The sequence below is a fragment of the Vibrio viridaestus genome (assembly GCF_003856525.1).
In the GTDB taxonomy this organism is placed as follows: Bacteria; Pseudomonadota; Gammaproteobacteria; order Enterobacterales; family Vibrionaceae; genus Vibrio; species Vibrio viridaestus.
On the sequence record NZ_RJVQ01000007.1, the window covers coordinates 1 to 57,671 of the forward strand.

The following is a 57,671-nucleotide window of genomic DNA, read 5'->3' on the forward strand; positions in this document are numbered from 1 at the left end:
GACATCAGCCACACTATGACCTTTTTCAGTGATCTGTTTTACTGCTTCAATTTTGAATTCTTCTGGATATCTTTTGCTGCTCATAAGCACCTCTCTGTTAGTCATTTTGTCTAACTAAAAGGTGTCTATCAAGTCGGTGGCTATTCAATATGTTTATTAGTCATGGATGGTATGGGATTTCAGCAATGGACACATGTCAAAAAAAGTATTGTTGATATACCTGATGTTCGTATTGAAGAACGAGGAATATTCTCATGGGTGCCGACAATCACATCGATAGCAAGACAGGCTTTATTCTCTGGGAAACAACCTCGTTCATTTCCTGATTCATGGGATAACACATCTAAAGAGAAAGCACTATGGCAGGCCTATTGGGAAGACCAAGGACTGAGTAAAGATGAGGTGGCCTATGCTGTTAAAGTCGAGAATAGTAGAGTTCTTGGTTCATTTGTGGACCGCTTTCACTCACCTAGGCTAAAAGTTGCAGGCTTCGTTATTAATTATATTGACGAACAAATGCATGGCATGAAATCAGAGATGTCAGGGCTTAATGTTGCTCTGGTAGATTGGCTCGATAAGTGGCAGTTTTCTTCCAAAATAGAAGCACTATTGGATAGTGGGTTTGAAGTAATCATTACCGCAGATCACGGAAATCAGGAGGCTATCGATAAAGGATGGCCCAACGAAGGGGTTAAAGCTGAAACGAAAGGTGAACGGGTGAGACTGTATAAAAATACAGTTGAATATTCGAATGAAGAGGCAGACGTGTTAGAATGGCCAGCCAAGAAATACGGGCTTCCACTTAATATATACCCGCTCGTGAGTAAAGGCCGTCATGCATTTGTTCAAAAGGACAAACTGATAGTTGGACACGGTGGTATTAGTTTACATGAGGTAGTGGTTCCATTAGCTATTATTACGAGAAATCAGCATGTCAAAGAGAGTGAATTTTAGTCGTCATATCGAAGTAAAGTGGCTAGATCAGGTTGCAGAATGGGTAGCTCAAGGATATGAAAAAAAGGAACTCGATGAACTGGTGGATTTGATGCTTCAGCCTTCTGTTAGCTGTAAAGTAAATCGTGGTAAAACACGTAATCAGTTAATTAATTTATGGTCTTCTCGTTCCGACTGTATAGCTCATAGCTTTAATCAATTTGCTATTGATGATGTTGCTAAAAGTGATCATCCAGATTTTGTATTGCACTGGGGGCTGTTGATTGCAAAAAATAACTTTTTTGCTGATGTTGTTCGTTTTATCGGTCGTCGAGGAAAATATGGCGAGTCGTTCAGCTACGCACAAGTTCAGAAGTACATTGTAGAGTTGTACGGTGATACTGAAACAGTAAAACGTTTCAGATGTGCAAAGTAACAATCAGCTAGAAGAACATCTTCAATCATCAGATACTGTTGTGTTTATGTAGTGTAAATTATACATAAACACTTTTGTATATTTATTAGGTTGAATATCTAAAGCTGTTTTTGGCTATCTTGCTATCATTAGATTAACCAATGTTACTATTAACAGGTTTGCTGTAATGGACATTTTGAGACTGTAAGTAATCGGTGATGCTCAACAGTTTCTTGCCAGTTTATTTGGCTGTCAACCTTTTCCAGTGAATCTGGCATAATACCAGCATTTAGGATTGTGTTACCATCCTTTGCAAGACGATAGGTAATATCTGGTAATAGACGGCGGTTCACTATCCGCTTGATTGTTCTGATATAGCGTTCAGTAGTGGCCATGTCCTTGTGACCTAGAAGATCTGTAACTGACTGATGTATCTGATGGAGTTGGACTTCGTTATCTGGGTCAATTTCAATACCTAATTTGTCGCAGTAATTACTGATCAAACCACAGGCAAATGTATGGCGTAACCAATGTGGTGTAACCATAGGAAAAGTATCATTAGTCTCTTGTATCTCTTCTCGAGCCTGACGGAAAGCAGCTTGTACATCATTAGGATTGACTGGTTTACCAGTCTCTGTAAGCCAGAGACAGTCTGGATAGCTCTTAATTCCTTTGTTGTACTTCTTTCGCCATAGCTTAAGTCTTTCGTCAAGGAGTGGCTTATAGGCAATCCAGATGGTTTCCCAAGCATGAAGAGCCACGATGACGTTATGTCGTTTTGAAGTGTCAGAATTGTGTGGGTAGAATAAAGTTTCATTCTAAGTAATAAAGAATCATATCAAGTATTAAACTATCATACTAAAATGGCAGCGATCGCATCGGTACGCTGCTATTTCTAAAAAGTGTTAGTAGCGGGCAAAGCTGAGCCTTTGATTAAGATTCTGGTTCGTTCAGTGAGCGCTGGTTTTTGATAGTAAATTAAGTACAGCAACACCACATACGATTAATCCAATCCCAACCCCCCCCCATGTATCCATTTTCTGTCCATATACAAGCCAAGCAATTCCAGTAACAAAAGCCACCCCCAAACCCGCCCATACAGCATATGCGATGCCAACTGGTATAGATTTAAGGGATAGTGATAGAAAATAGAAAGAAATGCCATAACCCAAGCAAACAATGAATGAAGGAATCAACTTTGTAAAACCATCAGTAGATTTTAACGTCGTAGTTGCAATTACTTCACCAAGTATTGCAATTGTTAAGAATAGCCAGTTTTTCACAGATATACTCCTAGTAGATTTAGCTGAATGCCAAGTATATGGAGTATTTTGATTAAATATCAGTCTTGTTAAAAAGATTTATATCTGTGCAATAGTTGTCTTATCAACATTTCAGCCTATTCAGGCTGAAATGATTCTGCTCCATTGTGTGTTTCGAAAGAAATTCTGCCACAGAGTATAGTTTAAAATTAAATTCACTTTTTATCATGCTAGTTAAATGTCTATATAGCTCGTTGTTTTCTAATTCTAACAGAAATGAGTCTATTAAATCGCCAGTGATTCAATTCCTCGCATTGGTAATTTGTCTATGTGATTGATATTTATAATTTATTTTTAAATATTAATGAAAGTAAATCAAAAGTCATCTTGATGATAGTCCTTTTACTTATCCCTATTTGCACACGTGTGCCTTCTGTGATTTAGTGCATAAAATCACAACATTTTGGTTTGTTAAATCAATTTATTGTGAGATTGGGCGAGTTTTTATGCTGTCTTTATATTTAGTATTGTCTCACTATATGCACACGTGTGTATTTTGGTATGTATCAACTAAAGGTAAAAACAATGACAAAGAAATTTGGTGGCTTTCTAGAAAGCCTTGCTCGTATTCGTGATGCAAAAACGGCTCGTTTATCAAGCTGGGATCAAACTGGCAAAAACCAAGACTATTGGCTAATTGGTCCCGGAGAAACGGTAAAGCTTGCTGACATTAAGGGAACAGGCTGTATTACTCATATGTGGATGACACAATTTTGCCGCCGTGTTCTAGGTGCCAGCGTGATCGACCCTAAAATGGGGCAATACATTGCACCTGTTAATGAAATCCACAACGCTCTTGGCGTTTGCTGGGAGGTTGCTGATCCGCACTATTACCGCAAAGTACTGATTAAAATGTATTGGGATAATGCGGATGAACCTAGTGTTGTTGTGCCTCTAGGGGATTTCTTCTGCATTGGGCACTCCATGCCAGGAAATATCAATACCCTGCCGATCAACATTTCCACCAAACCAGAAGAACGTTACAAGTTTGGTGGTAGTGCTTCATTAAACTGTCATTTCCCAATGCCGTTCAAGGAACGTGCTGTTATTGAAATTGAAAACCAGAATGATATTGCATATGGCCAGTATTTCTACATCGATTATGAAATGTATGCAGAGAAACACGAAGAAGATATCGCGTATTTCCATGCAAAATGGAAGCGAGAAAACCCATGTGATGGCTGGGCTCCAGAGCTTCAAACCAACAGTCCAGAAGTGAATATCCCTAAGCTAGATGGGGAAGGCAATTACGAGGTGTTGAATGTCGAAGGTGAAGGGCATTATGTTGGTTGTAACTTATCAGTTGCTCACTTCCAAGGAAGTTGGTGGGGAGAAGGTGATGATATGATCTTCGTTGATGACGATACATGGCCACCAAGCATTCACGGTACTGGTACCGAAGATTATTTCAACCACGCATGGGGAATGCAGGACAACGCAGGGATGTACAATGGTACAGCTTTGCACGAAAGTATCGTTCCTGGATTTCAGACTAGCTATAAGTTCCATATTACAGACCCTGTACATTTTAAGAAGCGTATTCGAGTCACGATCGAGCATGGTCACGCCAACCACCTTTCTGATGATTGGGCATCAACAGCCTATTGGTACCAGAAGAAACCAGTAGGGGTAACTATCCAGCCACTGGAAGATCGGATTCCTACTAGTCCTGGTGATATCGAACGTCGTGGAGTTGGTCAGTCAACAGTGGTATTGACTTCTGAAATGCAAGAGCAAAAAGACACAGCTCAGCGACGATTTGATGACTTTATGAAAACTCGCCAAGTAGAAATTGAAGCAAAACTAGAAGCAACTCGAATGAAAGAGCAGGGTAATGTTGAGCATGCTAACCGCTTGTCAAATAAAATTTTAACTAAATAATACGCCGTGGTCGGCAGTATTTACTGCCGACTTTCTGAATAACGCTTCTAGGGATTGCTTATGAAAAATATACTACTTCCCGCCTCTAGCGGATTGGTATTTGAATGCTGGCTGAAAAAGAAGTCAGATGCTATTTGTTGCCAGCGGCTTTTAAGCATTGAGGCTAATGGCAGCACTGTTTATAAAATAGCTGATGCACCTCATTATTATGAGCATTTTAGCTATACCAACTACGGTGGCTATCCGTTGTTGCTCTCACTCAGTGACGAAGTAGAAATGTCATTAGCCTATATATATGAACCGGATACAGTGCACAAACAAGGAGTCACCTATCTGGATGAACATAACGGACAACTTTCCCTGAAAGGTCAGCAAGACCTGGAGAGTTGGTACCAAGCTGAAGATTTTCGACCACAGCAACACTTTTCACCGTTCAAAGCATGGATGAATGATCCCAATGGATTGTGTAAAATAGAGGACACATATCACCTCTTCTATCAATTTCATCCTAACGGTACAGATTGGGGGCCAATGCATTGGGGGCATGCGATTAGTAAAGATCTTCTTTGCTGGACACATCTTCCGGTATTCAATCTGCCTCAACAGAACTTAGCAGCACTGGGTGCTACCGGTGGTGCTTTTTCTGGTACTACATTTATTGATGAATCTGGGAAACCCTCTTTTTTCTACACCGAGCGATTGCCAGCTTATGATCTGTACAAAGATTATATCGAGATACAGAAAAAGGCAGAGTTTGATCGTAACTACATAAAAGCCAGCGGTGTCAGAACGATTGTTGATCAAAAGCCTGATAACGTGGGTTGTGATATTCGTGACCCAAAGGTGTGGTATGACAACGAATGTGACGTTTATCGTATGATCTTGGGTAGTGTGTATGACGGGCATCCAGCAGTGTTACAGTACACTTCTCAAGATAGTGAAAATTGGGAGTTTTACAACGTTCTGTACCAAGCTCCAGCCTATTTTAGTGAGAATCAAGGCCGATGCGTTGAATGCCCAGATTTTTTCCTTTTGGGTAACAAATGGGTTCTCATCATGGGAATTGTCGGCTATAAAGAAGCCGAAACTAATCGGTTTAACTTACTTTATGCACTAACTGGAAGCTTTGATAATGGTGAATTTTCTCCCGACACCAACGAGCTTCAGGTGCTTGACTTTGCAACTGAATATTATGCATTGCAAACATTTAATGATGGTCAGCGTCAAATTGGCCTTGCTTGGCTGTTTAATTGGGCGATGAAAAAGCCCATAGAGTCTGCTTACAACGGGGAAATGTCTATTCCAAAAGAGCTCACTTTAAATAGTCGGAATCGTATTTGTATGCAGCCAATTTCTGAGCTAGAGAAATATGTTTGTAGCAGTGAAATATTCAATGTTGAAGCACAGCATACTCAATCAGTTAAGTATGGGAAGACAATCAGGCTACGCCTTTCACCTGACACCGTACAACCATTCTCCATAGTGCTTAATCATGACAATGGGCATTGGATTACCTTTAAATTTGATGGTCAAAAGGTCTCTATCGTCGAAGACCAAGTTTGTGATGGGCGTTATGAATCAAATGTAAATCATGTCAGCGATGTAGATTTAATATTTGATGCCGGAATTTTGGAAGTTTTTGTTAATGGGGGGGAAATTTGTGCAACCAAGCGAAACTATCGCATTCCTATATGTAGCCATCTAGATTTCCACTTTGAAGAAAATAAAAAAATAACTACCAAACTAGAGACCCTACGCACTAGTTGGAAATAACTACAGAGGTCAGGAAAGATGAACAAACAAAAACAACGTATGTCCATATTGGAGCATACGGCATATGGCGCTGGAGATATGTCTCTGAGCATTTCGATTATCTCTGCATCCCTACTCATATATGCTTTCATGGTAAATGTTGTAGGCCTAACACCAGTTGATGCTGGGTGGGTGCTACTTGTGGTTCGCCTCATTGACGCAATCTCCGATCCACTTATGGGGTGGTTGTCAGTGAGGGTTGGGACTAAATGGGGACGCTACCGACCATGGATATTTATTGGGTCGGTACCATTTGGGATCTCCTTATTTTTACTTTTCACCATCGTAGGTGATAGCTATCAAGCAAAACTAATATGGACAACATCTGCATATATTTTTAATAGTTTGATGTTTACTGTCATTGCTATCCCTTACATCTCTTTGATTGGTGTCATAACCAACGATCCGGCAGAACGAATAAAAGCAAATACATTTAGATTTCCGATGGCTAAGGCCGCCACATTAATTGTCACTACGTTTGTACCTTACTACGTTACGAAGGGTAGTGACCCTGAGTCAGCTTATGCGACAGTTTTTTTTGCATTGGGTGTAGTAAGTGTTGCAGTGCTTATGTTCTGTGCATTCAATGTCAAAGAGAGAGTAACAATTAATCCCCCTAAAAATGTACCTGTAAAGACTCAGTTGAATGCTCTGCTGCAAAACGATCAATGGTTGATTCTGTGCTTGACGATGATTTTATTACTTGTCGCCTTTGCGACTAGAGGTAACATTGCTTTCATTTATGGTACTGAATTCGCCAAAGCTGGAAATGGATGGGAAATAGGCGTTTTCATGGGAATGTGGTCTGTTGGAGGGGTTGCTGGCGCGCTCATTTCCAAATGGCTAACAGATCGTTATAGCAAGCTACTTGTTTTTCGTTGGTCATTATATGGCTCTGCTGTCATGGCGGTGATCATGTACTTTGTTGTCGGAGTAGGTGATTTCTATCTCGCAGTATTATTCTATTTCTTATGTTGTGCGTTTTCTGAAATAAACTCTCCGATTTTGTGGGCATCTATTGGTGAGGTCGGCTTTTATGGGGAGACTAAAACAGGGATTAATACCTCTGGGTTATCTATTGGCTTAGTCTCATTTAGCCAAAAGCTTGGCATGAGTATATCTGGTCCAATTACTGGTTACACTCTCGCTTACATTGGTTATGAAGCTGGAGCAGAACTTAGCTTGGAAACGCTAATGGGTCTATCTATGGCAGTCACCTTCATCCCTGCATTGTTTTTCATGATTAGCGGTTTGGTCTTTAAGAAATACTTTATCAGCAATCGTTATTTCAAAGAGATGATGATGAATAATCAGCTACCGGGGATAAGCTGTACCCGTGAAGAAGCTTTTTCTAGGTCAGGGAGAGTAAAATAAGCCAATTTGAAAATAGCAGTGTAATGAAACATCCGGTGTGTTTGGATGTTTCATGTAATGCTTTATCCTTTCTCAATCCAGTAGAGAAAAAAGACGGATAACTATACCATTTTGATATGATTTAGTTTGTGATTAGGGCTGCTGGAGCAGTCCATTAAAATAACCAAGGATACTATGTCTACCACAATCAAAGATATTGCCAATGCTCTAGGTATTTCTCATTCAACAGTGTCTCGTGCATTGAATAATTCTCAACGAGTCCAGGCTAGCACTCGTGAACTAATTTTTAAAACAGCCCACGAGATGAATTATGTCCCGAACGCGGCAGCTCGGGATATGAAAAAGAATAGCCTTCCAGTTTTGGGAGTAGTGACTTTTAATATGGGACGCAGTGCTTATGGAAGTGAGATGATTGGTGTCATTAATCAGCAAGCAAGAAAAATGGGATATCAATTAATCTATATTCATGTAGAAGATGGCTTCCCAAGTGAAGACGATTACAATATCTTGCGTGAGAGGCGAGTATCTGGGTTGATATTTGTCTCCCTCGACCCCGATGCTATTGAACATAACGCTATCTTTGACGAAATTAAAACGGTTTTTGTTAACTGCTATTGTGAGCGGCCTGGATATTCTTCAGTTCAAGCTAATAACATTCAAGGGTTGTTCGATATTACCCACTATTCCCTTCAGCATGGTTACAACAAGACTATGTTCATCAACTTGGAAAGCCTATATCAAGCGTCGCGAGATCGTAAGTCGGGGTACCAACAGGCTTTGATGCTGAATAATCATGACTTCGAACCAGATAAGTATATCGAAGTCCCTGTCGACTTTTCTTTTGATTTCAATACGCTAGATAGTCAAATTCAGGCTGCTATTGATGATGGTGTTGATGTTATTTTGTGTGGTCGAGATGAAATCGCCTTAGAGGTGTACTTTACACTGGCAAGATTAGGGCTATCGATCCCAGATGATATTGCTGTTATTGGTTTCGATAATCAGAGCATTATTTCGCAGCGAGTCTCGCCCAAATTGACAACTGTAGAGTTGCCGTATCAAAAAATGGCGCGGCAAGGTGTCCAGTTGTTACTAAGGCAACAAAACCAAACTGAACAGATAACCATAAATTGTGAACCCATATTCCGTGGTTCGATGCTAAAAAAATAAGGATTTCATATGTCTTTTTCACGCAATGTAGCTTGCGTTGGTGAACTACTAATAGATTTTGTTTGCTCGGATATTGGTACAGACCTTTCTCAAGGTGAACATTTTGTAAAAAAAGCTGGAGGTGCTCCAGCGAATGTTGCCTGTGCAATTTCGCGTCTAGGTGGGCAAGCCAAATTGGCGGCAAAAGTCGGGAATGACCCTTTCGGCGAGTTTCTTATCAATACGGTCAAAGCTGAAGGTGTAGATATTACTTCTGTCATAAAAGCGCAAAATCAGGCGACTACTTTAGCTTTTGTTGCATTACAGCAAAATGGTGAGAGAGATTTTAGCTTTAATTGGGGGGCACATGACAACCTATCTTACGACGAGTTGGCAAAGGATTTTGTGGAGGATAGTTCCATCCTTCACCTTGGTGCAGCTTTAACTGAAGGCAACATAGTAACTCTTTATCGAAAACTTATAGCTAAAGCAAAAACACACAGTAAGTTGATCTCTTTCGATCCTAATTTCAGAGATGCGCTTTGGGCTGGCAAGGATCAGAAATATTTTAGAGACCTATGCCACGAGTTTATTGGTGATACTGATATTCTAAAAGTTAGTGAAGAAGAGGCAATGATGATTGCAGAGGCGGAGACACCAGTAGATTCTGCATCGGTACTCCATAAGCTAGGTGCAAGAATGGTACTTATCACACTTGGTGCTCAAGGGACGCTGATTAGTTACGAAGGATCGGTTGAAATTATTAGTTCCACCGCTATAAGATCAGTTGACTCCACTGGTGCGGGAGATGCCTTTATTGGGGCTATGTTATTCCAAGTATCTAATCAAGATAAACTCCCTTCTCAATCTGATGCATTGGAAATGGTGCGCTTTGCGAACAAAGTTGGGGCTATAACTTGTACTAATATGGGGGCTATTCAGGCTTTACCTTATTACCATGAGATACAATAGCTGGCACTGTAAGTGGGCAGAGCGACCGCATGAGTGTTTAACTTTTATCCACCGAGTTCAAACCAGCATCAAGCACAGCTTCCAACATAGATGTATTCATCATGCAACGTTTTTGCTTTCCAACAAGGCTCAGTTTGGTTGGCTCTGAACGCAACATATTTAGACTAATATGACGCAAGCAAGAGAGATTTTCTGCTCCGTGATCTTTGTAAACCTGACAAGCATCTTCTGCCATGGTGACATCTAGAACCCAATGCATTGACTCTATGCCCCCCAATGCTCTCTAACTGCGTTTGCTGCTTGCTCTGCGAGCTGATGTAATAACGATACTCAAGCTCTGCTGCTTTGCCTTGCTGATAACGGAAATTTTCTACCATAACAATGGACTTAAGTCCCTTCCAACGAGAGAAATTACCATCGAGAGCTTCACTACTTAATACATATGCCTGACGGACTTCAATACGGCCATGGCCTTGCTCTGCCTTTATTCGTTCTGGCGTCGTTGCCCGTTGAGTTGCAAAAACAGTTTCTACTGCTTTACGTGATTTGCCTTGGTTGTTTTTGACAGCAAGTAAGTAATCGGCACCTTGTTCGACGATCGTTTTCGCTATCTCGGTTTGACACGCCATTGCATCGGTGGTAACTAAAGCACCTTTGATTTCGAGAAGTTTAATGAGCTCAGGTATTGCTGTGATTTCATTACTTTTCTCTTCTGTTTTAAGTTGTCCAAGCACCAACTTGTTTGAAGAAGCATAAGCGCTAATCATGTGGATAGTACTGGCACGATCATCCCTGTTGTATGAGCCTCGAAGCGTCTTTCCATCGATAGCAACGACTTGACCATCCGTCAATGAATGTACCGCTGACATCCAATTAATAAAACAGGTGTGAAACGACTCTGGGTCAGTTCTTGAGATGATACGGGCTATCGTATCATCGGCAGGAATATCGTTAATAAACATGCCATTACGCTTAAACCAATCATGATGACCAAGAATGTATTCACGAATGTCAAACCATCCTTTGGCACCTGCAATAACGGCACATAAAGAGCCAAACAATACCTCAAATAAGCAATAGGTTATCTTTGCTGATTGGCGTTCATCTGATACTGCGTGGAAATATTCTTTAAACTCGTCAATGTGCATTATAGGAATCGCTCTTTCATTAAAGGAGCGTATATGATCACAGGTAAATATGATCGTCAACTCGATCGTTCTAATAGGTCAAAAAATGTTCGCGATCTTGCCCTGTGTAAGGGGGTGGCTACACCCTTACTGAACTGTACTCTAAATTTTGGACACTGAGTTAAACGAACCTCCCATGCTAAAGTTATTCGTCTTTCTCTAAATTGCGCTAGTAAAAAAGGGCAACGCTATAAAACTAAATAATACAACTTCACCTTCCTAAATATGGTATCTGCCTCCGTGATTGATATACTAGTTTCAAAAGGCAAAGTACGAAGTTGAAACAGTAACCATCACTAAAATAGCTAAGCAATCAAATGAAAGTTGAGTAATACTGGTCGTTATCGTCCCACTACAAATTGCAATGAAATAATTTTTGTATCTCATGCTAGCATACTGTTTAAGCTTCACAATATAATATGGGAATTGATAGTAATGCTTAGGACTACTCCATATATATCAGTCATTCTTTATACATTGTTGTTACTTTAAATTTTAATGTACTTTTCCTTGGGGTAATTCTAGGAGAAATTTCAATACATTCTATTTCATTGTTATTTCTACGCTCTTGAATTCGACAATAAGCTATTCTGGCTATTTCTCTAATTGGTTGAGTGACACTCGTTATATCCATTAAATGGGCTAAATAGGTATCATCAAAACTAATAATTGAAACATCTTCAGGAATAGCCTTACTCATAGCTTGGATCTCCTTAACGAGTCGAACAGCAAAAACATCATTATAAACCCAAAATGCAACGTGAGAATTTTGTTTTTTTATTGCTTTCTCAATAACATCAGAAACCAGGGAGCTAGGATCTAAAATATTTTCTCCTAACCCTTTTTTTACCCATATAATATTACTTTCTTCTATTTCTATGCCTTTCTGACTGATATATTGGTTAAAAACAGAGAACTTTTCATAATCTACTGATTTTTGCCCAATAAAACCAATGTTTGTATACCCTAATTCGAAAAAATGCTGTGCTGCTAAAAATGCACCGATTCGGTAATCAACTAATACTGAATCAAAAAATTTAGACCGCTGAGTAACAACAACAGTATAGATACCACTTCGGTTTAATAACTCCACAAGAGTAAACTCATTCTCTGTAGGAACCCAAAATAAACCTTCTATACCCAAACTAATAAAAGCTTCAATAGCAGATTTTTCTACGCCAATATCATTTTGATGAGTCTTAATAATTAAGTTCATACCGTAATACCTAGCTTCTTGTTCTAAGGTCATGACTAACTCATTAAAATGAGGGTTGGATACGTTAGGAACTAATACGCCTAATAGTCCCGATTTTTTACCTGTTAATTGAATTGAACTCTTTGTAGGTAAATAACAAAGCTCATCCATCGCTTTATGGACAACCTCTCGGGTGAATGGCGTCACGCTTGGATGATTATTAATTACTCTAGATACTGTTGCAGTAGATACATTTGCTCTTTTTGCAACATCTTTAATTGTAGCCATTAGTTAACCTATAACGCAGAGAATATATATTAATACATAAAAAGAAGAATTCATGCTGTCTGACCATTCATATATAAAAACTTAAGAAAGTGAAAATCTCATATCAGAGTTTATCGTATTTCAGTGCTATAGCAATTAGTTTTAAAGAACAATATGGGGATGTTGTTTTTATTAGGTAATTGATAATAAATTAAAATTTAAAAAATGAGAGTGTGGAGTTATCTTAATGTAACGAGACGACATGTGATCTATGTAACTAATTACATTATCCCCCTCATTTATAGTTGGCAGCACAAAACATCAATTGAAAACTAAATGGTGAATTGATTTTAAATTAAAAAGTCAATTTATATATAGCAATTATGAGGTATCTATATGGCAACTGAACGCGTGGAAAGTAAGAGCCATAGTGCATATGAAAAGCTCGGTTTAAAAGAAAAAATAGGATACGGAATGGGCGATGCAGGTTCATGCATGGTTTGGAGTGTATTGGCACTATATCTAACTTGGTTTTATACAGATGTATACGGCTTAGACCCTGCAGTTGTCGGCACATTATTTCTTGTTATCAGAATATTTGATGCTTTCAGTGATCCAATCATGGGAGCTATTTGTGATAGAACAAAGTCTCGTTGGGGTAAATTTCGTCCATGGCTACTTTGGATGGCTGTTCCGTTTGGTTTAGGAGCAATCATCATGTTTAGCACTCCTGACTTAAGTGAAAATGGCAAAATTATGTATGCCTGGATTACTTATTTACTTATGTCCTTAATCTACACAGCCATTAATATTCCATACTGTTCTGTAGCCGGTGTTATCACATTAAATCAAAAAGAGCGTTTGAGTTGTCTTTCTTGGAGATTTTTTCTTAATGGTCTCGCAACTTTAATGGTGTCATCTGCAATTTTGCCATTAACAGAGTGGTTTGGTAATGGTGATAGAGCGTCTGGCTTCCAAATGACGATGGTAGTGATGGGGAGTGTGGCAACATTAATGTTCCTTTTTTGTTTCTCAAATATCAAAGAACGAGTTGTTTCAGTCAAAGCTAACGAATCATTAAAAAATGATCTAAAAGACATCGTTAAAAATGATCAATGGCTTCTTATGATTTCATTGACATTTCTTAATGTGTTTCCCGCTTTTATTCGTGGAGCAGTAACTATTTATTATGCAACTTACGTCATGCAAGCTTCCGTCACTTTTATCACTTTCTTTATGGCTTTAGGGGTCGCGTGTAATATGCTAGGAAGTGCTATCGCGAAGCCTCTCACCGATCGATTCGATAAGGTAAAACTATTTAGAATTATTAATATTATTCTTGGAATACAGTCTCTCGCTTTATGGTTTATAGATCCAAGTGAGCTTACCCCATTATTAACACTTTTCATTGTAATTAATACCCTACACCTAATTCAATCTGGGCCAATTTTATGGGCCATGATGTCTGATGTTGATGATTATGGCGATTGGAAGTTAGGTAAACGAATGACTGGAATATCTTTCGCCGGTAACTTATTTATGCTGAAAATGGGCCTTGCCGTAGCAGGAGCTATTGTTGCTTGGATCCTCGCTTTTACTGGATATGTTGCCAACAAACCACAACAAAATATGGAAACTATTAAAGGTATCATCATCATGTTTTCCTTATTACCAATGGTTAGCTACTTCATCAGTGCTTGGTTAGTACGTTACTTCAAACTTAATGACTCATTCCTTGAAAAAATTAAAGTCGATTTAGCAAAACGTGAATTGGAACGTAATCATTCACAACATCAGGAGCTTAAAAATGTCCCTAACATTTAATATCACAAAAGGACAACGCATTGATTTGTGGCTTAAAGCATCAGAAGCGTGTTCACAGACACTATTTTCAATCAGTATCGATAACAAGCTAGCTTATAAAATTGATACTGCTGCGAGCTATTATCAATATTTTACTTGGACCTCTTACCAAGATGGCGTCGTTAGTCTTGAATGGTTCTCAGAGAATTGTGATATTTCACTATGTTACACCTGGAGCCCAAATACACTTGCAGAGCAAGGGGTAACTTTCATTGGTACAGAACAATCAAAATTGCGCCTTTTGTCTATACAAGATGTGAAGGATTCCTACTTAGAAGAATCGTTACGGCCTATTTTACATTTTTCCCCACATACTGGATGGATGAATGATCCTAATGGTTTTCATTTCAAAGATGGCGAATGGCATTTGTTTTACCAATATCATCCACATGATGCAAATTGGGGTCCTATGCATTGGGGGCATGCAGTAAGTAAAGATCTCTACCACTGGAAACACTACCCTGTATTTTTACAGCCAGAACAAAATTTGGTGGCATTAGGTGCAACAGGTGGCGCCTTCTCCGGCAGTGCATATATTGACTTAAATGGACAAACACGATTTTTCTATACCGAGCGATTACCCGCTTACGATCTTTACCGGGGGTACCGTGAAATTCAGAAAATGGCAGTGCCTACCCACTTGTATGATAAGCCCGAATTTGTAAAAACGGTATTGACCGAACTGCCACCGGGTGTCGATTGCGATTTCAGAGACCCTAAAGTTTGGTATGAAGAAAAAGATAACACTTTTTATATGATTCTTGGCGCCTCTGTTGAAAGTGAACCAGCAATGCTTTTATTTAAATCTGATGACGGAGAGTGTTGGAACTTTCATCACGTACTCTACACTGCCCCTGAATATTTTCGTGAAAATGGAGGGCGATGTATTGAGTGCCCTGATTTCTTCTGCATCGATGGAGTTTGGGTGCTTCTTATTGGCGTTGTTGGGTATAAAGAACCGACAACTGGACGTCATAATTTGCTTTTTGCACAGACTGGTGACTTTAGCAAAGGCCACTTTATTCCTTCGGATAAACCATTACAGGTATTGGATTTTGGTACGGATTTCTATGCTTTACAAACATGGGGAGAAGAAAAAGAGCGTATTGGTTTTGCTTGGCTATATAATTGGGCTACTCAAAAAAATGTCACATCAGCGTATTGTGGAGAAATGTCACTTCCGCGCAAATTCCACCTAAATAAAGAACAACAAGTTTGCATGATACCAGTGTTACCTTCAGAGGAGCTTATAAAAAGTAAAAGCTACCTTGATGATGCTCTTAGTTGGTCTAGTACTGAAGGGTGTAAGGCTTGCATTATTCACATCAAACCTCATCACAACTTTAAAGTTGAGTTAATTGGTAACAATGAGCAACGCATTTCATTAGAGCATGACGGACAACGTATCATTCTACGAGAACACAATGAAAGTGATGATGGCCGTTACCATGCTCCCCTAACTTTAGTTGACGATATTACACTTAGCTTTGATGCTGGAATCATCGAAGTATTCGCCAATAAAGGCAGTGTTTGTGGTACACGACGTTATTACTCATGCAGCCATTTAAGCCAAGTAATTGTATCTGGAGCAACCGCTACTTTAACTGAATATTTACCTAATCATTAAAAATAAGATACGAAACTATTTATCCCAATTGCATTTGACTTCGTTTCGTAGCTTTCTAATTGGAGATTCTCTTATGGTCGAAAATAACCATTACGATGTAACAAACTGGCACATTGGTAACCCTTATAAGGATATTGGTGAAGTAATCAATAGCATGATTGCAGATATAAAATCTAAGCAGTCCAACGCCAATATAAATGATGGTGGAAAACCGGGTGCAGTAATTTATATCCCACCCGGTGATTATCACCTCACAACACAAGTATTGATAGATATCAGCTATTTAAAAATTACTGGCGCAGGCCATGGTTTTATCTCTTCGAGTATTCGTTTTAATACACCAGAAGTTGAACTACAAAAATGGCATGATATTTGGCCTGGTGGTAGCCGTGTTCTTATTGGTTTAGATGTCAATAAGGGAGACCCAACTTCGGGAGCTGCATTTTATCTGAAACGAGATGGTAATCCTAGAATTAGCTCGGTTGAGTTCACTGATTTTTGTATTGATGGTTTGCATTTTGAAGATGACTACTCAGGTAAGAACGATCCAGAAAATACATACGTGAATGGGAAAACGGGTATTTACATAGATAGTGCTAATGATTCATTTCGCATTACAGGCATGGGTATTATCTATGCTGAACATGGTTTAACTATTTATGATGCTGATGCGCTGACTATTGATAATAACTTTATTGCTGAATGTGGGAACAGCATCGAATTAAAAGGTTTAGGGCAAGCTTCAAAGATTTCAAATAACCTAATTGGTGCGGGTTATAATGGCTATTCTATTTATGCTGAAAACTACGGAGGCATCTTAGTCTCTGCCAACAATATTTTCCCGCGAGGAAAAAGCAGTGTTCATTTCTCAGGTGTCGTGCGTTCAAGTATCACTGGTAATCGATTTCATTCCTTCTACCCTGGAATGCTGGAGCTACATAATAACTGTGTAGAAAACTTAGTATCTTCAAATCATTTTTTACGAGACCGTGAACCTTGGGCACCAATGCAAGATTATGACAATGGCCTTGATGATCTCCATGGGCTCATTTGTATTAATGGAAGCAATAACTCCGTTATTTCTAACCATATTTCAGAGACTATAGATACGGAATACCTAAAACCAAAAGGAGTGAAACCAGTCATTATTCGGGTCTCTACAGGCAGAGGTAACTACATTGCTAACAATCATATTGTGGCAACAACAGAAGTAAGCGAAAAAAATGAGGCCGAAAATAGTGCTTGTTTCGAGACACAAGTTGGCGCTCTTCTCTCTACCGATAAATTAGAAAAACTAGAAGTTACGGCTATCCTAATTGAAGAAAACGCATCAGGAAATACTATTTTAGATAGTGGTTATGAATCCCAAGTTAGTATGAATATGCAGGAGAATGCATTTAGGCCAACTCCTAAATTTGGTCAATACTCACTCTAGAGTAATTAATAACACTTTCGCTTATTTATTAATAAGCGAAAGTTGAATAGATACAAACCCTCCCTACGTTTCTCCTTTTACTGATTAAACAAGGATATAACATGACTAATTCAAACCCTGTAGCTTGTGTTGGTGAGCTACTAATCGATTTTGTTTGCTCTGATATCGGCTCAGATCTTTCAAAAGGTAACAATTTTATTAAAAAAGCTGGAGGGGCTCCTGCTAATGTGGCCTGTGCGATATCACGACTTGGCGGACAAGCCAAATTAGCTGCAAAAGTAGGTAATGATCCTTTTGGAGATTTTCTCATTAATACAGTTAAAGATGAAGGTGTTGATATTTCCTCTGTAATAAAAGCACAAGGCCAGTCGACTACTTTAGCTTTTGTTGCGTTACAAAATAATGGAGAAAGGGACTTTAGCTTTAATTGGGGAGCCCATGATGAGCTTACTTATGAAGAACTTGCCGAAGGATTTGTCAAAAATAGTGCCGTTCTTCATCTCGGTGCAGCTTTGACTGATGGTAATATTGTTACGCTTTATCGAAAACTTATTGCGAATGCAAAGACTAACCGTAAATTAATTTCATTTGATCCTAACTTTAGGGATGCTCTATGGATTGACAAAGATAACCAATCTTTTATCAAACTATGCCAAGAGTTTATTGCTGATACGGATATCATAAAAGTTAGTGAAGAAGAAGCAATAATGATAGCTGGTGCAAACACAGTACAAGAATCAGCGTCTAAACTTCATGAGTTAGGTGCGCAACTAGTATTAATCACTCTAGGTGGTGAAGGAACTTTGCTCAGTTATCAAGGAGTAGCTGAAACTATCGATTCAATTGCCATCAAATCGATCGATTCTACAGGAGCTGGTGATGCATTTATTGGGGCGATGCTTTTTCAAATAGCTAATATGGGCGAACTACCTTCAATAGCTAATGCCATTGAAATGGTTAGTTTCGCTAACAAAGTTGGAGCGTTAACCTGTACTAAAATGGGAGCAATTCAGGCACTTCCTCAAAAAAATGAATTATTCTAAACATTTTAGGTCAGAAAAGAATAAAAGGTTATCAGAACAAGTCTATATTCCTACATACAGTAAAATTTGTAACTTCAAGAGGCTTTGCTTCCTAAATCATTGGAACTAAATCGATAAGCTATGATCTGATCAGCTATGTTCATTCAATGACTTAGCCTAATGCCTAAATCTCGTTACAAAACCACTAATTGGAATCAATACAATCAATCCCTTATTAATCGTGGTTCTCTTACATTCTGGATTGATGAAGAAGCTATTTCTCAATGGCAAGCTGAAATTCAGCACAGTAAGAGAGGCAGACCTCAGCTATTCAGCGACATGGCCATTACTACTGCATTGATGGTCAAGCGTGTTTTTTCAATGCCATTGAGAGCATTACAAGGTTTTATTAACTCCGTTTTTAAACTGGCACAAGTGCCATTATCTTGCCCTCATTATAGTTGTATTAGCAAACGAGCTAAGACGGTAAACATCTCTTTTAAAGTAAAAACCAGAGGAACGATACAGCATTTAGCGATTGATTCGACTGGACTGAAAGTCTACGGCGAAGGCGAATGGAAAGTGAAAAAGCATGGTACTGATGGTAAGCGCAGAGTCTGGCGAAAGCTTCATCTTGCAGTCGATACGGATACTCATGAAATTATCGCAGCCGAGCTAAGTTTATCGAATGTAACTGATGCTGAAGTTCTCCCCAATTTACTGAAACAGACTCGGCGCAAAATCATCGAGATATCTGGAGACGGAGCCTACGATACGAGAGCATGTTATGACGCCATTGGAATTAAAAAAGCAACACCACTCATTCCACCAAGAGATGGCGCAGCTTTCTGGGAACGAGGCCATCCTCGTAACTTAGCTGTCGCTGGTCAAAAACTCTATGGCTCAAATAAGAAGTGGAAAAAGAAATATGGTTACCACAAACGTTCAATTTCAGAAACAGCGATGCTCCGTGTCAAAAAGCTTCTCGGCGGTACATTAAGTCTACGAAATTACAATGCTCAAGTTGGAGAGACTTATGCAATGATCAAAGCGTTAAACAAGCTTACTGGGTTAGGTATGCCTGAAACACAATACATTGTTTGATGTTTAACCGGAGTAAGTGATATTTACACTTAAATCTAATTTAGGAAACAAAGCCATATACATGGTGTAAATAGCCAGCTCCGCTCTCATTACCTTATCAGCATGAACAACGGAGTAACTTCAGAACAATTGAATGAATTTATACAGATTCTGCAAGAAGAGTGTGGAGAGGCCATTGCTTTAAATGCTAAGCAAGTGCTGGAAGAAGCATTGGCTTAACCATCCATAAACATTAAAAGAATGAGATTTGGAGAGAATGATGAGCAATCAAACAGATAGATTAATCCCTGAAGAATTACAAACCGGTACATTCAGCGGTAAAGGACTCTTTTCTTTCGGTGATGAGAATAGAGCATATGCGGATTATTTTACCGGGACAAGCTACTTAGCTTTACTAAATATTCCAGGCATTATTGTAGCGAATGTTACTTTTGAGCCAGGTTGCCGCAACTTCTGGCATATTCACCATAAAGGCGGCCATGTTCTACTCGTTACTGGTGGTCGTGGTTGGTATCAGGAAGACGGTCAGCCTGCGCGCGAACTTCATCCTGGCGATGTGGTTCATATCGCTCCAGAAACACAACACTGGCATGGCGCTGCAAAGGGCAGCTGGTTTTCTCATGTTGCTATTGAAATCCCTGCAGAAGGTTCAAGCAATGAATGGATTAGAGAAGTCTCTGACGAAGAGTACAATCTTCTTAAATAAGTAAATCTGAACTGACTGCATATTTCGGAGCATTCCGATCACCCATTTCGGTTTAAACCGATCACTGATTCCGCGATTATCCGATCACTTTTAGCCTAACTCCGAAATCGGTGATCGGAATAGCGAAAACCGCGATCGGAATGCCCGAAATCCTTCCTTTTTCTCTTTTAAATCAATAGCTCGCTATTCTTTACTTCTTAAACAAGAACGTAAGGAAGCGACAATGGCCAAAAAGAGAACTCCAATGAACAAAATCAAAGAGGTATTACGCCATAAGTACGACTGCGGTCTCTCCAATCGTGGTTGCCTGAAACTCGGCCCGTCCACCATATCGGAACTCCTTACTCGCTTTAAACAAAGCCAACTTGGCTGGCCTCTACCCGAAAGTTGCAGCGATGCTGATCTCACGCAAGCGCTGTATCACGGCAAGAAAGCCAGTCGCGATAAAGTCATGCCAGACTTCACTCAATACGCAGTCGAACTCAGACGTAAAGGTATGACAGAGATGTTGTTGTGGCAGGAATACCATGAGCAATATCAAGAACAAGCTTACGCTTACACTCAGTTCTGCGAGCACTTCACTCGTTGGTTCAAAACCCAAAAGCGCAGCATGCGCCAGCTCCATGTGGCAGGTGACAAGCTGTTTATCGATTACTGTGGACCTCGGCTTCAAGTGGTCAACCCTGATACAGGTGAAGTGCGCGAAGCAGAAGTGTTCGTGGCGACCTTAGGTGCGTCCAATTACACCTATGTTGAAGCCTTCCCGAGTCAAGGTAAGTCTTACTGGTTAGAGGCGCATGCCAATGCGTTCGAGCACTTCGGTGGTGTACCACAGCTCTTGGTTCCCGATAATCTACGTAGCGCGGTCACCAAAGCCAATCGTTATGAGCCGAGACTTAACGACAGTTATCAAAAACTGGCGAATCACTATCAAACCGCAGTGATGCCAGCTCGCCCTTACAAACCGAAAGACAAAGCCAAGGCAGAGAATGCCGTGCTCCTAGTGGAACGCTGGATCATGATGCGACTACGACATCAAACCTTCCATACCTTCAAAGAGCTAAACCTTGCCATCCGTGAGCTTATGAATGACTTAAACGAACGTGAGATGAAACAGTATGGTGCGAGCCGCAAAGCGCTGTTCGACAAACTCGATAAGCCAGCGTTAAAGCCGCTACCTAAGCAGCGATACCTCTATACCGAAACCAAGCGAGCCAAGGTTGTGCCTGATTATCACATCGAATATCGCCGCCACTACTACTCGGTGCCACATCAACTTGTTGGTCACCATGTCGAACTGGAAGCCTCTAACCGTCTGGTGCAGATCTACCATCAAGGTAACTTGGTAGCCCAGCATCCACGCAGCCAAAGAGAGCGCGGAAACAGCACCCAACCAGAGCACATGCCGAGTAATCATCAACATCAGAAGTGGTCGCCTGGACGCCTGCTCAACTGGGGAGCTAATATCGGCCCAGCCACACGAGAAGTCGTCAATAAGATGCTCAACTCCAAGCCTCATCCAGAGCAGTCGTATCGCTCCTGTCTTGGGCTGCTCAATCTGAGTAAAGCGCATGGCGAGTCGCGCTTAGAGCAAGCCTGTAAAGATGCGCTGATGCTGGCAAAACCGAACTACACCTTTATCAACAATCTGCTGAAGAACAATCGTGAAGGACAACTGAGCAAAGACAACACGAGCACGCCGAACCTTGTTCATAGCAATGTCCGTGGCCCGAACTGTTATCACTAGGAGAAATACAAATGAACGCACTGAACGACCAACTCAAAACCCTCCGCTTGAGCCATGCAGTGAAAGCGTTAGAGCAACAACAAGAACAACTGAGCACCTACGCAGAGCTGGACTTCGAGGAAAGGCTAAGCCTACTTCTGGAAAGTGAAATCTTGAATCGCAATCAGACAAAAATCCAACGCTTAAAACGACAAGCCAAACTGAGAGTGGATGCTCAGCCGAGCCAACTCATCTACAAGGAGGGACGAAACCTCAATCGTAAACAGATGAGCGAACTTCTAACGGGCAGTTATCTACATAAGCACCAGAATATCTTGATCACAGGCCCAACAGGTGCTGGCAAAACGTATCTTGGCTGCGCACTGGCAACCAGTGCCTGCGACCAACAACACACGGTCAGATATTACCGATTAACTCGCCTGCTTGATGACCTGACCGAAGGTCGTCTGGATGGTAGCTATCAAAAGCAACTTCAATCGTTGGCTAAGAAAGCTCTACTAATCCTCGACGATTGGGGGATGGAAAAGCTAACCCAAGAGCATGCAGGTCACTTATTAGAAGTGCTTGAAGATCGTTACCAAAACAGCAGCACGATCGTCATCAGTCAGTTACCTGTAAAGGAGTGGTACAACATGATCGGTAACGCTACTGTCGCAGACGCTCTAATGGATCGGCTGGTACACAATAGTCATCGAATAGAACTAGGAGGTGAGTCGATGAGAAAACTGGCGCAATCCGATCACTTAGAGTAAAAATAGGAAGAGAGAAAAACGGCAGGATCAAGTGATCGGAATAAACCGAAACGAGCGATCGCAATCACCGAAATACGCAACTGACACCAATCTGTATTTTTCATACCCCTTAGTTTGTTGATTCGGTACTAAGGGTTATTTAACTTCGGATGAGTTTAAAGATGAAAGCAACACGTTCAATTTATGTGGCAGTAGCTATATGCAGTGCTTTTTTAGTAGTTTCATAAGTTCAGAAGAATTGGAAACAACAGTGTCTGAAAAATCAGTTCCGATAACACTGACGATTGATAGTATAGTCATTACGGCGACACTAGATAATAGCCAGACAAGTAAAGAGTTTTTAGCGACTCTACCAAGAACCATGTCGATGACTCGTTACGGTGACCGTGAATACTACGGCAAGGTTGGTAAAGCAATTTCTGAAGAAGGTCAGAAAATCAATGACTATAGTAACGGAGATGTTACTTACTATGCTACCGGCAGATCGTTTGCCATTTTCTATGCTAAAGAAGGTGAATCGAGTCAATCCGGTTTGATTCGGATGGGAAAAATAACGTCTGACTTGAGTGATTTTGAAAAGATTGCGGGTGCTGTTGAGATGAGGATTGAGGTGGTGAAGTAGGGCATTTGGAACAATTCGGGGGCGTTCATAATAATTCAGTGTCAACCACTTTTGGCTAAATAGTAACTGTCATTTTTAATTTAACTATCTGATTTATGTTTCAAAGTAATAATCCAAATTAAATCCTGTAATAATGTTCTTATAAGCTGGATTGCTGTTAATAGCACGACTTAATGTGCTCATATCACCAATAAAAATGGTTGCTGTTTGACTGCGTGTTAGAGCCGTGTAAATCATACTGTTTTCAATGAACGTAGTAGATTCAGTGGCCGGAATAATTACTATCGTATATTTAAATTCAGATCCCTGAGTTTTATGTATTGTAATTCCATATGAATGCTTTAGCCCTACTTCAAAAGCATTGGTTTCGTCCATACTTACTGTCTTACCTGCATCTGAGAAATGACAAATAAGTTTTTTCTTGATATCTGCACCTTTTTCGGCTTGTTCGTAAACTATGTCTTCTATTTTACCCATATCGCCGTTATATAGGTCCAAGATTGAATTGTTTTTTGTAACCATAATATGGTCACCTTTTACAAAATCCTGCAGGGTTGAATTTTTTTCTAACGATTGGGATATTCGTAATTTCTCTATAAAATATTCATTAACAGCCTCTGTAGAAAATGAATTATCGTGGCTGGAATATGGAGTGATAACTTGAGTATTTTCGATACCGAGTTGATTGGCCCAGTCGTAAGCCAAGCCAATTACTGTCGAATTAGAAGCTGTTTGATAAAAGACGCCATTCTCTCCGTCATATGTTTTTGTCAGAGGCTTTAAGTATTTGTATGGACTATTGGCAAAATGATGGATATCTTCTTCCCACGAAGAAGCATCGTTGTGACCAACAGTGCGTATTAGATCAGCTATTTGGCGTATTGGGTTATCAATCTCTTGCCTGTGAACGCTTTTAAGTTCGCTGTATGCCATTAAATCCGGCTTATTTACACCTAGTGTTATCATCGTTTGCCAAACGATCCCAATGCCAACAGGGGCGATTTGAGCGATATCCCCAATCATGGAAATACTGTAGCTTTTTGAGCAATTATCCATGAGCTTCAAAAATTCAACTACGAGAGAAAGATCTAACATAGAAGATTCATCGAAAACGATGAGAGGATCTCTTTCAATTAAAATCGGATTTTTTCCTTTCGGATTTTTCAGTGTTAACTTAACTTGATTAATAAAGCCTCGTACAGTATATGAACATTCCTCTTCTTCTACATTACCTAATAAACCCACTGGATTAGAACGTAGAATGCACATTTTTCTTAGTTCATCATTTACACGCTTTTTTGCAATACCGGCAACAGCAACAAAATACACTGGTCTGTTAAGTCTATTACAAACATACTTCACACATCCCATAGCAGTAGATTTGCCGGTTCCTCCTGCACCTTGAGCAAGTGAGAAATTATTGGTTAGTGCTTTATATGCAAGACTTTTCTGTTCTTGAGTCAGATTGAAACCTTTAATTTTGAAAAAATATTCATCAAATTCAGAGATATAACGTTGTATGCTATTATTGAAATCAGTACTGCGTTTTGTGTTTATTTTATTAGCAAGAGATTTTTCTGCGAAGCTTTCCAGATGGGCTAATCCTGTCCCTTGGTAGTGACCATTGTATGTTTTACACAGTGCAATGTTTGATACTGCAATTTCGATAGTTTTTTCAACTAGTTTTTTACCAACTAAATTTGCAAGGCTGATTTTAAATTGTTCTTCTGGGATAGCTGTGTGGTTGTGTTTGAGCATTTGATAAACGATGCTATCGACAGCTCCTATCAGGCGCTTAGGTGAATCCTCTGCCACATCAACTATATTTCTTTTTCTCAATTGTTCAGCTACTCCCCAAGCGTTGGCAAATTGGCTACCTAATCGTATTGGTGAATACGGATTTTTAATTAATTGTTCTTTTGTTGTTCTTCCGAATAGTTTTATTAGTCGGTGAGCAGTACGTTTGTCGTACCCTGATTGCTCAATAAATTCTATTGATTCAAATTCAGCACGAATGTTTTTATATGCATTCAAAAATGAAAAAGCACGATCAAAACTATCGAAAGCGTCTATCAAGACGGGTAAATTTTCATTTTTTAATGCAATCAAGAATTTTCGTGCTGAACCAATCTTACGAATGGCTTTTTCTATACGAGCTTTCCCGCAACCAATTCCTCTGAATTCAGGGTGTTTATAAAAAAGTTTCTGAGTCAAGCTAGGAAGTTGAAACTGTTTAAACGCCTGTTCATACAAATCAAGTTCAGAGTTTATATCTGAAAAAGCACGAAACGTTAATTTTGCTTCGGTGGCCTTGAATTGTTGTCTGTAGTTAACCAAAGTGCTGCCTGTTTCACATCTGAAATGCCAAATCTCTGCTTCACAGGGCTTTTTGAATATTAGTTGTTGCTTTATGCGTATCGATAGGCGTTTATTTCTAACTAGGCAGTTACCGTAAATAACGAATTCATTAATTAGAGTTGTAACGCTCGTTACTTCTAACTCAACATTCAAATGTGCGTCCCCCGCTTAAAATTGAGTCTTTAATCTGCTCTGAGTGAGATCGCATCATTTCTGAATAAGCATTATTTGATGCTGCAAGCTTTGCTTCCAATTCCTTTATTTTAGTGTTTTTTTCATCGAGAGTTGCTTGTAATAAATCAACTTTACTAGATAGTTCGATGATGTATTTTGACTGCTCATTTATGTTATTCCCTTGCTTGGCTATTAGAACATCAGCTTTTGATTTAGTAGATGATTTCTGTGATGAAATTTCTATACCAATATTTTCAATATCTTTGGCAAGGCGACTATTTATCGTCTTGTTCTTGTATAGAGGGCTTCGATCACGAAAAGCACACCATCTTGCGAATTCAGTAATATTGATACCAAGTTCATTTTGTCCGGAAGGATCTGGAGGAAATTTAATATCATGATCCTTCATTCGTTTAATCATTTCGATATAACAGTTAACGTACAATTTTGATTTTGCAGTGCCTTTGAGTGCCTGTTGTTCCGGGGTTAATTGAATATAGTTAAAGCTCTTCACTGTTAGTCTCCAGACTTCGGTGATGTGCGTTTTTGCCATTCAATATATGGAGCTAGTAATTCCGATGTCATTAACGTTTCACCATAAGATACTATTGTTCCCGTTTTTACATCCAGCTCGATACCCAATTGTTCTTCGGCAAGATAGTCCAGTAAAGTAGCTAATACTCTGCACAGTTTTTCAACTTTAATGTCCATATCTCTGTGTTTATTGGCATCATCAATTGTTAGGCGGTGATCTGATGCATGTGCAATGGCAAGTCGAGCCTGGTCTAGGGATTTTTCTGCTTTCTTTAACTCTTGCTTTAGGAGCCCAATTTCAGATTCATAAATCGCTTTTTGATGAACCCAATTTTCAGGCATCTTGTCTTCAAATGATACTAAAGAAGCGGATTTTGGTATGATTTTAATCAGTGTCGCTTCTAAGTGATGACGGTAGTTACCACCTTTCTTCAAAAGCGTGGAATATCCAATACCAGTGGTCTCACTCACTTTTTTAGCGAGCTTGTCTATATTAGTTATATCCCGCTTCAGTGACGAATGCTGACTAATTTTATCCAGTACTTCACGCAAATGTTTAATTCGTTGATTAACTAGCGATTTTCTCTGGTTCATAAGTGGATAACCCTTTGATAATGCGTTGCTGAAGATTATTTGATGGAACAATCATTTCGCTTAGATTTGCTTCTAAAACGTTATAGATTTGTTCACGAGTAATGATGTTTGACTCAATCATACTGATAATGGGTGACATGATGTGCCGTGGGTCAAGTGACTCGTTAATAAAGTGCTTAGCTATTTCACTTGCAGCATCAGGGGACATAGACATTGCTTGTGTTAATATTTGTCGCTCTATACGCGATACAATTTTACTAAGTTCCGGACTATTTAGTGAAGGGACATCACTAATATTGCTCATGTGGCCATAAAATAGCTCAGTGTATGTTCGTTTCTTTTTTTCGCATTTGATTGAATCACACAGCAATTTAGGTGCAGGTATTACAAACTTGTTCATCACGGAATTGCCTTGGCGCAGTTTATTTTGCCTGGTTTCTTCCAGTGTTTTCTCCATTGTTTGCCAACCGATTAGCTCTGAATTCTGTATAGCTATTTCTTGCTTAAGATCTTGGATCTCGGCTTTATGAAGTTCTTTGTCATTTATTTTGTTTTGATTTAATTGTTTGAGCGTACATGCATTTGCATTTACTTCGAGCGAAAGTTTTTGAATCATTCTTGATATTGAAAGTAAATTATCAATATGTGAAATTTTAATTCGACAGATACCACAACGTTGATGTCCGCCATTTTCAGAAATAATATCTGGAGGGCATTCCATGTTATGAACACACACATGGGTAGCACAATATGCAATCATTGAATTTGGGGTGTTATCCAGTAATTCTAATCCAGTTTTACGTTGAATCTGTTCTCCTGAATCATCGATAGTTACTAGTGGTATAGAGGTAAATCCGTAAAGTATTTTTGTCTGAACTGGATTTGTTTCGTAACTCGTTTTTACGTTGCTTTGTGATACATAATTAGTTGGAATTTTTTGTTTTTCTCGTTGCGACGAAGCACTTTTGACAATCATCATCTGACCAGAACGAAATTCACCAATGTACCGTGCTATGTCTTCTTCCTGTTTAACACCATAATATATTGTTGTCGCTGGGTTCATATGACCAACCGTATTTGAAAGAATCGGGAGTGGTATATATCCAATTCTATGACTTACAAATGTTGTACGAGTCGAATGGGGAGACATCAGTGCAAGAGCTTTCACTCGATGTCCCTCTCCATCAAAATTGTATTTTTCCATGTCAGTTTGAGTTTTGACCGTTGCTCGGCTAACAAAGTTGCTATCAGCACTTATGTTATTTTCAACAGTTTGGGCGTTCATGGAATCTTGAGTAGAAAGAGGGACCATTTTGATGAATTGGGAACTTCCAATGGACTCAGTAAATGAATGGTTTATTACCGACTGGCATATGCCTAAAAAACTTCGCCAAATCGCAGTCCATGCGTTTTCTGTATATGCTTTACCGCTGACATTTCTCATTAGGACATCAATCTGTTGTTCGGTAGAATCATATTCAATTAAATCATCTACATCCGTTCGTAAACGTAGAAACTCCCGTTCAGCCCTTAGAACATTTATGACGTCAATATGAGCTGGAGTTGACCATTCTCGTTTTCGGGTTTTATCAGTGCTAACCAGTAGTTCTACAATATCATTTAGTTCTGTTGGGTCGACTTTGTTGTCAAAGTATCTGGCATCCAGATATCTTATATGCTTGTGCCTTAGACCTTGTTCTAAGGCAACAATAAACCCACGTAGAGCCCCTAATAGTGGCACTATTATGCGTTCACCCTGAATATTAATAAACGAGCTTTTGTTCATGGAATATAGATTTGAAATCAGCTTACATGGCTGATCAAGACGAACATATTTGTATTGTAGTGATTCATCAACAATCCAAATTATTGGAGAAAGCCCAGCCGTTGGTTCATTCATAACCATTTCTTTAAGTCTTTTATCCTGGAGATTTTTACTTTCTCCTGCACGTAGTGCGTTTCTATAGGCAGTGATTGGAACAACGTAGAAAAATGAATTCGCAATGTTATTTTCAGTCGAAGAACTAATGTCGTAATTTAATTCAACAACACCAATAGGAGTTTGACGCATCGCTGTAGACATTTTTATAAAACTGTATGGATTGTCATTTGTATTATTAGATAGTTTTTCAAAACCTAATAGTTCTCTAGAATCCCCTTTTAGCATTCGTTCTTGTAAATAACGACCAAGTGCCTCAAGTGTGTAGGCTATTTGCAATACAACCGCAAACTCATCACGTTGAAAGACTTTTTTGACAGACTCTTTGAGGGAGTTAAGGCGGATACCATTATTTTCTGCATGCCAATGTTGCGTAAATTCTCTGGGAAAGAGCAGAGCAGCACCGTCACCTACATGTGTTTTGTCAAATGCATAGTTTAAACCTACCGACATTAGAGCACTTCGTACCCAAGTGGCGTTTCTTTCTGTATGTGATAGTACAAATTCAGCTAGACTACGCGGCCAGGTTTCAGTGTCGATATCTTCATTGCCAAATGAGCGAACAACGAATGTTTCTCGATCTAAATCTTTGAAGAAATGGGGAGGAGTAATTCCTTGTTTTTTTGCAGAATCAGGAAACATGTCGCACCAACAGGCAACGTAGGTAATGTACTTATAAATGATATTCCAACCAGTCTGTGCTGAAGTTTTTGAACCTTTTTTAACTTGTTTTCTGAAGTGATTCTTTTTATATTCATCCCAAAAATTAAAAGATGGACTATTTTCTATTAATCCATATTCCAATAGTTTGCTTGTTGTTGAAAAATCATTATTCACGAAAAATTGATATAGAGTTTTTTCGTCTTGTTCAAAAATTACTTCGTTATAGTCAAATTTATCCAAAGATTGCAACTGTAATATTTCTGAACGTAAACGGTCATTTATGGTTTTTGAATGGCCCGATAAAGTGTCCCTTTTGTGGCAACCTAAGACAGTGTTAAGGGCTTTTAATTTTAGCAGGCGAGAGCTTATTGCAGGCATTGGTACAACCGAATTTGATAATGCTTTGTAGATGAGAGCATCTGACGGCTTTTTTCTATTTAATAGCTTATCTAATACCACGAATTTTGTAGCAGAATCGTATGAGTTAATGTGAACATCTTCAATAGAATATAGTCTGCTACAGTAAACGAGGTTGTGGGTTGTGCCTAATCCGGCCAAATTTTTTCCGATTTTCTGTGTAATTAGCATATGTTCAATTTCACGAGCATCATCAAAACCAAAAAAAATTGCTTCAAATTCCTTTTGCAAGGATGCCAGATAATCGTCTGTGGCATCATATAGAGGAGGTTTTGTAACTCTCTGATTTCTTTTGAAAGTTGTAAATTTATTTATATCGTTCCAATCAATTTTCAAATTAACAGAAATTGGCAGCACGATTAGTTCTTCACGCCAAAGTTTGATCAGAATAGATTTTGCAATAAAAATAAGATGTCTCAGGAGAGATCTACTAATTTGTTCCGGTTGAATTCCAAATAAAGGGGTAAGTTTATGAATTCTTTCAAGATACCTAATAGCAGCTTGATGTGATATTTGATTAGGATTTTTAGCTTTCATTTTTTGAGTAAGATATAAATTGTCACTAGAACATTGAGTCGCGATTTCTAGTACTGCCTCCGTGTCGGCCGTGATATTATCTGCAATTTCGTAAGCTAGACATCTCATATCCGCAGTACCATAAGTTATATTATGGGGAGAGTTGAGTAGATCCATTTCGTCTACACAAAATTTCTTTTTAACGCCTATTTTGGAAAATAAATCGTACATTTTATTACCAAGTTCTAAGGCTATAGGGCGAATACGTTTATTTGCTGCATCTTTACCTCGTGGATATATTATTTTGTTAGTGACATTAAATGACATTACTTGTTCTCCAGTTTTGTGAGGGCATGTTCAATTTTTCGGGCTTCAGCTAGGTGATAATTTTTAATTCTTTGCATGTTTAATTTCTCCTCATTCAGATTCATAGCCAGCATTTCGCGTGCATTACGATGTTCCATCTTGGCCTTTTCTGTAACGTCCCTTTCATAATTCATAGTGCTAGTGAGATTCACATGACCAATCAAGCTTTTAACAACTTCTAAAGGATAACCAAATACCAGGCGCTCATTTCCATCAGGGGCTATGATTCGTCGCGGAGCTTCATTGTGTAGATAATGAACTTGTGCATGTCTGCAAAAATGTGGGCCCGAAACAGATTTTTCTGGTATACCTATTTCGAGTAATTTCGATTTAAAATGTTTTACAAGGTTTGAGTGGGAACGTTTTTCATCTGCTCGTAATGTAAGCAATAGTGGGCGCCCAACTCTGGGACCTTTGGTAAAGGTGAATAAGAAATCATGCGAATAATCAGTTACTTGATTTTTTATGTAATGGTTGAGCTCTCGCCAAAAAATATCTTCCGCTATACCAAAGAGTAGGACTTCGTCGTTTAATGTATGGCGGCCTTTCCATGCTGAACATATTCGGCACTCTTCGTCAGATAAGCCTCTTTTGCTGATGCTATCTTGGGGCATGAAAATTCGATGCTCTGTAAAATTAATGTGGCATAGTTGCAGTAGGATTGCTTCGGATATTCGTAATCCAGATGCAAACATCAGCGCATATAGAACTCGGTCCCGAAGACTTAAAGAATCTAGGTTGAGCAACTCTTCAATTTGCTGTTGAGATATTTCTACTTTGTTGCGCACTTTACTGTCTTCAACTGCTACTCGGTCGAATATACGATGTTGCTTAGCATGAATATTTTTGATTCCAAGAACGCCTCCGATCATCGTGTTCTGTTGCCAAAACTTTTTTTGAGACAGTGAAATTTCATTGGATTGCCAGACTTGCTCGAAGATAGGTTGATATGAATTCTCGACAGGAGATATTCCTATCTCTCGGCACATTTTTGTATGCAATGCGGATGCATAGCGTTCAGACAATGTAATGTATTTCTCTACAGCATTAATATGTAGATTTATTGAATTTCCAGTCAATCTAGGGCGGTAGTCTTTCATCAATTCTCTGATAACTGCGACATGGTGAGAAATTGATAGTCGTTCTTCTCTGTGAATGTAATCCACATAACCCATTACACATTTTCTGCAATATGACAAATCCACCTGACCAGTAGCTCCCATGATTCCTGCAGCGTGTAGATAGTCAATAAATTTAATTACAGCTTCTCGATAGCTATTGATTGTGTTCGCACTTAGTGTTCTTCCACGACCGGAAGTGTCTTGTTGAAGATGAGATGCAAATGCAGTGAACTCAATGATCTCTTCGTTATTGCTTATACGAAATAACTTGTGAGTTGTTGTTTCGACAATTTTATCGTTGATTGTCGTAATAAGCTTTTCAGTTTTGTAGGAGACATATTTTAGCTTCATGAGAATTGAATAACTCGATATATTAATATAGTAATAATTTAAGTTATTGTTATTAAAAGGTCAAAGGAGAAATAATCATAAATATATAGTGAGAATATTTAGATTTACTACATAATGGACAGACACCATTTGTCACCTTTGGGTTTGGTCTTGGGACCAGTTGGGAGTCAAAGCTCATTCAAAAATCGATTCTTAAAAACCGTATCGCTGGGCTGGGTAAAAACCATAAAACGGCGGTATTCCCTAAATTAGTATTCGCGATTAAAGATGGTCTTAACTTCAAATCAGACGATCCAAATTACGATGTAAAAGAGTTAGCACTAGAGTGCGCGACTAAACGTATGTATCCCGACATTCTTAACTACGACAAAGTTGTAGAAACAACTGGGTCATTTAAAACCCCAATGGGTTGCCGTAGTTTTCTTGGTGCTTATGAAGAGAATGGTGAGCTGGTACATGACGGTCGGAATAATCTGGGTGTTGTCAGTCTTAATCTGCCTCGTATTGCTCTGCAAGCTCATGGGGATAGAGACACGTTTTATCAAATTCTCGATGAGCGGTTAGAGCTAGCAAGAAGAGCGCTTGAGACACGTATCAGTCGTCTTGAAAAAGTAAAAGCTAGGGTAGCACCTATCTTGTACATGGAAGGTGCCTGTGGCGTGCGCTTAAAAGCCAACGATTCAATAGCTCATATCTTCAAGAACGGACGGGCGTCGATTTCACTAGGCTACATTGGTATTCATGAAACCATCAATGCGTTATACCACAATAAATCTCATATCTTTGATGAAAAAGTGTTACGCGAAGAAGGTGTTGAGATTATTCGTCGCTTAAAAGATGCGACGTTACGCTGGGCGAAAGAAACTGGATACGCATTCAGTTTATACGGAACGCCAAGTGAAAATTTGTGCAATCGCTTCTGTAACCTTGATACAAAAGAGTTTGGTGTGATTGATGGTGTAACCGATAAAGGCTACTACACAAACAGCTTCCACCTTGATGTGGAGAAAAAAGTAAATCCTTACGATAAAATTGATTTCGAAATGCCATATCCTCCTTTATCAAATGGTGGATTTATCTGCTATGGTGAGTTTCCTAACATGCAACGTAACGTAGAAGCTCTTGAAGATGTTTGGAACTACAGTTACAGCCGGGTCCCTTATTACGGAACGAATACGCCAATTGATGAGTGTTATGAGTGTGGATACACCGGAGAGTTTTCTTGTACTAGTAAAGGGTTTGTTTGTCCTAAATGTGGCAACCACGATACGACGAAAGTTTCTGTAACTCGCAGAGTCTGTGGTTATCTTGGCAGTCCGGATGCAAGGCCGTTTAATTTCGGTAAACAAGAAGAAGTGAAACGCCGTGTGAAACATTTGTAGATGAAGCAATCGATGAATTATCACAAATACTATCCAGTCGATGTGGTCAATGGGCCCGGAACACGTTGTACATTATTTGTTTCGGGTTGTGAGCACCAGTGCAAAGGATGCTACAACCAATCAACTTGGTCGCTAAACTCGGGATTTGAATTTTCTCAGTCGATGGAAGATCAAGTTATTGCGGACCTTAACGATGATAGGATCAAGCGCAGAGGGCTATCCCTGTCAGGAGGAGATCCACTTCATCCCGCGAACGTAGATGCTGTGCTGAAGCTAGTTAAGCGTGTCAAAGCGGAATGTGTTGGTAAAGATATTTGGTTGTGGACTGGATACACATTGTCACAATTATCACCACAACAGGAGCAAGTGTTGGAGTGGATTGATGTTCTGATTGATGGCAAATTCGAACAGAAACTCGCCGATCCTTCGTTGTTGTGGCGTGGCAGCTCAAATCAAATTATCCACGAGTTCTAGGCGTTTATTACTAAATTACTATGTTACAAGAGTCGTTTTATACGGCTCTTTTTTGTCTGTTGTTATGACCGTTTACCTATGTGCTGTTAACCCTTATTAAAATTTCTTTCTATAATTTAGTCAGTTTATCTGGTTCATTTGACTTATAAATGACATTTTCTAGAGGAAGATCTTGAACTTCAAATGGTATCTTGAGTCCGAATAAAACAGAGAAAGTAAATCATAAAAACCAAAGTAATAAACGAGGATCAGATGCAAAAACGCTGGAAAGTTGCCGTCATGCTAGTCTCCATGGGACTATGGGGATGCTCTAATGCAAGTACACCAGATACTGCTAATAACTCTCAAAAAGATAAGGATAAAATAGAGTCTGCCGAACGGTTATCTGGCGCTCAAAGGGCTCCCGACATTGAAGAGATTAAGCAGATTCAGGGTAAATTAATATTGGGCCAGAAAGAGTGGGTGAGTTTTCCAAGTGTGGATAAAAGTTACCGGGCCCGAGTGGATACGGGAGCAACGACGTCTTCTCTGAGTGCATACGATTTGAAAGTATTTGAACGCAATGGTGAGAAATGGGTTCGCTTTAAAATTAAAGACAAAAATAGTCTGAGCGATGAACTCGTGTTACCGGTTAAGCGTTGGGTTAGAATTCGTCAGGCGAGTAATGAAGAGGGTGAACGTCGTCCTGTCATTGAAACTTGGCTCAAAATTGGTGACAAGGTTGAAAAAACCGAGTTTACCCTCGCAGACCGCAGTCATTTGTCGTTTCCAGTCCTTCTTGGACGAAGCTACATTGAGGACTTTGCTTTAGTCGATGTGAGTCGACGATACATTCAAGGGCGCCAATAATACCATATTGAGACTTAAAGCCAGTATTACACTGGCTTTTTTATGAGTTCGACTGCCGCTTCTAGATGTGGAGTATGCGGAAACATATCAAACCCCTGTGCTCTTACGAGCGTATAGTCCAACAGTTCCAAATCTTTGATAAGTGTATCTGGATTACAGCTCGAGTAGATGATTTTTTTCGGGCTAATACGATTTAAGATTTCAACCAAGTCTTTCCCCAGTCCGCGGCGTGGTGGGTTAACGATAATTAAGTCGGGTTTATTTTCGCTGGATTCACTGAATTGACGACTATCTAGTGCTGCAAATTCAATGTTATTTATTCCAATTAACTTTGCTGAGTGCTGGGCACTCCGAATGGCTTCCGGCTCTATCTCTATCCCTGTGACTGATTTTACGTACGGTGCACAATGCAGAGCAAACCCTCCAACACCACAAAAAAGGTCCCATATATTTTCGACATTTGACTCTTTAACCCATTTGGCAACGGTTTTATAAAGTTGTTCAGCAACCCGGGAGTTAGTCTGGAAGAAGCTCTTAGGTCTTATAGATAGCGGAATTTCGTTGAGAATTTCAACAATCTCATGTTGTTCAGTGAGAAAAATTTCTTTTTCGCCTTCTAGGCGGGCCATATGAACAGGTTGAATGTTAACAGTAACAACTTTTACTTTGGGAAAGGTGCTTAAAAGTAAAGGGAGGTTATTCGTTATTCTATTCAGCTGATTTTCACTGTGCATAATGAATCGAATCATCACATCCTGATTCGCAGTGCTTTCAGTGATTAATATATACTTTAACTCACCTTTCCGTTTGATTTTATTATACGGAACTAAGCCAGAGTTTTGCATCCATGCGGGAAGCGCGGTAATCAGATCTTGTAAGCTTTGTGTGTATAATGCGCATTCACCCAGACTCACTGGCTCGCCGCTGCTAACAGATTCTATACCTAATATAGGCGACTGTGCGACGCCTAATACAACCATTTTCGCCTTGTTACGACATCGAGTTTCAGCACTGGTAATGAGAGGTAGCAGTTGTTTATCGGAGATGTTTAATTGTCGCTTAAGTCGGGTTTGTTTTTGATTAATTTGTTCAGGGTAGGAACAGTCTATATGTTCACATGAGTGGCATTGTGCATTAGCATGGTAGGCGCAAAACATCAGATTTTCTATGGAATAAGTAAAATACAAAGTCTAAAAATCTCAGTGGAAAAGACCACTCCAGTTTGTTATCCAGACCACAACTAAAATTAATTAAGGTAGCAGTACATGAATAAAGTCAGGGTCATTTTTCATATTGATGAGTTCGCTAAGTGGCCGTTACTTCTTGCGAATCTAAGGAACTTAGTTAATGTTGCTGACATTACTCGATCAGAGATAGAGGTATTGGCAAATTCAGAGGCCGCCAGGGGCTGCCTTGATGCGGGTGAATATTCGGCAGAAGTGAGTCGGCTAAGTGGGAGCGGTGTCATGTTTAAAGTCTGCCAAAACTCACTCAATGGTCAAAATATAAGTCTCGTTGAATTAAATACTAATGTAAAAGTGGTCTCAGTTGGCGTTCTTGATCTCATTGAGCGTCAAGCTGATGGACTTGCTTATATCAAGCCATGACGATTAGGAATGTTGTAATGGTTAGCGACTATCATTCAAAAGTGATTGAACTCATTCAACGCGATACTTTGCGAACAACAGTATTAAAACTTGTGTATGAGTTGAATATTCCTCAAAGCTATGTCGCGGCGGGATTTGTTCGAAATTTAGTTTGGGACCATCTCCACAACAAAGAAACGTCAACACCACTCAATGATGTTGATGTGATCTATTTTGATGCCGCTGATCTTAGTATTGAGAGTGAACAGTTATACGAGCATCGTCTTAGAGATAAATTACCTCTCAATTGGCAAGTTAGAAATCAAGCGCGAATGCATTTGGTCAATAAGGATAGACCTTATACTGATATTCTTGATGCGATGGCTTTTTGGCCGGAAAAAGAAACAGCTGTTGCAGTCAGAAAGACTTGTGATGGCTACAAGTGCATTAGTGCGTTTGGTTATGAATCATTATTTGCACTGCACATTTCACATAATCCGCTTAGAAGTACAGAACTCTTTGAAAAGCGAGTGATTCTTAAAGGTTGGTTACAAAACTGGCCTTTATTAACGGTGTATAAAAATTAATTAATACTTCGGTTTTATAATTCAGATTAAAAACTTGCTTTTGCTATCGTTTATGCCTTTTATTACCTATGCACCCCAAAAAGCAATTGCTGATTACAAACGTCATAGAAATAAACACTTAAGAATAAGCAGAGAGTGGTAAATGGAAAACTCGAATGGGTTTCTAAAGCTGGTTCTAGACACCATGGATGAACACGTAGTGGTTATCGATAAACATGGTGCGATAAAATTTATCAATCAATCTTGGCACGAATTTGGTGAAAAAAATAATTGTTCGTTTTCGCGAGCGTCATGGAAAAAGGAAAATTATTTAGAGGAATGTGATAAAGCTAAGTGTCAGGGTGATGGTTTTGGTGCTCAGGCAGCAAACGGTATACGACAAGTAATTAATGAGGAACTGGTTAAATTCACGATGGAATATCCCTGCCACAGTTCAGATTGTGAGCGATGGTTTGTTATGAAAGTGACTCCATTCTTTTATGAAGAGGAACGTTACTTTGTTATATGCCATCAGGATATTACCGAGCGTAAGCTTGCTGAAGAGGCGTCCATTGCTCTGGCAAGAACTGATGACTTAACCGGTGTGGCTAATAGACGAACACTTGATGAGTTTCTGGAAACCGAATGGAAACGCAGTCTACGTCATCAGAACCCCATTCCCATTTCAATCGTCGATATCGACCATTTCAAAAGAATCAACGATAAATATGGGCATCAAACTGGGGATGATTGCTTACGACTCATCGCGCATGCGTTAAAAAAATACGCATCTAGAGCAGGGGATATTTGTGCTCGCTATGGTGGTGACGAATTTGTTTTAGTTTGGTCTGGTATCAGTTATCGAGAATCTAAAGCACTATGTAAGCGAATTCTTGAGGCGATTGACGAACTTATACTTCCGCAAGTGATGGTCGAGAATGAGGAGAAAATAACGGTCAGTATTGGACTTGCTTGTAGTACTCCTACCTTTAATGGTGTCTTTACCGACTTGATAACACTTGCTGATGCAAAATTATACGAGGCAAAAGAGCAGGGGCGCAACCGGGTCCAGTATTGACTATGGATTTAATGAGCAACAATCCATCCTTGCTCAATTCTGGAGCGCTGATAAATATGCGCCCCAGAGTAAAGTTGATGCATCTAACGCATAATGAATTTTTCGCTATGAAACTGCCCTTCAGGTAGCCCCATCGATGTAAGATCACGAGCCAGTTGTTCGGCAAATTTGATTGGCCCACAAAAACTGACGGCAGTATCGTTACAAATTGTTGTATTCGATGCGATTTGATTGGCTAATAGCCTTTCCCCATCTTCCTCTGTGATAACGTGTAATCTGATGTTTGGCGATTTAGCTGTGAGTTCTATAATTTGCTGCAAAAAATACGATTCCTTTTGACTCCGCCGACAGTAGTAAAAATCAATACTGTTCTTTGACGAAGCTGACGTTATTTTACTTAGTCCGTGTAACCAGGCGATAAAAGGAATAATGCCAATACCAGCACCGACCCATATCTGTTTTCGTTGCTGGGGTATAGAGAAACGACCATAGCCACCTTCAACGGTTACACACATCCTGTCATTAATGGTATTCATTAATGACGTTGTATAGTCACCAAGCTCTTTTATTGCAAATTCGATAGTATGAGTCGGTTTGTCGTAATTGAGAACACTGAACGGATGCGGTGACTCTCCATCAAGAAAATCGATGTAGGCAAATTGTCCTTCACGGTATGTTATTTCTTTTTCGAGCTTGATTTTAATGTGCAGCACTTTTGGTTGAGAAGGGGCTACTTGTATAATTTGATGGCTACTGATGACACCTTGCACTTTATTATTTCGACCGATTTTTCCTGTTAGAGAAATTACTGAACCAATAACACCGACGATGCTCATGAGTATAATCGTTGTGTCTAAAGCTACTGAAGGCCAGTTTAAATCCATGATAATGACGCTGTGAAAGGCACCTGCAATAAATATGGCACCCGCTAAATTATGCGTAAATTTGAATTTTTTGTAGCTAATCAGCTGAATTAAGCTAATTGCAGCAAAGATAACAAATACATAAAACGTGTATTCACCAACGATTTTCGCAAGGTGAGTCCAGTTTATCCCCTCTATGGCATGTCTGGCACCGCCGCCGCGATGGGGACGCTCTAATAAGCCAGCAGAGATTAACCATTTCGCAGATTCGATAATCACCCAATGCAGAACTAAAAAAACGAGAGCACCGATACCCATTTGTTTATGTAATGAATAGCCTTTGTCTAAGCCATTTAGTTTGTCTTCAACCCATTTTAGCCTTAGCGCAAGTACTACTGATATTGTCATACATGCGAAGCCTATAAGCCCAGTCAAAATAGTTAAGTGATGGCGCCAAAAGAAAAAACTGGCATCGTCAGAGTAATTCAGTATGACAGTGGGAAACCAAAGCACAAGACTGATTATGATGATGTATTTCATGAGAGTTACTCTCGATTTTATTGGTCTTATCAATAGATTAATATGAATTACCCCCTGAGCAATAGTGAATCCTGTTTCACTTACCTAACTTTGCATTACTTTACATATGCGATAAAAGTTAAATGAGAATAAAAATCACTAATTATTTGTTGATAGCAATTATCATTTGTATTATTGTTATGTTATAACGTTTCTTTTTGGGAGGGAATTATGAAGTCAAATATACACCCTGAATATCGTACAGTCGTTTTTCATGATACGAGTATTGGTCATTACATGTTGGTTGGATCAACATTGAAAACAGATAAAACAATCGAGTGGAAAGATGGAAAAACATATCCATATCATGCCATTGAAGTTTCTTCTGAATCTCATCCTTTTTACACTGGCAAACAGCGTGTTGCGAGTAAGGAAGGACGTATCGCTAATTTCAATCGCAGATTTGGCAATATGGGTTCGAAAGTAAAAGGGGAATAACGTGCAGGTACTAAGTTCACTAAAGTCCGCTAAAAAGCGTCATCGTGACTGCCAGGTCGTCAAGCGCAGAGGGCGTATTTATGTCATCTGTAAGAGTAACCCGAGATTTAAAGCGGTTCAGGGTAAGACCAAGAAAAAGAAATAAGCTAAATTTTTGATTAGAGGGCGTACTGTTTACAGGCGCCTTTTTTGTTTTTATTGAAAAGAAAAAAGCCAGCGAAGGAGCTTTCGCTGGCGAAGGTCACATAGACTCAATGGGGGGAGCTTTACATGATAAACTCCAATATCGGGATTTAAATTATGCTTTTGCTGCTTTCGCTGCTGCGCTTTGTTTAACCATCGCGTAGCCAAATCCTGTGATTGCTGTACCGACTGCAATTGCGACTAAGTACATAAGCACTGGTGAGATTGCGCCAGGGATAGCAAGTACAAATAGTCCGCCATGAGGAGCCATTAGTTTTGCACCGAAGAGCATTGAAAGAGCACCTGTTACCGCACCACCAATCATACAAGATGGGATAACGCGAACTGGATCTTTCGCTGCGAAAGGAATCGCACCTTCAGAGATGAAACATAGGCCAAGTACAAATGACGCTTTACCTGCTTCGCGTTCGCTTGCTTCAAATTTGTTGCGAGCGATGAATGTTGCTAGACCCATACCAAGCGCTGGAACCATACCTGCTGCCATGATAGCTGCCATTGGTAGGTATTGTTGAGACGCAAGTAGACCAACACCGAATGTATAAGCGGCTTTGTTCACTGGACCACCAAGGTCGAAACACATCATAGCGCCAAGAATAATACCTAGCATAACCGCGTTAGTTGAGCCCATACTGTTTAGGAACTCAGTCATTGCGTTCATGATAGAAGCAACTGGTCCACCAACAACGTAAATCATAACTAAGCCAGTGATTAAACTTGCTAGGAATGGAATGATCAGGATTGGTTTTAGTGCTTCCATTGACTGAGGTAACTTAACGTTATCGGCAATCAATTTGGCAGAATAACCCGCGATGAAACCTGCTGCGATACCACCTAGGAAACCAGAACCGATTGATGCGGCAAGTGAACCTCCGATTAGACCAGGTGCAAGTCCTGGACGGTCAGCAATCGAGAATGCGATATAACCAGCTAAGACAGGGATCATCAGCGCAAACGCAGAACCTCCACCGATTTTCATCAGAGCTGCTGCAAGGGTGCCTTCTTCTTTAAATGCTTCGATACCAAAAACAAATGACAATGCGATGATCAAACCACCCGCTACAACGACAGGAAGCATGTGAGATACACCGGTCATCAAGTGCTTATAAACACCTTTTTTCTCTTCAGATGCTTCGCTGGAGCCTTTTGCAGAACCGCCAGAGTAGACTGATGCCTGGGCAAACGCCTTCTCAAGTTCTTGCTCTGTTTTCTTCAATGCTAAACCAGTGCTGGTTTTATACATTTTTTTACCGTTGAAGCGATCAAGAGGAACTTCGATATCAGCTGCGATAATAACCAAATCCGCTTCTTCGATCTCTTGCGCAGTGAGTTGGTTTTTTGCACCAACAGAGCCGCGTCTTTCAACTTTAATTTGGTGGCCTAACTGAGCGCCTTTCTCTTCCAGAGCTTCAGCAGCCATGAAAGTATGCGCGACACCAGTAGGGCAAGCTGTGATAGCAACGATTTTCTTACCAGCAGAAGGTGCTGGAGCTGCTGCAACTGTTTCACCTACAGCCAATACTTGTGCTTTTTCTGATGCTGACTTCAGGAATCCAACAGGATCCGAAGTACACTCAGCGATGTCTGCTTTGTACACTTTTTTACCAACAAAACGAGTGGTATCGACATCAGTGCTGGCAGCGATGATAACAAGTTCTGCTTCTGAGATTTGAGCGTCTGTTAAAGTGTTTTGTTCCACAACAGATGATTGACACTCAATGTTAGCAGACCAACCTAATGATTTTGATGCTTGCTCAAGTAAGCCCGCTGCTAAAATGCTATTTGCTACACCACTTGGGCATGCTGTAATAATGGCAATTTTCATAGTTTACGACCTTTTGTTCTAGTTACTAGCTTCAGAGCTATGTAATTGGACTTGTTGTTGTAGGGTTGCTAATTCCTTAGCGTCAGACATACCTACACCGACTTGTGTTACAGCGAGAGCTGATAAAGCGGTTGCAAAGGTAAGTAATTCCTCTTTCGGCATTTCTTGCATGTGTCCCCAGCAAAGACCTGCCACAAGAGTGTCTCCTGCGCCAACCGTACTCACGACTTGCATGCGAGGTGGTTGAGCACGTAGCCACTCGTTGTTGTTAAGCCACATCACACCATTTGCACCCATAGACACAACGATATTATCGATGTTCTTTGACGCAAGCGTTGCAGCAGCTGCTTTGCACTCATCAATAGTGCTAAGTTCTTTACCAACGAAGTATGACAACTCTTCGTCGTTAGGTTTAATTAGCCAAGGTTTGGCATCAAGCCCTGCAGTAAGCGCATCACGACTACTATCGAACATGACTTTTTTACCCAATTCATGGAGCTTTTCGATCCAAGATGCGCAAAGAGATGGCGATACACCTTTAGGCAAACTTCCCGCCATCACGAAGTACTCATGGTCTTTAGCAAGACGCTCTAGAGTTCGTTCAAATTGTTCGATTTCTATTGGGGTTACGGTAACGCCAGGGAAGTTGATATCACTGACTTCGCCGTTTTCTTCAACCAATTTCACGTTGATACGGGTTGCGCCATTAACACGAACAAATTCATCTTTCGCGTTCATCTCGTCGAATAACTGACAAAATGGTTCTTGATTATCTTTACCCAAAAATCCTGTCACGGTCACTTCTGCACCGAGATCACTCAATACCTTAGCGACATTGACACCTTTACCGGCAGCATGGAGGTCTGATTCACTTACCAGACTAACTGAACCCACATTGAGTGTTTCAATAGCGCCAGTTAGATCAAGTGCTGGGTTGAGGGTAATGGTTACTACTTTCTTAGTCATAATAACTTAACCTTCACCTAGACCAGATTCGATAGCGGCACCTAGCGCAGCCAATGCTTGTTGTGCATCTGCACCGTCAGCAGTAAATTGAAGTTTATGACCACATTTAACGCCCAGGGCGATGACTTTCATCAGACTTTTCGCGTTTACTGATTTTCCATCACCATCAAGGTTTGTAACTTTGATACTACATTCGAATTTTTTCGCTTCTGCTACCAACATAGCGCCCGGACGAGCATGAAGACCGTGTGGGTTTTTGATTGTAAATACCGCCGTGTTTTCAGCAGCTTCACCTTCGGCAACTGCTTCTTCTGCTAGCCCGAATTTAACTAACACTTGTTTCGCATCGGCAGCGTTAGCCAAACTGTCATGCTGTTGCTTAAATACAAGATCAGTTAGTTTTGCTAATAGAGGTTGGTGAGAACCGTTACAGGCTGCTACAGCAACAAGTGCTTTTACCGGTTGTCCATCGACATCAAAAGCATCGGTTGCAGATACGAATGATAAACCTGTGCGTTTTACCGCCTTGTCACTGCTCACTAACCATAGACCTTTGCCTAGGTGAGTCGCTTGTTTTGTAACGAGGTCTGAAACGAAGTCGTTTTCAACACAGCCTTTGTTCTTCAAGAGACCGCCCGCAACTGCAGATAGCTGAACAAAGCCAGTTGCTGGGAATTGGGTTTGAATTGTTGATTCATCGAAATCAGCATCGAACTGAACTTCGCCATTCAACAAACCAATGATGTCATCAGCAGACTTAGCTGTTTTTAGCTTGTCTTCGACGCCATCGGCTGAAAGCACTTTTGTTAATTGTTTTAGGATACCTAAATGTTCATCAGACTTAGCCGCAATGCCAATAGCAACATACACTGTGTTGCCGTCGCCCCAGTCAACGCCTTCCGCGAAGTGATGAACAGCAACACCTGTTTCTTTAACAAGAGAGCGTGTATCGGTTGTTCCGTGAGGGATAGCAATACCGTTACCTAAAAACGTCGAGTTTTGTTGTTCACGGTTTAGCATACCTTCAACATAGCCAGCGTCGACTAAGCCTTTTGTTGCTAGATCGGCAGCAATTGAACGGATAGCATCCAGTTTATTTGAATGAGCTTGGCCCAGTTGGATGTTACTTGGATTGAGTTGTAGCATTTTGTAGCCCCTATATGCCTTGTTGGCAAAAATTTAAAACCAGATCAATCACTCCAGCTCTCTATTTTATCTTTATGGAACTTCAAATGAGTGATGGAGATTTCTCTCCGCTTGATCTATGCTGAATCGGTTCAGCTTTACTTCAAAAAATTCAGCAAAACCCGAAACTTGACGCTTAATTATTGAGTCCATTAATACTTAGTATATAAAACTCGATTTCGCTATCATTTTTTGATTTTGCTGAATCCTTTCAGCTTCAATACTGAATCGGTTCAGCGTATAATGCAATAAGATTGAGGATCAAAAGATTAATTCTATGATCCACCGCACGTTTAAAGAGTGGGATATATGACTTTAGATGAAGTTGCTAAGCTTGCAGGTGTATCAAAGACTACCGCAAGTTATGTAATAAATGGTAAGGCTCAAAAGTATCGTATTAGTGAGCGGACACAGCAGAAGGTCATGGCCGTTGTTGAACAGCATAATTATCGCCCAGACCATGCGGCGTCTGCGTTACGTGCTGGGAACAGTCGTTCGTTTGGTTTGATTATTCCAGATCTGGAAAACACCAGTTACGCAAAGTTATCTAAGTTGCTGGAGCAAAACTCTCGCCAAGCCGGCTATCAGATCCTCATCGCTTGTTCGGATGATGACGCGGAAACGGAAAGGTCAGTTGTTAGAACACTGATTTCCCGACGTATTGATGCGCTTTTCGTCGCGAGTTCTATTCCGGAAGCCAGTGAATATTACACTGAGATTCAGCAGTCCGGCACACCCGTTATCGCGATTGACCGCCCGATGGACGACGAATATTTTTCCTGTGTTGTGAGTGAAGATTTTGGCGCAGCAAAAGATCTCACTGAATCGGTTATTCAAAAAGATGTTAAGACAGTGGGGTTGATTGGAGCACTACCAAACTTAAGTATTTCGAAAGATCGTCAACTCGGATTTGAGGACGCGGTAAAGCAGCAGAAACGTCAGATGTTGATTGGCTACGGACGTCAATTTAATCGTGAAGAAGGGAAACAAATTTTTCTTGATTGGATTCGTCTTAATTGTTTACCTGACGCTATTGTCACCACGTCATTTACCTTACTTGAAGGTATTTTGGATGTGTTATCAGAACGTCCTGAACTGATGACTGAAATCCGATTGGCGACATTTGGTGATAATCGTTTACTTGATTTCTTGCCAATGAAAATCAATTCTTTACCACAACAATTTGAGTTAATTGCTGATAGTGCACTGGAGATTGCACTTAATGCGTCGGCAAAGCGCTACCAGCCTGGGATTGAACTGATACCAAGAAAGCTTAAAGTTAGAGCAAAATAGCCAACCATCTAAGTTAAGCTGTTTAGAAAAAAACAATACTTCAGTATGATATGCCTAGAGAACATTTATTCAGGCATATCATGAAGTTTATCCATACCTCTGACTGGCATTTAGGGCGTCAGTTCCACAACATTTCTCTTGTCGACGATCAGCGACAAGTTTTGTCACAGTTAATCAACTACATCAAAACGGAAAAAGTCGATGCGTTAGTCATTGCTGGGGATATTTATGATCGTGCGGTCCCGCCAACATCGGCAATAGAATTGTTAAATGAAACGGTTCAGAGTATATGTGGCGAATGTGGTATTCCTTTGATTTGTATTCCTGGTAATCATGATAGTGCTGTGCGTCTAGGATTCGCATCTAATCAGATGGAAGCATCTGGCTTGCATATTTTGTCCTCTGCACAAGATTTCAACGCCCCAGTAAGAATAACCGATGAAGCAGGTGAAACCACTTGCTTTTATGGTATCCCTTATCTGGATCCTGAAACTGCTCGCGACAAACTAAATCATCCCTTTAAAACTCACGATGACATCTATTCTTTTTTGGGTGAACAGCTCCGTGAAGCTATATCAACAGGGGAGAACAATGTACTAATTGCTCATTGCTTCGTGGATGGGGCGGATGAGAGTGACTCAGAGCGACCACTGTCTATTGGTGGTGCTGATCGGGTAAACTTTCAGCATCTAACTGGGTTTGATTATGTTGCGTTGGGTCATCTTCACCAACCTCAATTCCGTGGTATCGAGACGATTCGTTATTCTGGTTCTCTTCTGAAATACAGCTTCTCTGAGCAGCATCAGAACAAGAGTGTCACACTGGTTGAATTAAAAGCAGGAGAACCCGCTCAATTAACCAAATTACCGCTGACATCTTCACATGATGTCCGAGTGATTGAAGGCTACTTGGACGACATTATCCAGACGGGGATGACTGATGCCAATGCTCAGGATTACATCATGGTCAGACTACTCGATAGCCATGCGATATTAGAACCAATGGAAAAATTGCGTTCTGTATATCCGAACGTACTTCACCTTGAAAAGCCTGGGATGCTAAGAGAGCTTGATGCACCTTTAACTAAACCGAACGCTGCGCACAATGAAATGGATATGTTTGCCGATTTTTTCAGTCAAATCCAAGGCGAGGAGCTCTCAGATGAGCAGCGCCAAGTTGTTAAGACTGTGATTGAAGATCTTGGTCGAAATGAGGAGACAAAAGCGTAATGAAGCCAATTTGTTTAGATATCCATGCTTTTGGTCCTTTCGCAACACATGAAAAAATTGACTTCGCTTCTTTAGGCTCGTCTCCTTTCTTCCTGATTAATGGCCCCACAGGAGCAGGTAAGAGCTCTCTTTTAGATGCGATTTGTTTTGCGCTATTTAATGAAACGACTGGTAGTGAACGAAGTGGCGATCAAATGCGTTGTGACTTTGCCAACAAAGAAGACGTTACGTCCGTAAGTTTCGAATTTGAATTGGGTGAAAAGCGCTATCTTATCCAGCGTTCTCCAGAGCAAATGTTGCCTAAAAAAAGGGGGGATGGTTATACCAAACAAACGCATAAAGCGACATTTTATGAGTTAGTTGATAATGAAGAAAAGCTGATCTCGAATAAGCCCGCCGAAATTCAAAAAGAAATTCACAGTCGCATTGGTTTAACCGTGAAGCAGTTTCGACAGGTTATGGTGATTCCACAAGGACAGTTTCGAGAGCTGCTGCTAGCCTCATCCAAAGATCGTGAGCAAATACTGGGTCAGCTATTTGAAACGCATACCTACTTAGACATAGAGCAGGTATTGGCTGATAAAGCTTCTGGCATTCGTAAGCATAAAGTGGAATTAGATCAACAAATCTCGGGTCAATTAGATGTTGCTGGAGTGAGTGATGAAGAAGAATTATTGGCACGGCAAACGGAAGTTGATTCTGAGCTGGCATCTCAAGCCGAGATATTAAAAACGAAAAGATCGGAGTATGAGCAGATTAAGTCGGATGTTCAGGCTGCCACTCTGTTGAAGGACCGCTTTCATAAATTAAAAGCCACTGAGTCACAATTGATTGAGCACAAGGCCTCTGGTTCAACAATAGATTATAAGAGACAAGAACTATCCCTTGCGAAAAAAGCCAGTTGGATTGTCCAAGATTACCATAATCTCACCTCAATCACTCAGCGTATAGACCAGACTAAAAAGGACCAGGTTCAGGTAACGCAGAATTTAGACGCTGCAACGACTCAACTCAGTCAACTCAAGTCCACCTTGTTTGAGCTGGAAGCTATACGTGGACAATTGCCTCTATGGCGAGACGAGCTTTATCAATTGAAGTCACGCAGAGAGCAATGGATACAAACAAACCAGTTAGTTCAAAAGCTCGAGACAAAAGCGGCAGAGTTGGTTTCACTCGAAGGTCGAAATCAAAAGTTTCAGAAAAAGCTGGATGAATTAGCACAAGAGCTAAAAGAGACTGATGAACAAAAGCTGTTGTTGAGCAAAAGGCGAGATACATTACCTATCGTTAAGCAGGAACTTCAGTACTTAAGTGATATCAAGTTATCATTGATTGAGCGAGATAAGCTGCAAACAATGATAACCAAATTGACGAGAGAAATTGAGCAGCAGCGAGCAGTTCAACACTCACTCCAAATCGAAAGCCAATCGCTAGAAAACAATGCTCTACGATTGGAATTGAGTTGGGTTTCCAACCAAGCCGCAGAGCTTGCAGCGAGACTTGAAGTCGGACAGGCCTGTCCCGTTTGTGGAAGCGTTGACCATCCAGCATTAGCCAAATTCACTGGTGACTTAATTGGTAAAGCCGACGTTGATAAGGCCAGGAGGTTATGGCAACAAAAGAAAGAGGAATGGTCAAAAGTTGGTAATAAGCTAGCGTCACTTGATACAGAGCTTATCAATGCGAAAGACAGTTATCATGCCGTAATTGCTAAGTTAGAGAAAATGCCTTCTGATTTGGATGAGGGCGATATAGATAAACGTATTTCCATAGTGGAAAAAGACGTTGCAGAGATTGAGGGGATTGACCTCAAACCATTGGAAGAGAAAACGCAGCATATACAAAGTCGGATCGACAACGGTGCCCGAGAGCAGACTCAGTTGGAGCAACAACTCGAAACGATTAGGCATGAAACGACATTGCTTGAAGGGCAGATAGAAGCCTATAAGAAAGAAGAGAACCAAGCGGGCACAATAACGGAGATTGATGACAATATCCGACGCTTAGAGAGTCAAATCAGTCAATTTGAGCAGCGTGATGTGCAAACGCAGAAGCAAAGAGAAGAGGCTGAAACTCGATGTTCTGTTTTAAAAGCTCAATTAGATAAATTGACTGAGCAGCTTATTCAGTCGGAAACCGAACAGGTTCAGTTGCATGAACACTGGGTCAGTGTTTTGAGAGCGAGTGAGTTTGAATCGACAGAAGAGTTCATCAAGGCAAAAAGAGAGCATGCTGACATTCAGACTCTCGAAGTTGATATCAAAGGGTTTGATGATAAAACACTGACCCTGACAACGACGCTAAGCAATTTACAAGCTGAGTTAAGTGGTAAAGATGAACCACAAATAGAGTACTGGACATCCTTATTGAATGCGAAGCAGGCTGAATTGGAACAGGTGAACCAGGTCGTAATGACATTGAATGCCGATCAGTCACGCTTATCCAAAGTAAAAGAAGGCATTGTTGTTATTCGAAAGAAAAATGTTGAATTAGAACAGCAGTATTCTGTTTATGGAACGTTAAGTGATGTTGCCAGCGGTAAAAATGGATCAAGAATCAGTCTGCACCGTTTCGTCCTCGGGGTTTTACTCGATGACATATTGATCCAAGCCTCACATAGGCTGCGTCATATGAGTCAGGGACGATACAATCTCTATCGTAAAACCGACCGTAGTAAAGGAAATGCAAGTTCGGGGTTAGAGTTAGTTGTCGAAGACAGCTATTCCGGGAAAAGTCGAGATGTGGCTACGCTTTCTGGGGGAGAATCTTTCATGGCGGCGTTAGCTTTGGCTCTTGGTTTGTCGGATGTGGTTCAATCTTACAGTGGAGGTATTCGACTCGATACGTTATTTATTGATGAAGGTTTTGGTAGCCTAGATACTGAAGCTCTTGATCTGGCATTACAGGTACTATTGGAGCTTCAGAGAAGCGGTAGAACAATTGGCATCATTTCTCACGTTAATGAGCTGAAAGAGCAAATTTCTTGCAGAATTGACGTGATTCCGTCAACGGTTGGTAGTCGAATTCGCATAATTAATTAGCCGTTTGTTTTAGATCATTGCTTGATATCAGAACCAGTGTATTTTCGGTCTGAATCTATATAAGTATGTGATTTTTAATAAACAGGCATGGACGACATAAAGCGATTGTATCAATCTGTTGAACCAAACCTGACTGCGATTGGATGGATGGGAGCGGTTGGGTATCTGGGGTATTTTTTCGTTTGGGAGAAAGTCTTTTTACTCAATTACGAATCACTGGCCCTTAGAGTGTTATGTGCGGCTATGTACATGGTATTGATCATAAGGCATTTTCTACCTGCAAATATTAGCCGTATCTTGCCCGTATATTATTACGTTGTTGTTGGATTCAGCTTGCCCTTTACTTTCTACTATATGGTTTTAATGAATAGTTGGATTGATCTTTGGGCAATGAGTTTTATCGCCAGTATCTTTCTTCATATACTGTTGGTTCAAAGTATTCGACTCGTGATCATTCAATTGCTTGTTGCTATACCTCTGGCATACGCGGCTACGTTTTGGCAACTGGGCTATACGCCACATGAACTACTCCATTTAGCCTATTTACCCATCATCCTGTTTTCCTATATTTATGGTCTAGCATTTTTTTCTTATCATCGTTCCAGCTACGAATCCAAGATTTCTGCTGCACAGTCTTCAGGAGCATCGATTGCACATGAAATGAGAAATCCGATGTCGATTCTGCAGTCATCTATTGACGCTGTACACTCCTTTCTCAGAGCACATCGGTCGTTGGCTCATGAAAATGAGATTCGAATTAACAGCACCGATATTGACGATATGCTTAAAATTCTCGATCAGTCAGACAAAACATTGTCTTCAGCAAATGATGCCATTGATTACATATTGTCGTCTGTTGGAAAAGGAAGGTTCAGCCGAGATAAATTCGCCATCTATTCTCTTAACGACGTCATTACAAACGCGGTTGATTCCTTCGCGTACACTCATCAAAGCCAACGGAATCAAGTATCGATTGAAGTCACTGAAGACCTGTATTTTTTCGGTAGTGATATTCTTCTTAAGTACACATTGTTCAACCTGATTAAAAATGCGTTCCAATGTCAGAACCGTAAAACTGTAAATATTTCGATTCGTGTTTTTAAACAAGCTAATAAACCTTGTGTGCTTATCAAGGATGATGGATCTGGAATTGAGCGAAATCGGGTGACTAGAGTATTTGATGAATACAATACGTTTGGGAAGAAAGATGGGGTTGGTTTGGGACTGGCTTTTTGTCGTCGTGTCATGACATCGTTTGATGGCTCGATAGATTGTCGTTCTTTGAAAGGGCAATGGACTGAGTTTCAACTGACCTTTCCAGATTCCAAAGTGCTTAATCAGATTGAACACAACAATAGAACCAATGCCAAAGAACCCGTTATTCTCTATGTAGGGGAGAAAGATGAACACTTCGATGCACTAGCTTCATGGACAGATTCAATCCCTTTTACACTTGAGGGAGTCTCACTACATCGAGCGACACTACTAGACTTGACTCGCTACGATGCAGTATTTGTGAACAGCGGCAATATCCAATACCAAATGACAGATTGGATAGATTTTACGCGGTGCGCAGAAAGAGACCAGGTGCTTAAGTGCTTAATATCTCCAGATGAAAACCAGCGTAATTTAGCGATTGGTAAGAAAAAGGAAAGCTACGTGATTAGCTATCCTGAATGGCAGAAAAGAGGTCAGTATGTCGTTAGTCAGCTATTGGAGGAACAAAAACATCGTCGACGTAATAAAAAGAATATCTTGTTAGTCGAAGACAATGTGTCAGTTAGTTCTATAACTGAGATTATATTGCGTCAGGCGGGGTTTAGCGTACACACCATTCAAGATGCAAATCAGGCCTTACATTACCTTAATAACCAGTCAGTTGATTTGATTATGCTTGATATGAACATTCCCGGGATCACTGGAGTTGAGCTGATCCGAACACTGAGAAATACATTGGCACATTATAAAGATGTTGTTATTTTAGGCTATACGGGCGAATCCTCGACAGACATTATTCAGCAGGCGTATTCGGCTGGAATGGATGATATGTTGGTGAAACCCGCAAATAAAAAACAAATTATCGCAATGCTAGATAGATGGCTTTAGCGGACATAATAAAAATGACAATATGTTAAGTTAGTAGGTAGTGGCAGTAACATTATGATTCTTAAGTTAATATTATTATCGTCCGTGGCTATGGGCGTTGTGCTGCTGGCGCGTAGTCTGCTTCCTGCACAAAAAATTTGCCAATTGGATAAATCCGTTGGATGGCGCATTCTTGTTGGATTAATTTCTCTCTTCATTCTTGGGTATGTATTTTTATTTGTGCAGATGTCATTGTCGTCTGTCATAAACCCGACATTTATTGTTTTGTCGGCTGTACTGTTCGGTGGCGCTATTTTTGTCGCTCTGGTCATTCCCTTCTCATTAAATGCCTTACTCAAATTGAATAAGATTGCCCAGGAAGAACGCTATAAAGGCTTTCACGATTCATTGACGGGTCTGCCCAACCGTAAACATCTTTTCCAGTCTCTTGAAGATCGAGCGGACAAAGTGTTTACGCTATTTCTGATTGATTTAAATAATTTCAAACAGATCAATGACGGTCTAGGCCATTATATGGGAGACCGCTTTCTTGTTTCCGTTGCAAAACGTATCTTGTCTTGTGTTCCTGATAATGGGCAGATGTTCCGCTTAGGTGGTGATGAATTTGCCATCATCGTCGATACGACAGATGATTCTGAACTGCTCTCTATCGTTGATACTATCCACCAATCCTTCAAAGAGCCTGTCGCTATTCTAACCTATTCAATGAATACCTCGGCAAGTATTGGTATGGCAAAATATCCCAAAGACTGCGATGAGGTTTTTAGTCTGCTAAAGCAGTCTGATTTAGCGATGTATTACTCGAAAAAGAACGACAAAAGCTACACTTTTTATCACGAGGCACTCGGGCATGCCTCATATGAAAAGTTAAAACTGTCACAGCGCCTAACCACCGCAATTCACAACGATGAATTTCAATTATATTTTCAACCGATTATCGATGCTTCGAGTGATTCCTTAGTCGCATTGGAAGCGCTATTGCGTTGGCCGCAAGCAGACGGGTCTTTTATCATGCCAGATCAGTTTCTGCCTCTCGCTGAGAAAAGTGCGCTGATTAATTTAATTTCCGAATGGGTGATTAAAGAAGCCGCTCGAAATCTAATTACGTTGCGTGAAGCTGGTTTTACCGGACAACTGCACGTAAATTTGTCGGCGAAAGACATTCAGACCGATGCGATCTCGAACATATTGTCTGAATTGATTGATTCTAAGCGTTTAAATCCTAATGACATGACATTTGAAATTACCGAACACGACATGGTAGAGGATATCGCTAAAGCGCGTGCGGTGATGAAGTCGATAAATGAAATGGGATTCTCTTTCAGTGTCGACGATTTCGGGACTGGCTTTTCATCGTTGGTTATTTTACGAGAGTTACCAATCGATGAGATAAAAATCGATCGATCGTTTATCCAGCATTTCGACTCTAACGATTCTAATCTACCCATCATTAGCCACGTGCTTAACCTTGCTAATGACTTGAACTGCTCTGTTGTTGCTGAGGGTGTTGAAACCGAAGCGATTAAGAATCGGCTTATCGAGCTAGGTGCAACCCGTCATCAGGGATATTTATATTCCCGTCCAATTGATTTGAATTCTGTCATCGACAAATACAAACAATAAATTCCTGCCTTTTGCTACAAAAACCAAACAACAATGTTTGTATAAAAACGGACAATGAACAAATTGTCATTGTTCGTTGTGTTTTTTGTTGCCCATAACATTATGTTTTTATTGATTTTTATTTCTCGTGCCAAGTTGGCTTAAATTTCGCACTCTGTAAAGGGAATTGTTTTTTTAACATCCTATGGAGGGAACCAATATGGCAATTCGTCAATGTGCAATTTACGGAAAAGGTGGTATCGGTAAGTCTACCACAACGCAAAACCTGGTTGCAGCACTTGCTGAAGCTGGTAAAAAAATCATGATCATCGGTTGTGACCCTAAAGCGGATTCAACTCGTCTTATTCTTCACTCAAAAGCTCAGAACACTATCATGGAAGCTGCGGCTGAAGCGGGTTCAGTTGAAGATATCGAACTAGAAGATGTAATGAAAATTGGCTATGGCGATGTTCACTGTGTTGAATCAGGTGGTCCAGAGCCAGGCGTAGGTTGTGCTGGCCGTGGTGTTATCACAGCAATCAACTTCCTTGAAGAAGAAGGTGCTTACGAAGAAGATCTTGATTTCGTATTCTATGACGTACTTGGTGACGTTGTGTGTGGTGGTTTCGCGATGCCTATTCGTGAAAACAAAGCACAAGAAATCTACATCGTATGTTCTGGTGAAATGATGGCGATGTACGCTGCTAACAACATTTCTAAAGGTATCTGTAAATATGCGACTTCAGGTTCTGTACGTCTTGCAGGTCTAATCTGTAACTCTCGTAACACTGACCGTGAAGATGAGTTAATTGAAGCTCTTGCTGCAAAACTTGGCACTCAGATGATTCACTTTGTTCCTCGTGACAACATTGTACAACGTGCTGAAATTCGTCGTATGACTGTAATCGAGTATGATCCTACTTGTAATCAAGCTGATGAGTACCGTGCACTTGCACAAAAAGTTATCAATAACCAAAAATTCGTTATCCCAACTCCAGCAACAATGGATGAGCTAGAAGACCTATTAATGGAATTCGGTATCATGGATGCAGAAGACGAATCAATCATTGGTAAAACCGCTGCAGAAGAAACTGTTGCTTAAGTAGGCTTGTGTAAAGCTTCTCTTAGAACTCGCATATGAGGAAATGAATATGTCGATGAGTAAAGAACAAGCCCAAGCAATGATTGATGAAGTGCTTGAGGTTTATCCAGAAGCCGCGAAAAAAGATCGCGCAAAACACATGACAGTGAACGATAGCAGTGAAGACAGTGCAAAATGCATTGTCTCCAACCGTAAATCGTTACCAGGTGTCATGACTATCCGTGGTTGTGCTTACGCGGGTTCAAAAGGTGTGGTTTGGGGTCCTGTTAAAGATATGATCCATATTTCACATGGTCCTGTAGGCTGTGGTCAGTACTCACGTGCCGGACGCCGTAACTACTACACTGGTACAACAGGTGTGAATGCTTTCGGTACACTGAACTTCACTACTGACTTCCAAGAACGGGATATCGTATTCGGTGGGGATAAAAAACTTTCGGCAGCTATCGATGAAATCGAACAGTTGTTCCCACTATCAAAAGGTATTTCAGTTCAGTCTGAATGTCCTGTTGGTTTGATTGGTGACGATATCGAAGCTGTAGCCCGTATGAAAGGCAAAGAGATCGGTAAGAAAATCGTTCCTGTACGTTGTGAAGGTTTCCGTGGTGTATCTCAGTCTCTTGGTCACCATATCGCAAACGATACTATCCGTGACTATGTGTTGGAAGGGAATGAAGACAATCCTGCTTTCGAAACAACTGACTACGACGTAGCTATCATTGGTGACTATAACATCGGTGGTGATGCATGGTCTTCACGTATCATTCTAGAAGACATGGGTTTACGAGTTGTTGCTCAATGGTCTGGCGATGGTACGCTTCCTGAAATGGAAAACACACCTAAAGTGAAATTGAACCTGGTTCACTGCTACCGTTCAATGAACTATATCGTGCGTTTCATGGAAGAAAAACATGGTATCCCTTGGGTTGAATACAACTTGTTTGGTCCAACTAAAATCGAAGAATCTATGCGTAAAATTGCATCTTACTTCGATGAAAAAATCCAAAAACAAACTGAAGAAGTCATCGCTCGTTACAAAGAGCAATGGGATCAGGTTATCGAAAAATACCGTCCTCGTTTGGAAGGTAAGAGCGTCATGCTTTATGTCGGTGGTCTGCGTCCTCGTCACATCATTGGTGCGTACGAAGATCTTGGCATGGAAATCGTTGGTGCTGGTTATGAATTTGCTCACAACGATGACTACGTTAAGACGACTCCAGATGTGAAAGACTCAACTGTGCTATTCGATGATGCTAGCGCATATGAGTTGGAAGAGTTTGTTAAACGTCTTAACCCTGACCTTATTGGTTCTGGTGTTAAAGAAAAATACGTATTCCAGAAAATGGGTTTCCCATTCCGTCAAATGCACAGCTGGGACTACTCTGGTCCATACCATGGTGTTGATGGTTTTGCGATTTTCGCACGCGATATGGATATGACCATTAATAACCCTGTTTGGAAAAACATGAAAGCACCTTGGTTAGCTCAACAGTCTGAAGATGAAGCAATTGCTCAATCTGCATAATGTGAGTTGGAAAGGATTTCCAATTAATTTAACCGAGCCGGCGTTCACAGATTAGTGGCACGGCAGGAGAAGACTCATGACTCAAAAAGTTGAAGATATTAAGACTGGATATAAGTTGTTCCAGCAACCAGAGTATCAAGGGCTTATGAAAAATAAGCGTGATACGTTTGAAAATGCTGTTGAAGAAGCCAAAGTCAAAGAAACTTTTGAATGGACTACAACAGAAGAGTACAAAGAGCTTAATTTCGCTCGTAAACATATCACTATTGACCCAGCGAAAGCATGCCAACCTTTAGGCGCGGTATTATGTTCTTTAGGTTTTGAAAAAACACTGCCTTATGTGCATGGATCTCAAGGTTGTGTTGCTTACTTCAGAACTTACTTTAACCGTCACTTCAAAGAGCCAGTAGCATGTGTTTCTGACTCTATGACAGAAGATGCGGCAGTATTCGGTGGTCAGGACAATATGTTTAATGGTTTGGAAAACGCATATGCATTGTACAAACCTGAAATCATCTCTGTTTCTACAACCTGTATGGCAGAGGTAATTGGTGATGACTTAAACGCGTTCATTGGTAACGCGAAAGAAAAAGGTCATTTACCAAAAGATGTTCCAACTCCATTTGCACATACACCTAGTTTCGTGGGTAGCCACACAACGGGTTATGACAACATGATGGAAGGCATTCTTAAGTACTTTACTGCTCAGTCAATGGAAGGCAAAGAAGCAGGTAGCAATGGTAAAATTAACATTGTCCCTGGATTCGAAACTTACCTTGGCAACTATCGAGCAATCAAACGTTTGATGGATGAAATGGGTGTGGAATACACAATGTTATCTGACCCATCAGAAGTCCTTGATACGCCAGCAGATGGTGAATACCGCATGTATTCAGGTGGTACTACTATCGCTGAAGTCAAAGACGCGCCAAACGCGAAAGCGACTCTGTTACTACAAGAGTCTCAGTTGACTAAGACCAAAAAGTTCATCGAAGGCACATGGAATCAAGAGGTTCCTAAAATGAACCCTCCAATGGGTCTTGAATGGACAGATGACTTTGTCATGAAAGTCTCTGAGTTAACCGGAAAGCCAATCCCTGAGTCGATTACGAAAGAACGTGGTCGCTTGGTTGATATGATGACTGACTCTCACACATGGCTACACGGTGTTTCAGTTTCTCTATACGGAGACCCTGATTACTTGTTCGGTATGTGTAAGTTCTTGACTGAGCTTGGTTGTGATATCAAACATGTACTTTGCCACAATGCAACTAAACGTTGGAGAAAACAGATGGAAGCTCAGCTTGCTGAAACTCCATATGGTAAAGACGCTCAAGTTCTTGTTGGTAAAGATTTATGGCAT

Annotated in this window: 45 protein-coding genes and 2 pseudogenes (1 of these 47 running past the window's edge); 32 read left to right on the forward strand and 15 right to left on the reverse strand. The window is 40.3% G+C overall.

Going from position 1 to position 57,671, the window contains the following annotated elements; all coding sequences use genetic code 11:
- Positions 1-84, reverse strand: an 84-nt coding sequence (locus EES38_RS15090; RefSeq protein ID WP_148090383.1) for a transposase, incomplete at its 3' end; no start/stop codon positions are given.
- 63 nt (positions 85-147) lie between these two features.
- On the opposite strand from EES38_RS15090, the gene pglZ reads away from it, so the two are divergent.
- Positions 148-954, forward strand: coding sequence for a BREX-3 system phosphatase PglZ (gene pglZ / locus EES38_RS15095; RefSeq protein WP_279432219.1), 807 nt, complete (start codon positions 148-150; stop codon positions 952-954).
- On the forward strand, positions 932-1,369 hold the full coding sequence (locus EES38_RS15100; RefSeq protein WP_124938050.1) for a hypothetical protein: 438 nt from the start codon (positions 932-934) through the stop codon (positions 1,367-1,369). The genes pglZ and EES38_RS15100 overlap by 23 nt, the downstream gene beginning before the upstream one ends.
- Positions 1,370-1,518: 149 nt before the next feature.
- Here EES38_RS15100 and EES38_RS15105 read toward each other — a convergent pair whose 3' ends face one another.
- Together EES38_RS15105 and EES38_RS15110 are read right to left on the reverse strand one after the other, a co-directional pair.
- Positions 1,519-2,109, reverse strand: coding sequence for a tyrosine-type recombinase/integrase (locus tag EES38_RS15105; RefSeq protein ID WP_166434287.1), 591 nt, complete (start codon positions 2,107-2,109; stop codon positions 1,519-1,521).
- 189 nt (positions 2,110-2,298) lie between these two features.
- On the reverse strand, positions 2,299-2,631 hold the full coding sequence (locus tag EES38_RS15110) for a DMT family transporter (protein WP_124938052.1): 333 nt from the start codon (positions 2,629-2,631) through the stop codon (positions 2,299-2,301).
- Positions 2,632-3,195: 564 nt separating this feature from the next.
- Here EES38_RS15110 and EES38_RS15115 point away from each other — a divergent pair.
- The 5 genes from EES38_RS15115 (at position 3,196) to EES38_RS15135 (ending at position 9,858) form a co-directional block, all read left to right on the forward strand.
- A complete protein-coding gene (locus EES38_RS15115; protein WP_124938053.1) occupies positions 3,196-4,551 on the forward strand; it encodes a glycoside hydrolase family 172 protein in 1,356 nt (451 codons plus the stop codon).
- 60 nt (positions 4,552-4,611) lie between these two features.
- Positions 4,612-6,324 (forward strand): GH32 C-terminal domain-containing protein, encoded by a 1,713-nt coding sequence (locus EES38_RS15120; protein ID WP_124938054.1) that lies wholly within the window; start codon positions 4,612-4,614, stop codon positions 6,322-6,324.
- Positions 6,325-6,342: 18 nt separating this feature from the next.
- Positions 6,343-7,737: an MFS transporter gene (locus EES38_RS15125; protein ID WP_124938055.1), complete on the forward strand. Its 1,395-nt coding sequence runs from the start codon at positions 6,343-6,345 to the stop codon at positions 7,735-7,737.
- Between the two features lie 174 nt (positions 7,738-7,911).
- Entirely contained in the window at positions 7,912-8,907 is a 996-nt protein-coding gene (locus tag EES38_RS15130) for a LacI family DNA-binding transcriptional regulator (protein WP_124938056.1), read from the forward strand.
- Between the two features lie 9 nt (positions 8,908-8,916).
- Complete coding sequence (locus EES38_RS15135) at positions 8,917-9,858, forward strand: carbohydrate kinase family protein (RefSeq protein WP_124938057.1); 942 nt, start codon at positions 8,917-8,919, stop codon at positions 9,856-9,858.
- A 37-nt stretch (positions 9,859-9,895) separates the two neighbouring features.
- Here the strand turns inward: EES38_RS15135 and EES38_RS15140 are convergent.
- Positions 9,896-11,006, reverse strand: a pseudogene (locus EES38_RS15140) (ISAs1 family transposase).
- 502 nt (positions 11,007-11,508) lie between these two features.
- The gene (locus EES38_RS15145) at positions 11,509-12,528 is read right to left on the reverse strand and encodes a LacI family DNA-binding transcriptional regulator (protein WP_124938058.1); all 1,020 of its coding nucleotides are present in this window, start codon (positions 12,526-12,528) and stop codon (positions 11,509-11,511) included.
- A gap of 375 nt (positions 12,529-12,903) precedes the next feature.
- Here EES38_RS15145 and EES38_RS15150 point away from each other — a divergent pair, with 375 nt between their 5' ends.
- The 9 genes from EES38_RS15150 to EES38_RS15195 all read left to right on the forward strand — a co-directional run bounded on the left by EES38_RS15150 (position 12,904) and on the right by EES38_RS15195 (position 23,385).
- Positions 12,904-14,331, forward strand: a complete 1,428-nt coding sequence (locus tag EES38_RS15150) for a glycoside-pentoside-hexuronide (GPH):cation symporter (protein ID WP_124938059.1) — start codon at positions 12,904-12,906, stop codon at positions 14,329-14,331.
- Entirely contained in the window at positions 14,315-15,997 is a 1,683-nt protein-coding gene (locus EES38_RS15155) for a glycoside hydrolase family 32 protein (protein WP_124938060.1), read from the forward strand. Before EES38_RS15150 ends, EES38_RS15155 begins: the two co-directional genes overlap by 17 nt.
- Before the next feature lie 73 nt (positions 15,998-16,070).
- Entirely contained in the window at positions 16,071-17,432 is a 1,362-nt protein-coding gene (locus EES38_RS15160) for a right-handed parallel beta-helix repeat-containing protein (RefSeq protein ID WP_124938061.1), read from the forward strand.
- A 101-nt stretch (positions 17,433-17,533) separates the two neighbouring features.
- Complete coding sequence (locus EES38_RS15165; protein ID WP_124938062.1) at positions 17,534-18,475, forward strand: carbohydrate kinase family protein; 942 nt, start codon at positions 17,534-17,536, stop codon at positions 18,473-18,475.
- Between the two features lie 159 nt (positions 18,476-18,634).
- Complete coding sequence (locus EES38_RS15170) at positions 18,635-19,558, forward strand: IS5 family transposase (RefSeq protein ID WP_124938063.1); 924 nt, start codon at positions 18,635-18,637, stop codon at positions 19,556-19,558.
- 256 nt (positions 19,559-19,814) lie between these two features.
- On the forward strand, positions 19,815-20,264 hold the full coding sequence (locus EES38_RS15180) for a cupin domain-containing protein (RefSeq protein ID WP_208020462.1): 450 nt from the start codon (positions 19,815-19,817) through the stop codon (positions 20,262-20,264).
- A 223-nt stretch (positions 20,265-20,487) separates the two neighbouring features.
- The gene (gene istA, locus EES38_RS15185) at positions 20,488-22,011 is read left to right on the forward strand and encodes an IS21 family transposase (RefSeq protein ID WP_124938065.1); all 1,524 of its coding nucleotides are present in this window, start codon (positions 20,488-20,490) and stop codon (positions 22,009-22,011) included.
- A gap of 11 nt (positions 22,012-22,022) precedes the next feature.
- Positions 22,023-22,763, forward strand: coding sequence for an IS21-like element ISVch3 family helper ATPase IstB (gene istB / locus EES38_RS15190; protein ID WP_124938066.1), 741 nt, complete (start codon positions 22,023-22,025; stop codon positions 22,761-22,763).
- Positions 22,764-23,013: 250 nt separating this feature from the next.
- Positions 23,014-23,385, forward strand: a complete 372-nt coding sequence (locus EES38_RS15195; protein WP_166434288.1) for a cyclophilin-like fold protein — start codon at positions 23,014-23,016, stop codon at positions 23,383-23,385.
- 93 nt (positions 23,386-23,478) lie between these two features.
- Here the strand turns inward: EES38_RS15195 and EES38_RS15200 are convergent, their stop codons facing one another.
- Genes EES38_RS15200 through EES38_RS15220 form a run of 5 tightly spaced genes read right to left on the reverse strand, consistent with a single transcriptional unit; the run spans position 23,479 to position 32,418 of the window.
- Complete coding sequence (locus tag EES38_RS15200; protein WP_124938068.1) at positions 23,479-25,896, reverse strand: ATP-dependent DNA helicase; 2,418 nt, start codon at positions 25,894-25,896, stop codon at positions 23,479-23,481.
- Entirely contained in the window at positions 25,886-26,431 is a 546-nt protein-coding gene (locus EES38_RS15205; RefSeq protein ID WP_124938069.1) for a hypothetical protein, read from the reverse strand. The genes EES38_RS15200 and EES38_RS15205 overlap by 11 nt, the downstream gene beginning before the upstream one ends.
- A gap of 2 nt (positions 26,432-26,433) precedes the next feature.
- On the reverse strand, positions 26,434-27,045 hold the full coding sequence (locus EES38_RS15210) for a hypothetical protein (RefSeq protein WP_124938070.1): 612 nt from the start codon (positions 27,043-27,045) through the stop codon (positions 26,434-26,436).
- A complete protein-coding gene (locus tag EES38_RS15215; RefSeq protein ID WP_124938071.1) occupies positions 27,020-30,907 on the reverse strand; it encodes a hypothetical protein in 3,888 nt (1,295 codons plus the stop codon). The genes EES38_RS15210 and EES38_RS15215 overlap by 26 nt, the downstream gene beginning before the upstream one ends.
- Positions 30,907-32,418: a tyrosine-type recombinase/integrase gene (locus tag EES38_RS15220; protein ID WP_124938072.1), complete on the reverse strand. Its 1,512-nt coding sequence runs from the start codon at positions 32,416-32,418 to the stop codon at positions 30,907-30,909. Before EES38_RS15220 ends, EES38_RS15215 begins: the two co-directional genes overlap by 1 nt.
- A gap of 113 nt (positions 32,419-32,531) precedes the next feature.
- Between EES38_RS15220 and nrdD the strand changes: the two are divergent.
- The 3 genes and pseudogenes from nrdD to EES38_RS15235 form a co-directional block, all read left to right on the forward strand.
- Positions 32,532-33,800: pseudogene (gene nrdD, locus EES38_RS15225) on the forward strand (anaerobic ribonucleoside-triphosphate reductase); the annotation flags it as partial.
- 12 nt (positions 33,801-33,812) lie between these two features.
- Positions 33,813-34,274 (forward strand): anaerobic ribonucleoside-triphosphate reductase-activating protein, encoded by a 462-nt coding sequence (nrdG, locus tag EES38_RS15230; protein ID WP_124938073.1) that lies wholly within the window; start codon positions 33,813-33,815, stop codon positions 34,272-34,274.
- Between the two features lie 252 nt (positions 34,275-34,526).
- On the forward strand, positions 34,527-35,123 hold the full coding sequence (locus EES38_RS15235) for an ATP-dependent zinc protease family protein (RefSeq protein ID WP_124938074.1): 597 nt from the start codon (positions 34,527-34,529) through the stop codon (positions 35,121-35,123).
- Positions 35,124-35,149: 26 nt separating this feature from the next.
- Here EES38_RS15235 and rlmC read toward each other — a convergent pair whose 3' ends face one another.
- A complete protein-coding gene (rlmC, locus tag EES38_RS15240) occupies positions 35,150-36,280 on the reverse strand; it encodes a 23S rRNA (uracil(747)-C(5))-methyltransferase RlmC (protein ID WP_124938075.1) in 1,131 nt (376 codons plus the stop codon).
- A gap of 108 nt (positions 36,281-36,388) precedes the next feature.
- Between rlmC and EES38_RS15245 the strand changes: the two genes are divergently transcribed.
- The 3 genes from EES38_RS15245 to EES38_RS15255 all read left to right on the forward strand — a co-directional run bounded on the left by EES38_RS15245 (position 36,389) and on the right by EES38_RS15255 (position 38,353).
- Positions 36,389-36,730: a DsrE family protein gene (locus EES38_RS15245; RefSeq protein ID WP_124938076.1), complete on the forward strand. Its 342-nt coding sequence runs from the start codon at positions 36,389-36,391 to the stop codon at positions 36,728-36,730.
- A gap of 17 nt (positions 36,731-36,747) precedes the next feature.
- A complete protein-coding gene (locus tag EES38_RS15250; protein WP_124938077.1) occupies positions 36,748-37,296 on the forward strand; it encodes a nucleotidyltransferase family protein in 549 nt (182 codons plus the stop codon).
- Positions 37,297-37,438: 142 nt separating this feature from the next.
- On the forward strand, positions 37,439-38,353 hold the full coding sequence (locus EES38_RS15255; RefSeq protein ID WP_124938078.1) for a sensor domain-containing diguanylate cyclase: 915 nt from the start codon (positions 37,439-37,441) through the stop codon (positions 38,351-38,353).
- A gap of 83 nt (positions 38,354-38,436) precedes the next feature.
- Here EES38_RS15255 and EES38_RS15260 read toward each other — a convergent pair whose 3' ends face one another.
- Positions 38,437-39,756: a ferredoxin reductase family protein gene (locus tag EES38_RS15260; protein ID WP_124938079.1), complete on the reverse strand. Its 1,320-nt coding sequence runs from the start codon at positions 39,754-39,756 to the stop codon at positions 38,437-38,439.
- Positions 39,757-39,966: 210 nt separating this feature from the next.
- Here EES38_RS15260 and EES38_RS15265 point away from each other — a divergent pair, with 210 nt between their 5' ends.
- Positions 39,967-40,233: a type B 50S ribosomal protein L31 gene (locus EES38_RS15265; RefSeq protein WP_124938080.1), complete on the forward strand. Its 267-nt coding sequence runs from the start codon at positions 39,967-39,969 to the stop codon at positions 40,231-40,233.
- A gap of 1 nt (position 40,234) precedes the next feature.
- Entirely contained in the window at positions 40,235-40,378 is a 144-nt protein-coding gene (ykgO, locus tag EES38_RS15270; protein WP_124938081.1) for a type B 50S ribosomal protein L36, read from the forward strand.
- A gap of 153 nt (positions 40,379-40,531) precedes the next feature.
- Here the strand turns inward: ykgO and fruA are convergent, their stop codons facing one another.
- The 3 genes from fruA to fruB are packed head-to-tail and all read right to left on the reverse strand — an operon-like array spanning position 40,532 to position 44,371.
- Positions 40,532-42,259 carry a PTS fructose transporter subunit IIBC gene (fruA, locus tag EES38_RS15275; RefSeq protein ID WP_124938082.1) on the reverse strand — a complete coding sequence of 576 codons (1,728 nt, stop codon included), beginning with the start codon at positions 42,257-42,259 and terminating at the stop codon, positions 40,532-40,534.
- Between the two features lie 18 nt (positions 42,260-42,277).
- Complete coding sequence (gene pfkB / locus EES38_RS15280; RefSeq protein WP_124938083.1) at positions 42,278-43,225, reverse strand: 1-phosphofructokinase; 948 nt, start codon at positions 43,223-43,225, stop codon at positions 42,278-42,280.
- 6 nt (positions 43,226-43,231) lie between these two features.
- Complete coding sequence (gene fruB / locus EES38_RS15285) at positions 43,232-44,371, reverse strand: fused PTS fructose transporter subunit IIA/HPr protein (protein WP_124938084.1); 1,140 nt, start codon at positions 44,369-44,371, stop codon at positions 43,232-43,234.
- A gap of 348 nt (positions 44,372-44,719) precedes the next feature.
- Between fruB and cra the strand changes: the two genes are divergently transcribed.
- The 8 genes from cra to nifK form a co-directional block, all read left to right on the forward strand.
- Positions 44,720-45,703: a catabolite repressor/activator gene (gene cra, locus EES38_RS15290; RefSeq protein ID WP_124938085.1), complete on the forward strand. Its 984-nt coding sequence runs from the start codon at positions 44,720-44,722 to the stop codon at positions 45,701-45,703.
- Positions 45,704-45,783: 80 nt separating this feature from the next.
- Entirely contained in the window at positions 45,784-46,932 is a 1,149-nt protein-coding gene (locus tag EES38_RS15295; RefSeq protein WP_124938086.1) for an exonuclease SbcCD subunit D, read from the forward strand.
- Positions 46,932-49,973: an AAA family ATPase gene (locus EES38_RS15300; protein WP_124938087.1), complete on the forward strand. Its 3,042-nt coding sequence runs from the start codon at positions 46,932-46,934 to the stop codon at positions 49,971-49,973. Before EES38_RS15295 ends, EES38_RS15300 begins: the two co-directional genes overlap by 1 nt.
- A gap of 87 nt (positions 49,974-50,060) precedes the next feature.
- Entirely contained in the window at positions 50,061-52,079 is a 2,019-nt protein-coding gene (locus EES38_RS15305) for a hybrid sensor histidine kinase/response regulator (RefSeq protein WP_124938088.1), read from the forward strand.
- A 54-nt stretch (positions 52,080-52,133) separates the two neighbouring features.
- On the forward strand, positions 52,134-53,702 hold the full coding sequence (locus EES38_RS15310) for a putative bifunctional diguanylate cyclase/phosphodiesterase (RefSeq protein ID WP_124938089.1): 1,569 nt from the start codon (positions 52,134-52,136) through the stop codon (positions 53,700-53,702).
- A 199-nt stretch (positions 53,703-53,901) separates the two neighbouring features.
- Positions 53,902-54,783 carry a nitrogenase iron protein gene (gene nifH / locus EES38_RS15315; RefSeq protein WP_124938090.1) on the forward strand — a complete coding sequence of 294 codons (882 nt, stop codon included), beginning with the start codon at positions 53,902-53,904 and terminating at the stop codon, positions 54,781-54,783.
- Positions 54,784-54,832: 49 nt separating this feature from the next.
- Positions 54,833-56,308 carry a nitrogenase molybdenum-iron protein alpha chain gene (nifD, locus tag EES38_RS15320; protein WP_124938091.1) on the forward strand — a complete coding sequence of 492 codons (1,476 nt, stop codon included), beginning with the start codon at positions 54,833-54,835 and terminating at the stop codon, positions 56,306-56,308.
- A gap of 76 nt (positions 56,309-56,384) precedes the next feature.
- Positions 56,385-57,671: the 5' portion of a nitrogenase molybdenum-iron protein subunit beta gene (gene nifK / locus EES38_RS15325; RefSeq protein WP_124938092.1), read on the forward strand. It continues 285 nt past the right edge of the window; the window shows 1,287 of its 1,572 coding nt (coding positions 1-1,287); its start codon is at positions 56,385-56,387; its stop codon lies off the right edge, out of view.

Coding starts and splice junctions, on each gene's coding strand:
- EES38_RS15100 (WP_124938050.1), top strand. CDS start 932: ATGTCAAAGAGAGTGAATTTTAGTCGTCATATCGAAGTAAAGTGGCTA.
- EES38_RS15115 (WP_124938053.1), top strand. CDS start 3,196: ATGACAAAGAAATTTGGTGGCTTTCTAGAAAGCCTTGCTCGTATTCGT.
- EES38_RS15120 (WP_124938054.1), top strand. CDS start 4,612: ATGAAAAATATACTACTTCCCGCCTCTAGCGGATTGGTATTTGAATGC.
- EES38_RS15125 (WP_124938055.1), top strand. CDS start 6,343: ATGAACAAACAAAAACAACGTATGTCCATATTGGAGCATACGGCATAT.
- EES38_RS15130 (WP_124938056.1), top strand. CDS start 7,912: ATGTCTACCACAATCAAAGATATTGCCAATGCTCTAGGTATTTCTCAT.
- EES38_RS15135 (WP_124938057.1), top strand. CDS start 8,917: ATGTCTTTTTCACGCAATGTAGCTTGCGTTGGTGAACTACTAATAGAT.
- EES38_RS15145 (WP_124938058.1), bottom strand. CDS start 12,528: ATGGCTACAATTAAAGATGTTGCAAAAAGAGCAAATGTATCTACTGCA.
- EES38_RS15150 (WP_124938059.1), top strand. CDS start 12,904: ATGGCAACTGAACGCGTGGAAAGTAAGAGCCATAGTGCATATGAAAAG.
- EES38_RS15155 (WP_124938060.1), top strand. CDS start 14,315: ATGTCCCTAACATTTAATATCACAAAAGGACAACGCATTGATTTGTGG.
- EES38_RS15160 (WP_124938061.1), top strand. CDS start 16,071: ATGGTCGAAAATAACCATTACGATGTAACAAACTGGCACATTGGTAAC.
- EES38_RS15165 (WP_124938062.1), top strand. CDS start 17,534: ATGACTAATTCAAACCCTGTAGCTTGTGTTGGTGAGCTACTAATCGAT.
- EES38_RS15170 (WP_124938063.1), top strand. CDS start 18,635: ATGCCTAAATCTCGTTACAAAACCACTAATTGGAATCAATACAATCAA.
- EES38_RS15180 (WP_208020462.1), top strand. CDS start 19,815: ATGATGAGCAATCAAACAGATAGATTAATCCCTGAAGAATTACAAACC.
- istA (WP_124938065.1), top strand. CDS start 20,488: ATGGCCAAAAAGAGAACTCCAATGAACAAAATCAAAGAGGTATTACGC.
- istB (WP_124938066.1), top strand. CDS start 22,023: ATGAACGCACTGAACGACCAACTCAAAACCCTCCGCTTGAGCCATGCA.
- EES38_RS15210 (WP_124938070.1), bottom strand. CDS start 27,045: ATGAACCAGAGAAAATCGCTAGTTAATCAACGAATTAAACATTTGCGT.
- EES38_RS15215 (WP_124938071.1), bottom strand. CDS start 30,907: ATGTCATTTAATGTCACTAACAAAATAATATATCCACGAGGTAAAGAT.
- EES38_RS15220 (WP_124938072.1), bottom strand. CDS start 32,418: ATGAAGCTAAAATATGTCTCCTACAAAACTGAAAAGCTTATTACGACA.
- nrdG (WP_124938073.1), top strand. CDS start 33,813: ATGAATTATCACAAATACTATCCAGTCGATGTGGTCAATGGGCCCGGA.
- EES38_RS15235 (WP_124938074.1), top strand. CDS start 34,527: ATGCAAAAACGCTGGAAAGTTGCCGTCATGCTAGTCTCCATGGGACTA.
- rlmC (WP_124938075.1), bottom strand. CDS start 36,280: ATGTTTTGCGCCTACCATGCTAATGCACAATGCCACTCATGTGAACAT.
- EES38_RS15245 (WP_124938076.1), top strand. CDS start 36,389: ATGAATAAAGTCAGGGTCATTTTTCATATTGATGAGTTCGCTAAGTGG.
- EES38_RS15250 (WP_124938077.1), top strand. CDS start 36,748: ATGGTTAGCGACTATCATTCAAAAGTGATTGAACTCATTCAACGCGAT.
- EES38_RS15255 (WP_124938078.1), top strand. CDS start 37,439: ATGGAAAACTCGAATGGGTTTCTAAAGCTGGTTCTAGACACCATGGAT.
- EES38_RS15260 (WP_124938079.1), bottom strand. CDS start 39,756: ATGAAATACATCATCATAATCAGTCTTGTGCTTTGGTTTCCCACTGTC.
- EES38_RS15265 (WP_124938080.1), top strand. CDS start 39,967: ATGAAGTCAAATATACACCCTGAATATCGTACAGTCGTTTTTCATGAT.
- fruA (WP_124938082.1), bottom strand. CDS start 42,259: ATGAAAATTGCCATTATTACAGCATGCCCAAGTGGTGTAGCAAATAGC.
- pfkB (WP_124938083.1), bottom strand. CDS start 43,225: ATGACTAAGAAAGTAGTAACCATTACCCTCAACCCAGCACTTGATCTA.
- fruB (WP_124938084.1), bottom strand. CDS start 44,371: ATGCTACAACTCAATCCAAGTAACATCCAACTGGGCCAAGCTCATTCA.
- cra (WP_124938085.1), top strand. CDS start 44,720: ATGACTTTAGATGAAGTTGCTAAGCTTGCAGGTGTATCAAAGACTACC.
- EES38_RS15295 (WP_124938086.1), top strand. CDS start 45,784: ATGAAGTTTATCCATACCTCTGACTGGCATTTAGGGCGTCAGTTCCAC.
- EES38_RS15300 (WP_124938087.1), top strand. CDS start 46,932: ATGAAGCCAATTTGTTTAGATATCCATGCTTTTGGTCCTTTCGCAACA.
- EES38_RS15305 (WP_124938088.1), top strand. CDS start 50,061: ATGGACGACATAAAGCGATTGTATCAATCTGTTGAACCAAACCTGACT.
- EES38_RS15310 (WP_124938089.1), top strand. CDS start 52,134: ATGATTCTTAAGTTAATATTATTATCGTCCGTGGCTATGGGCGTTGTG.
- nifH (WP_124938090.1), top strand. CDS start 53,902: ATGGCAATTCGTCAATGTGCAATTTACGGAAAAGGTGGTATCGGTAAG.
- nifD (WP_124938091.1), top strand. CDS start 54,833: ATGTCGATGAGTAAAGAACAAGCCCAAGCAATGATTGATGAAGTGCTT.